The following is a 55645-nucleotide window of genomic DNA, read 5'->3' as shown; positions in this document are numbered from 1 at the left end:
CGGTTAACACCAGACGCTCGCAACGACAACTCCGGCATAAGCGGTCGACCGGAGTAAGGAGTGTTAGCGTGTCGGATATTGGTCAGGTCACATCCAAGATGGAAAATGCCGTCGTGTCTTTGAATAAAAAGAAAGCAACGCTGCGCAGCAAGATCCTCCTGGACGTCATGGAGTACTGGGAAAGCATGCGCGACGGCGACAGCCTGCCCCGGCGGTCTGACATCGATCCGCGCCGGATCGAAGGCGCGCTGCCCTATGCGTTCATCCTCGAAGAGATCGCGCCCGGTCTCGCGCGGTTCCGCGTGGCGGGCGGTCATCTGAACGACCTCATGGGGATGGAAGTGCGCGGCATGCCGATCAGCGCGATCTTCACCCATACCCAGCGCAACCGCCTGTTGCCGATGATCGAGAAGGTGTTCCGCGAGCCGTCCTCGCTGGAACTGAGCCTGTCCTCGCGCAAGGCCGGTGAAGAGCCCACCGAGGCCGAGATGCTGATCCTGCCGCTTTTGGATGATGATGGCCGTCCGACCCGCGCACTGGGTTGTCTCGTGGCCCGTGGTCCGCTCCTGTCGCCGCCCTATCGGTTCCAGGTCACCCAGTCGCGCAGCACGCCCCTGCCCCAGCCCGTTCTGGCCGAGGAGCCCGCGCGCCCGCAATTGCGTCCCGAGGACCGCGTGCTCGAAGGGTTCCACGAACCGGCCAAGCCCTTTGCCCCGGCCAGCGAGACCGCCGAGACGCCTGACGCGGCACCTGCGCGCGAGCTGCCGCCCTACCTGCGGGTTGTGAAGTAAGCTGGGGGCTGTCCGGATCGCGGGCAGCCAACCGATCCGACCGCGTTCCACCGAACGACCCTCAGATCAAAGCGCCCCGCCCGTCCCGTAGGACTGGCGGGGCTGTTTTTTTGGATCAGGCGGTCCGCTTGGTGGCGTCTGCCGCGCTGCGATGCTTTTCGATCTCCTCGGCGACGAGGAAGGCCAGTTCCAGCGACTGGCTGGCATTCAGGCGCGGATCGCAGGCGGTGTGATACCGGCTCGACAGATCCTCATCCGACACGGCGCGCACGCCGCCCGTGCATTCGGTCACGTCCTTGCCGGTCATCTCGAAATGCACGCCGCCGGGATAGGTCCCCTCGGCATTGTGGACCGCGAAGAATTCCTGCACTTCGCGCAGCACGCTCTCGAAGGGACGGGTCTTGTAGCCCGACGCGCTCTTGATCGTGTTGCCGTGCATCGGATCGCAGGACCAGACAACCTTGGCGCCCTCTTCCTCGACCGCCTTGATGAGGCGCGGCAGATGCTCGCCCACGGAGCCCGCGCCAAAGCGCGCGATCAGCGTGAGACGCCCGGGGATGTTGTCCGGGTTCAGCTTCGAGATCAGGACCTTCAGGTCGTCGGCCGAGATCGACGGACCGCATTTCAGGCCAATCGGGTTCTGAACGCCGCGGCAGAACTCCACATGGGCGCCGTCCGGCTGCCGCGTACGGTCGCCGATCCAGATCATGTGCCCGGAGCCCGCGAGCGGATGCCCGGAGGTGGAATCGATCCGGCAGAGCGCCTCTTCGTATTCCAGCAGCAGCGCTTCGTGCGAGGTGTAGAAATCCACCGAAGACAGGGTATGCGCGGTGTCCTTGTTCACCCCGGCGGACTGCATGAAGTCCAGCGCGTCGGCAATCCGGTTGGCCATATCCGCATAGGCGGCGGCCTTTTCGCTCTCGACGAAGCCCAGGGTCCAGCCATGGACATGATTCACATCCGCATAGCCGCCATGGGAGAACGCCCGCACGAGGTTCAGGGACGCCGCCGCCTGGGTATAGGCCTGCAGCATCCGCGCCGGATCGGGGATCCGGGCCTCGGGGGTGAAGGCGATGTCGTTGATGATGTCACCGCGGTAGCTCGGCAGCTCCAGATCGCCCTGGGTCTCGGTCGGGGCCGAACGCGGCTTGGCGAACTGCCCGGCCATGCGGCCCACTTTGACCACGGGCATCTTCGCCCCGAAGGTCAGGACAATCGCCATCTGCAGCATCACCCGAAAGGTGTCGCGGATCTGGTCGGTCTCGAATTCGCCAAAGCTCTCGGCGCAATCGCCGCCCTGCATCAGAAACGCGCGCCCCTCGGCCACTTCGCCCAGAGCCCGGGTCAGCCGACGTGCCTCGCCCGCGAAAACCAGCGGCGGGTATTTCGTCAGCTGAGCTTCCACGGCAGCCAGAGCCGCCGGATCCGTATAATCGGGCATCTGTACCCGAGGTTTCGAGCGCCAGCTCGACTTGTTCCACGTCGATGCCATCCTATTCCTCCACGGATTGCAGATTGAACCGGCGCTCTCCTTACGCCACTGGCTCGGCCTTGCCAATGCGCATTCTCGATCTAAGGGCATGCGATTTTCCGCGCCCCGGTGACGGCGAGGCATTGCGCCCGCGCGCCAAATCTAGTCTCGTGGCGCAAAATAAGGATGACGCCATGACGCCCGAGGTGCCCCCGCTCTCCCGTGTCCAAAGCACCGCTGACCTCGGTCCGAGCGCGCGACCGAAGCGCTTTGTCTTTGTCCTGCTCGACAATTTCACGATGCTCTGCTTTGCCTCGGCGGTCGAGGCGCTGCGCATTGCCAACCGGATGTCCGGCCAGACGCTCTATACATGGGTTCTCGCAGGCGATGGCGGAGAGGAGGCCTATTGCTCGGCCGGGGTGGGCTTCAAGCTCGATATGGATCTGGGCGAGCTGAGCCGCGATGACATGATGTTCCTCTGCGGCGGGATCGATGTGAAATCGGCCTCGACAAAGACCCTGCTGAACTGGGTGCGGCGCGAGGCGCGGCGCGGCGTGGTCACCGGCGGGCTCTGCACGGCGGCCTATACCCTGGCCAAGGCCGGGCTGCTCGATGGCAAGCGCGCCACGATCCATTGGGAAAACCATGACAGTTTCCTCGAGGAATTCGACGAGATCGAGCTGACGAAATCGGTCTTCGTGATGGATGGCAATCGCTACACCACCGCCGGGGGGACGGCCTCGATCGACCTGATGCTCAAGATCATCGCAGATGACCATGGCGAGGATCTGGCCAATGCGGTGGCAGATCAGCTGATCTACACCACCATCCGTACGGATCAGGATACGCAGCGGCTCTCGACGCCGACCCGGATCGGGGTGCGTCATCCCAAGCTCAGCAAGGTCATCCAGATGATGGAGGCCAATATCGAAGAGCCGATCAGCCCCTCAAACCTCGCCGCCGATATCGGGATGAGCACGCGGCAGCTCGAGCGGCTCTTTCGCCGCTACCTGAACCGCTCGCCCAAGCGGTATTACATGGAACTGCGCCTGCAAAAGGCGCGCAACCTGCTCATGCAGACGGATATGAGCGTGATCAACGTGGCGCTGGCCTGTGGCTTCACCTCGCCCTCGCATTTCTCGAAATGCTACCGGTCGCAATACAACACAACGCCCTATCGCGAGCGCGGTGCGCAGTCGGGCCGGTTGTCGGTCTGAGGCTTTCGTGCAGCAGGACAACGCAGCGCTGACGAGGTTCTAACGGCGCGCGTCGAATACTCCGGATACCCGCATGAGATCGCGGGACCTATAGGAGTATTTACCCATGAAATTTCTGTTTTCAGTCCTTTTGGCCCTCGGGCTGTCGGGCCCGGCCCTCGCCGCTTCGGTGGATTTTGAAGGCCTGCCCACCAGTTTCGAAGGCACCAGTTTCGAGGTGGACGGATTTACCTTCAACACGACCGCCCCCTCCGAGGTGCGGATCTTTGACGACAATCCCGGCACGCGCACGACCTATGTCCTGTCCTGTCAGCCCGGCGATTGCGGCAATCCGCTGGAGATCATTTTTCCGAATGCGACCAGCATGTTCTCGATGAATATCGTCTCTGACGAGGGGCCGGATTCGTCGCTGACCCTGTCCTTCATGACGGCCTCGGGCCTTGTCGTGGATAGCTTTTCGGGCTTTGATTATGCGAGCGAGACCAAGGATTTCTACACCATCGCGGGGCTCGATCAGGCGACCAGCGTGCTGCTGACTCCGGTCGGTGAGCCTTCGGGCTTTGGCTATGACGACATCCGGATCGATGCCACAAGCCCGGTGCCGCTGCCCATGCCGGCGCTTTTGCTGCTGGGTGGTCTCGGCGCGCTGGGTCTCGCGCGCCGTCGGTCCAACGCAGCCTGACACGAAATCAATCGCCCACCGGCACCCCCGGCCTTGCGGATCGCGGGGGCCGGTCGGTCGGTTGACGGAAACAGAGCGGCGATCTGTGGTGGGGCGCTGCTCTGTTTTTACCCATGCCTCGGGGCACGGCGTCCCGCCCCGACACAGCGGAGGGCTTACAGGGACAGCCAACTGGCCGGGATGCGATCCGCGAACCGGGTCTGGCAGAACCGGTATTGCGGCGCGAGATCCTTTGAGAACGCCTCCTTCGCGACCCCGGGCAAGGGCAGCTTCACCAAGGTCTCGTTCAGGGTTTCGGTCTGCCCGGGCGCAGAAAAGGGCAGATCCAGAAAGCGGCACAAGGCGCGCAGGGCCGGATCGTCGAAGAGGTTTTCGTAAAACAGGTGCAGCACATCCTCTGCGTCGAACATATCGTCGAGCGCCTGCACGATCTGCGCATAATCCGCCCGGGCCCGGATGGCGGGCGATTGCGCGATCCGCGCCCAGTCCCGCAGGACGTCATTCTCTGCGCTGAGCTGCTGCAGATGCCGGAGTTGCGACCACAACCGGTCCACCGGATCGCGCATCAGGAACAGGATTTTCACCCGGATGCCGCGTTGGGCGCAAAACGCCTTGAGATAGGCGAAACCGTCTCTGCCGATGGCCGAATATCCCGGCGTGATATCGCAGACCACGCGGGTCCGGTCGGTCGAGAGGCGGGCGAAATGGTCGAAATAGGCCAGCGGATCATAGATCATCTGCACCCGGTCGAGGCTCGCTTGCAAAGCGGCAGCATCACGCAGGGTCCGGGGCGAAGTTTCGGCGGCCTTCAAGTGGAATTCCAGCCGCTTCATGGCAAACCGGTCCGGGTCGCCAAGGGCGGTCTCGGGGAATTTCGCGTCGAAGAAGTGAACTTCCTTCAGGGGCGAGACGGCCACATCCTCCCGACCGCAGAAATAGCTGTGCAGCCAGCTCGTTCCGGTCTTGGCCGCGCCGATACAGACCAGCAGCGTCCGTCCGTCCAGCAAATCGGCACGGCGTGGGAGCATCATGGCACCCTCCTGGGGCAAGCGTTCGGTCGACCGGGCCCCATGGCAGGGACGCGATCGACCGAAGCGACGTTTTGCAAGTGAGGTTCGCGTGGCTTGAAGACACGCAGGCCGGCTAGAGCAGGAACTCCACGCCGTCGCCGAAATTGGGCGGCACATCGTCCTCCCAGGCAATATCGCGGCTGGGTTCCGCCGGCTTCTGGGCGCGGCTCTCGGCGAGGGAAAACTCCGCCTCGAAATAGCGCGCAATCGCGTCGTTGATCATATCGCCGACATCGCGACCCGTGTCGGTGTGTTTGACGAATTTGAAGGAAAGAAGACCGTCTTCAGGCATGGTATGCTCCTCATATGCCCGTTTGAAATGGGCTCAGTTGAATATGAACGCGGCGGCGGCGCCTTGAGAGCGATCCGCATCGCCGCGCTGAGGAGTGTCTATAGGAGCGGTTTTTCCGTTCGATGTCCCGCTGCGTATCAATTTTGTCTGTTGCGAAACGATTGGTATCCGGGCCGTGCCGAGGCGCGGCTCAGCGTGCCGGGGTCATCCGGTAGAGCGCGCCATTGCCCACGCTAAGATACCAGATCGCCCCATCAGGGCCTTCGCGGACATCGCGCAGGCGCGCGGTGCTGTCGCCTTCGATCTCTTCCTCGGCAAAGCTCCCGGCCTCCAGCCGCGAAAGATACCCGAATTTCAGGCTGCCGACGAAGAAATCGCCACGCCATTCGGGCCAGAGCGCACCGGAATAGATCATCATCCCCGAAGGCGCGATGGAGGGATCCCAGAAGTGATCCGGTTGTTCCATTCCCGGCTTTGACGACCCCTCGCCGATGCGCAGGCCCGAGTAATGCCGCCCGTAGGAGATCACCGGCCAGCCGTAATTCGCGCCGCGCCGCACGGCGTTGATCTCATCCCCGCCGCGCGCGCCATGCTCGACCACCCAGAGATTGCCCTCCAGATCGAGCGCGGCCCCCTGCGGGTTGCGGTGGCCGTAGGACCAGATCTCGGGCTGGGCGCCGGGGGTGTCGATGAAGGGGTTGCGCGAGGGCACACCGCCAGTGCGGCCGATGCGGATCACGCTGCCATTCTGGGTGCTCAGGTCCTGCGCACTGTCATCATCGCCGCGATCGCCGATGGTGACATAGAGAAACCCGTCCCGTCCCTCGACCACGCGGGACCCGAAATGCCTGCCCCCGCGGTTCCCGGGTTCGGTCTCGAAGATGGTGGTCGTGCCGGTCAGCGCCGCGCCATCCTGCGACAGCGTGCCAACGGCCACCGCCGTGCCCGCGCCGGAGCCCTGAGGCCGGGAATAGGTGAGCACCACCTGCCGCGTGCGCGCGAAGTCCCGGGGGATCAACACATCCAGCAGACCTCCCTGTCCGCCCCGGGCCACGCGGGGCAACCCGGTCACGGATTGGCGCTGACCGTCCTGCGAGATGTGCAGAAGCGTGCCGCCCCGCTCGGTGATCAGCAACCCGCCCTCGGGCAGAAAGCCGAAGCCCCAGGGCTCGTCGAGATCGGCAACCATGCGCGTGACCTCCACCGTCCCGGCCGAGGTGGCAAGGCGTTCGGCCTGCGTCGCCGAGGCGTTTTGCGCAGTGAGGATCAGGGCGAGGCTGATCAGGGCGGGTCGGATCATCGGCGTCCTCCGGAATGCGATACCCTTCACAGATAGGCAGTGCCGGGCCCGGGCCAAGCTGCCCGCGCCAGATCCCCCGGGGTGGCAGGCGGCAATTTGCGGGTTTGGTCCCATTTGTTGCGGGCGACGCCGGGTAAACCGGCCCGGTGACCCTTTTCAATCCGCAAACCGCGAATTAGCCTCCGGTCAGGACATCAAGATCCAACACGGGAGAGATATATGAAAAAGCTGCTTCTCGCCTCCGTCGCGACAGCCGCCATGGCCAGCACCGCCTTCGCGGCAGGCCATTCCAACGAGATCAAGATCGGAGTTTCCGTCGGCTTCACCGGACCGCTGGAATCGCTTGCCCCGCCCATGGCGATGGGCGCCGAGATGGCCATGGCCGAAGTAACCGAGAGCGGTATGCTGCTCGAAGGGGCAACCGTGACCCCGGTGCGCGGGGACAGTACCTGCATCGATGCCGGTGCCGCGACCGCGACCGCCGAACGTCTGATCACCGCCGAAGGTGTGAAGGGCATCATGGGCGCCATGTGCTCGGGCGCGACAGGCGCGATCCTGTCGAATGTGGCCATGCCGAACGGGGTCGTGATGATCTCGCCGTCGGCCACATCGCCGGCCTTGTCCACGGTCGAGGATAACGGGCTCTTCTTTCGGACAGCGCCTTCCGATGCCCGTCAGGGCGTGGTCATGACCGAGGTGATCATGGACCGGGGCTTCAAGGAAGTCGCCGTGACCTACACCAATAACGACTATGGCAAGGGCCTGGCCGACAGCTTTGCCGCCGCGTTCGAGGCGGCGGGCGGAACCGTGACCCTCAATGCCTCCCATGAGGATGGCAAGGCGGATTACTCCGCCGAAGTGGGCGCGCTGGCCTCTGCGGGCGGCGAGATCCTCGTCGTGGCGGGCTATGTGGATCAGGGCGGCTCGGGCATCATCCAGGCCGCGCTCGACACCGGTGCCTTCGACACCTTCGTGCTGCCCGATGGCATGGTCTCGGTCGCGCTGGAGGAAAACTTCGGCAGCGATATCGACGGCTCGTTCGGACAGAACCCGGGCACCGACAGCTCCGGCGCGCAGGTCTATGCCGAGATGGTCGGCGATGCGTTTGATCCGACCTCGCCTTTCTCTGCCGAGAGCTATGACGCCGCTGCGCTGATCATGCTCGCCATGCAGGCCGCCGGATCCGCCGAGCCGGGCGACTACAAAGATCACGTGATGGACGTGGCCAATGCACCCGGCGAGCCGATCCTGCCTGGGGAGCTGGGCAAGGCGCTCGAGATCCTCAAGAATGGCGGCGAGATCGATTATGTCGGTGCCTCGGCGGTTGAGCTGATCGGTGGCGGCGAGTCCGCGGGCAATTACCGCGAGATGGAAATGAAAGACGGCCTGGTCACCACGGTGCGCTTCCGCTGACCTTTCCAGATGCAAAGCAGACAGCCCGGGCCCGCCCCGGGCTGTTTGGCATGAGGCATATATGATCAAGGTCGAAAACCTGCATCGGCATTTCGGCGGCTTTCGGGCCGTTGACGGCGCGACGCTGGCGATTGCCGAAGGCTCGATCACCGGGCTGGTCGGTCCCAACGGCGCAGGGAAAACCACGCTTTTCAATGTGATCGCGGGCAACCTTAAACCCACCTCGGGGCGGGTGACGATGCAGGGCGAGGACATTACCGGCCTGCCGCCCCATGAGTTGTTTCACAAGGGCTTGCTGCGGACGTTCCAGATCGCCCATGAGTTTGGATCCATGTCGGTGCGCGAGAACCTGATGATGGTGCCCGCCGCGCAATCCGGCGAGACCATGTGGAATGCCTGGTTCAACCGGCAACGCATTGCGCAGGAAGAGGCCGCCCTGCTCAAGCAGGCTGATGAGGTGCTCGAATTCCTGACGATTGATCATCTGAAGAACGAGAAGGCCGGAAACCTGTCCGGCGGGCAGAAGAAACTGCTGGAACTGGGCCGCACCATGATGGTGGATGCCAAGATCGTCTTTCTCGACGAGGTTGGTGCGGGTGTGAACCGGACGCTTCTGGGCACGATCGCCGACGCGATCCTGCGGCTCAACAAGGAGCGCGGCTATACGTTTTGCGTCATCGAGCATGACATGGATTTCATTGGAAAACTTTGCGATCCGGTGATCGTGATGGCCGAGGGCAAGAAGCTGGCTCAGGGCACGATCGGCGAGATCAAGGCGAATGAGCAGGTGATCGAGGCCTATCTCGGCACCGGGCTCAAGAACAAGGCAAGCGCCTGAACCCCAGGAGAGGGCGGGATTTGAGTATTTTTGGAACAATGAAGCCAGGCGCGCGGCGCAGAGGCCATCCATGAGCAGCAATCCCTATCAGGACGCCCGGGGCAATACGGATGCCTCGATCACCAATCCCCGACCCGGCGGCACGCTTTCGGCGGGGCAATCGACGTCCCCCGGAGGGGCGGCCCAGCCCGGCGAGCCCTTCCTGATCGGGGATGCCATGACCGGGGGCTATGGCAGCGGGGCGGATATCCTCCACGCTTGTACGCTGTCGGTGGATAAGGGCGAGATCGCCGTGATCGTGGGGCCCAACGGGGCCGGCAAGTCCACGGCCATGAAGGCGGTCTTCGGGATGCTGAACATCCATACGGGCGCGGTGCGGCTGGGTGGCGAGGACATCACGCGGCTTACCCCGCAGGCGCGCGTGGCCAAGGGCATGGCGTTCGTGCCCCAGACCCACAATATCTTCACCTCCATGAGTGTGGAGGAAAATCTCGAGATGGGGGCCTTCCTGCGCCGGGATGATATTTCGCAAACGATTGCGCAGGTTTACGAGCTGTTCCCGATCCTCGGGGATAAGCGCCGTCAGCCTGCGGGCGAGCTGTCCGGGGGCCAGCGGCAGCAGGTGGCCGTGGGTCGCGCCCTGATGACCCAGCCTCAGGTCCTGATGCTGGATGAGCCCACCGCCGGGGTCAGCCCCATCGTGATGGATGAGCTTTTCGACAGGATCATCGAGGTGGCACGCACGGGCATTTCGATCCTGATGGTGGAGCAGAACGCCCGTCAGGCGCTGGAGATCGCCGATAAGGGCTATGTCCTGGTACAGGGGCGCAACCGTTACACCGATACCGGGCAGGCCCTGCTGGCCGACCCGGATGTCCGTAAATCGTTTCTGGGAGGGTGATCATGCGCATGCTGCTCCTTTTGACGCTGGTCGTCGCCACGCCTGCCACCGCCAATACCCTGTGCCGGTTTGAAACCGAGTGCTTTGAAAATGAGGCCTGCGCGCCCTCCGGGTTCGAGATGCGGCTCAGCCTGCCCGAAACCCAGGCGACAGTGACGTCCCGGCTCGTGGCTGAAACCGATAGCGGCAGCTTCCCGGGATACGCCCTGCGCGGCGGGCCGGAGCGTCGGCAGTTCTTCTTCGATGCCGGAACCGCGGGCTACATGCTCACCCTGAACGGGGCCGAGGCACGGCTTGCGGTGCATCTCGATGACGGGCCGTTGATGGTGAACTATCTCGGCACATGCGAGGCGGAGTGATGGATTTTCTCAACGCGCTCGTTGCCTTTCTGAACTTCGTCGTGGTGCCGGCCACGGCCTATGGCAGCCAGCTCGCGCTTGGCGCGCTCGGGGTGACCCTGATCTACGGGATCCTGCGGTTTTCGAACTTCGCCCATGGCGACACCATGGCCTTCGGCGCGATGGTGACGATCCTCTTCACCTGGGCGTTCCAGTCCATGGGGATCAGTCTTGGCCCCCTGCCCACGGCATTGCTCGCCCTGCCCTTCGGGATCGCGGTCACGGGGCTTCTGCTGGTGGGCACGGACCGGCTGGTCTACCGGTTCTACCGGCAGCAGAAGGCCGTGCCGGTGATCTTCGTCATCGCCTCGCTGGGCGTGATGTTCATCATGAATGCCCTCGTGCGGTTCATCATCGGCCCGGATGACCAGCGTTTCAGCGATGGCGCGCGGTTCATCATCTCGGCCCGCGACTTTCGCGAGATGACCGGGCTGCGCGAGGGGCTTGCGATCAAGACGACCCAGGGCCTGACGGTGGTCACCGCGGTGCTCGTGGTAGCCCTCCTCTTCTGGTTCCTGAACCGGACACGGACGGGCAAATCCATGCGCGCCTTCTCGGATAACGAGGACCTCGCGCTGCTCTCGGGCATCAATCCCGAACGGGTGGTCATGGTGACATGGCTGATCGTGGCGGCGCTGGCGACCGTGGCCGGGGTTCTTTACGGGCTCGACAAGTCCTTCAAACCGTTCACGTATTTCCAGCTTCTGCTGCCGATCTTCGCCGCCGCCATCGTCGGAGGGCTGGGCAATCCGCTGGGCGCCATCGCGGGGGGCTTCGTGATCGCCTTCTCGGAGGTGACCATCACCTACGCCTTCAAGAAGGTGCTGGGCTACCTCCTCCCGGAGGCTCTGGAGCCAGACGGGCTCGTCCAACTCCTGAGCACGGATTACAAATTCGCCGTCAGCTTCGCCATTCTCATCATCGTGCTGCTCTTCCGGCCCACGGGGCTCTTCAAGGGGAAATCCGTATGACGATCAATCTGCGCAATCTGGGGCTCTTTGGCCTTGTCGCCCTGCTGATCGTTGGGACCGGGGTGCTGCAAAGCTGGAACGTGGCCCTCACCATCCTGAATTACGGGCTGATCTCGGCGGTGATGGCGCTGGGTGTGAACATGCAATGGGGCTACGCGGGGCTCTTCAATGTGGGGATCATGGGGTTTGCGGCGCTCGGCGGGCTCGCCGTCGTCCTCGTCTCCATGCCCCCGGTGGGAGAAGCCTGGTCCGCCGGAGGTCTGCGCCTGATCCTGGCCCTGGCCTGGGCGCTGATCGTGCTGGCGGCGGCCATCCTGACCTATCAACGCATGGCCGCGGGACGGACGCGCACCCTCGCCATGTTCGCGATCCTGATGGGCGGCTTTTTCTCGTTCCGCGCGCTTTTTGACCCGGCCGTCGCCGCGGTGGAGGCCGTGAACCCCGCCGGGACCGGCTATCTCGGCGGGCTCGGCCTGCCGGTGCTGCTGGCCTGGCCGATTGGCGGGGCGCTGGCGGCGGGCGCGGCCTGGGTCGTGGGCAAGACCGCCTTGGGCCTGCGGTCGGATTACTTGGCCATCGCCACGTTGGGCATCGCCGAGATCGTGATCGCCGTCATGAAGAACGAGGATTGGCTCAGCCGCGGCGTCAAGAACGTGGTCTCGATCCCGCGCCCGGTGCCCTACGAGATCGACCTGCAGAACGACCCGGATTTTGTCGCGCGGATGACCGACTGGGGTTTTGACCCGGTGGTCGCCTCCTCGGTCGCGGTGAAACTCGCCTATGCGGGGCTCTTCGCATGCGTGCTCCTGATCCTGCTCTTTCTGCTCGAAGCCGCCCTGAAATCCCCCTGGGGCCGGATGATGCGCGCGATCCGCGACAACGAGACCGCCGCCGAGGCCATGGGCAAGGACGTCAAACGCCGTCACCTGCAGATCTTCGTCATGGGCTCGGCCATTTGCGGGATCGCGGGCGCCATGCTGGTCACCATGGAAAGCCAGCTCATCCCCTCCTCCTACCAGCCGCTGCGCTTTACCTTCCTGATCTGGGTGATGGTGATCGTCGGCGGGTCCGGCAACAACTGGGGCGCGATCCTCGGCGGGTTCCTGATCTGGTTCCTCTGGATCCAGGTGGAGCCCATGGGCCAGCAACTCATGCTCTGGCTCACCGCAGGGATGGCGGATGGCTCCGCGCTCAAGGATCACCTGCTGGACAGTGCCGCCCATATGCGCCTGCTGACCATGGGGATCGTGCTGCTTCTGGTTCTGCGCTTCAGCCCGCGCGGCCTCATCCCCGAAAAATAGGCGCGCGCCCCAACTTAAGTCCGGAACTTAAGTCCGGAAATATCCCGGGAGGTTTGGAGGGCTGGCCCTCCAATCCCTCAGGCGCAATGGGCGCTCTCGGCTTCCCGCATGGCCGCGACCGTCGCATCCAGCGATAACAGGATCGAGGCATGGCGGTTCTTGTAATCCTTGGCCGGGATCAGAACCTCGAATCCGTCAAAGGGCGCAGGCGGCACGGGGCCATCTTCCTTCAGCATCGCCTTGAGCGCGTCGCGCGCCGCTTCCAGTTCCGGCAGGCTCCGCCCGATCACGGCTGCGCCCAGAACCGAGGCCGCGGCCTGTCCCAGGGCACAGGCCTTCACATCTTGGCCAAAGGCAGCCACGCGCCCCTCGGCGACCTTCACATCCACGGTCACGGTCGATCCGCACAGCGGCGAGCGCTTCTTGGCCGAGGCATCAGGCGCGCTCAGCCGTTCCGTATGGGGAATGGATGCCGCCAGACCCAGAATGCGCTGGGAATAGAGTTTGATCAGGTCCGTGTCAGACATGGTGTTTCCTCCGGGTCCTGTCGTAGATAGACCGCAAATCGGCTCTGTTAAGGAGGAGCATATGAAATTCGATCCCGCAACCCTGCGCTATAACGACAAAGGTCTGATACCCGCCATCGCGCAGGACGCCACCAGCGGCGAGGTTCTGATGATGGCCTGGATGAATGCCGAGGCCGTGGCCAGGACGCTGGAGACCGGCCGGGTGACCTATTGGTCGCGCTCGCGGCAATCCTTCTGGATCAAGGGCGAGACCTCGGGCCATGTGCAAACCCTGCGCGATTTCCGCGTCGATTGTGATCGCGACTGCCTGTTGGTGATGGTCGATCAGGTTGGAGCCGCCTGCCACACCAACCGGCGCAGCTGCTTCTACACGGCCGTGGAGGATGGGGTCGAAGTCGAGAAAATGGCGCCTATGGAGTGAGACCGGACCCCAGCGCCCCGTGATCCGTGGCCCCGGCGCTCAGAGCGCCGCGGTCAGGGTCTTGAGCGCGGCGAGCGGATCGTCTGCGCCCCAGATCTCTTCGCCGATCGCAAAGAAATCCGTGACCGGGGCCAGAGCGGCGACAACTTCCGGGGTCAGCCCCCCCTCTGCCACCACGGGCAGCTCGATCATCTGCGACCACCAGGCAAAAAGATCCGCCTCTGCCACCTCGCCCGCACCGGTCAGGCCTGCGGCCACGGGGCCAAAGGCGATATAGTCTGCCCCGGCCTCGCCCGCGCTCATCCCGTCATGCTGAGACGCCCCGCACCAGGCCCCCACCACCGCTTCGGCGCCGATCTCTTTGCGGACCTTGCGCACCGAGCGCGCGCCATCGCCCAGATGCACCCCATCCAGCCCCAGACGTTCCACCATCAGGAAGTGGCTGTCGATCACCAGCGGCACGTCCCGCGCATGGGCCACCTCGCGACAGGCATCTGCCGCGCGCGCGATCCGATCCTCGTCCCGGGTGGACAGGCTGAGCCGCACACAGGCGATCTCGGCCCCGTCCAGAAGGCCCGCCAACTGGCCGGGAAAGCTGGACAGTTCGATCTCTGGCGGGGTGATGAGGTAAAGCTGCGGCTGCTCGGGTGCGTCGGCCATGACAGGCTCCTGTTCTTGTCGCCCCCGTATAGCCCCCCTCGCGGGAAATGACCAATACCCCTCGGGACTTGCCCCCCGTCGCCAGCCCCCCTATCACCCGGGCCATGACCGACGCACCCAGCCAACCCGCCTTTGTCCTTGTCCGCCCGCAAATGGGCGAGAATATCGGGGGTGCCGCGCGCGCCATGTGGAATTTCGGCCTCGACCGGATGCGCGTTGTGGCCCCAAGGGATGGCTGGCCCAGCGAAAAGGCCGTGGCCATGGCGAGCGGCGCGGGTCGGCTGCTGGATCAGGCCGGGCTGTATGACAGCACGGCGGCGGCCCTGCGCGATGCGGATTACGTCTTTGCCACCACGGCGCGGTCGCGGGATCTGACCAAGCCGGTGGTCACGCCGGAACACGCGATGACCCAGGCCCGCGCCCTGATCGCCGAGGGCCAGCGCGTCGCGGTCCTGTTCGGGCCGGAACGCGCCGGGCTTGAGAATGACGATATCGCCTTGGCCAATGCCATTGTCTCGGTGCCCGTGAACCCGGCCTTCCCCTCGCTCAACCTCGCCCAATGCGTGCTTCTGACGGCCTATGAATGGGAACGTCAGGTGACCGAGACGCCCCCCGAAGTGCTGGAATTCGCCGGGACGCGCTTTGCCAGCGGTCAGGAGGTCGAAAAGCTCGGCGATCACTTCGAAGAACGGCTGGAGGAGGCGGGATTCTTCTTTCCGCCCCACAAGGCCGCCCATATGAAACTGAACCTGCGCAACATGCTGTCGCGCCTGCCGCTGACGCTGGTGGATGTGCAGACCTTCCACGGCATGCTGCGGCAACTCGCGCGCTGGAAGGACAGGTCGGGCGGGTCATCTTGAAGCCCGCAAACCCCGCGCATACTCTCCGCAGCAAGGACCAGAAAGGCGACGCATGAGCAAGAAACGCAGCATCTTCGAAGAGGTCGGTACGGATGCGCCGGCGGGCCCGGCCCCGGTCTCGCCCGGGGTGATCGACCGCGCGGCCCGAACCGGTGCGCGCGGTGCGGTGCGGGTCTGGCTGATGCTGCTCTTTGCGCTGGTGGTCATCATGATCGCCGTGGGCGGGCTGACCCGACTGACCGATAGCGGGCTGTCGATCACCGAATGGGCGCCCCTGACCGGCGCGATCCCGCCCCTAAGCGCCGAGGACTGGGCGCGCGAGTTCGACCGCTACCGCGCGATCCCGGAATACCAGTTGCAGAACAAGGGCATGTCCCTCGCGGAGTTTCAGTTCATCTATTGGTGGGAATGGGGGCACAGACAACTTGGCCGGGTGATCGGCCTCGTCTGGGCGCTTGGTTTCGTCGGGTTCCTCGTCTTCCGTCAGATCCCGCCGGGCTGGACCGGGCGGCTCCTTGGCCTCGGGGTACTGGGCGGGCTGCAAGGCGCGATCGGCTGGTGGATGGTCTCCAGCGGGCTGACCGGCACCATGCTCGACGTGGCCTCCTACCGCTTGGCGACCCATCTGGGCCTCGCCTTCCTGATCCTCGGGCTGATTGCCTGGTATGTCATGGCGCTTGGACGGCCCGAGCGTGACCTGTTGCAGGCGCGCCGCTCCGGCGAGCCCGGGCTGGTGACGGGCGCGAGCTGGGTGCTCGGCCTCGCAGCGATCCAGATCCTGCTTGGGGCGCTCGTGGCCGGCATCGATGCCGGGCGCAGCTACACGGACTGGCCGCTCATGGCCGGGGCGTTCCTGCCCATCGACATGTGGGAGTTCACGCCCGGCTGGCGGAATTTCTTCGAAAGCCCGGGCCTTGTGCAGTTCAATCACCGGATGGTCGGCTATCTGCTGCTGCTGGTCGGGCTCTTTGTCTGGTGGCGGTCGCGGCGCAGCGCCCATCCGACCACGCGCAGCGCCTTTGACTGGGTGGCGGTGATCCTCTTTGGTCAGATGACCCTCGGCATCGTCACGGTGCTGAACGCTGCGCCCTGGACCTGGGCCATCGCGCATCAGCTGGGCGCGGTCGTCACGATCTGCCTGATCCTGCGCGCCCGGTTCCGGGCCCGTTATCCCATCGCCACATCCATCCGGGGGACCGCCGCATGACCGCCTTGACCGAGCTGATGGCCTTTCAGCGCGACACCGAAGCCCTGGGCGAGGTCGCGGGTCGTCTCGGCTGGGATCAGGAGACGGTGATGCCGCGCGGAGCCGCCGAGCAGCGCAGCGCCGAGATGGCCGCGATGGAGGCTGTGCTCCATGCCCGCCGCACGGATCCGCGGATTGGGGATTGGCTGGCAGCGGCGACCCCCGCGACGGAGGTGGAGGCCGCGAACCTGCGCGAGATCTCTCGCAGCTATGCGCGCAATACCAAGGTGCCTGCTCGGCTCGCGGCGGAACTGGCGCGCGTGACCTCGCTGGCCCAGGGAAAATGGGCCGCCGCGCGGGCCGCCGATGACGTGGCCGCCTTCCTGCCGGTGCTGCGCGAGGTTGTCGACCTGCGCCGCGAGGAGGCATCGGCGCTGGCTACAGATGGCGCACTCTATGACGCGCTGCTTGAGGATTACGAGCCCGGCGCGACCGAGGCAGGGATTGCCGCGCTGTTTGACCGGATGCGCCCCCGTCTGGTCTCGCTGCGCGACCGGGTTCTGGGGGCGTCCCATGCCCCTGCCCCGCTCGAAGGCCGCTTTGCCGAGGACGGCCAGCTCGCCCTGTCGCAAACCCTCGCGCTGGCCTTTGGCTATGATCTGGAGATCGGGCGCATCGATCTGGCGGTGCATCCCTTCAGCTCGGGCTCCGGGCGCGATGTGCGGATCACCACGCGGGTCGCCGAGACCGACCCGTTCAACTGCTTTTACTCGACCATTCACGAGGTCGGTCACGCCACCTATGAGCAAGGGGTCGATCCGGCCCATCTGCTGACCCCGATCGGGCGCGGTGCCTCCATGGGTGTCCATGAAAGCCAGAGCCGGATCTACGAGAACCAGCTCGGCCGTGGACGTGCCTTCACCGGCTGGCTCTTTGATCAGATGACCGCGCAGTTCGGCGACCTCGGGATCAGCGATCCGGACGCCTTCTATGGCGCGGTCAACCGTCTCTCGCCTGGCTATATCCGCACCGAAGCCGACGAGGTGCAGTATAACCTCCATGTCATGCTGCGCTTCGATCTGGAGCGGGACCTGATCGCGGGCCGGCTCGATGTCGCCGATCTCGAAGAGGCGTGGAACACGCGCTTTGCGGCGGATTTCGGCGTGGCCGTGGACAAGCCGTCGAATGGCGTGTTGCAGGATGTGCACTGGTCCGTCGGGCTGTTTGGCTATTTCCCGACCTACACGCTGGGCAACCTCTATGCGGGTTGCCTGTTCGAGGCGATGAAGCGCGACCTGCCCGCGTGGGAGAACGGCCTCGCCAAGGGTGACGCGACCGCCTGCACCGCGTGGTTGCGCAGCGCCCTGCAGCAGCATGGCGCGCTGCGGATGCCGGCCGAAACCATCGAGGCGGCCTGCGGACATGCGCCCAGCGAGGCGCCGCTTCTCGACTATCTCGATGCGAAATTCGCCGAGATCTACCGGCTCTAAGAAAAAAGCCGCCGCACTCTGGGCAGAGGCGGCGGCCAGGCAGCGGATCAATGGTGTTGGTGCGAGACAGGCAATCTCGGATCCCGCAGCGCAGGCAGGCGGCGCGGGAACGAGGTGTCGGGTGGGGGCCCGAACACCGGAAAACCAAACACGGCGGACCGCAGGCAGATCAGAACAGAACGGGCACGTGCAACAGGGTGGCAAACACGACCGTAATCGCGAGGGCCCCAGTTGCATCCTGAGCCAGAGACACCGGTGCGCGGGTGATGATTGTCTTAATCTCTGCGAGCATCTGAGCCTCCTGAAGTTCTGTTGTTGACCTTTTGTTCTCACTTCCAGCGAACAAAGTAAAGAACTTTTTAAGAACATCGAAGAACAAAACGCGTTCGCAGGACCTAACCCACGGAAATTAAACGGATCGCTTCGTCCTGTCCCGTCAGCCAGAGAAGCATCCGCAGCGCCTCGCCCCGAGGGGTCTCCAGCTTGGGATCGGATGCCAGAAACGCGCGCGCATCGCTCTGGGCCATGGCCATCAGACCCGCCTGTCGTTCCGGGTCCGCGATGCGAAAACGCGGCAGACCGGATTGCGCCGTGCCGATCAGATCCCCTGCCCCGCGCATCTCAAGATCGGCTTCGGAGATCCGGAATCCGTCCTCGGTTTCGCGCATCAGCTTCAGCCGTCGTTCCGCCGTCTCGCCCAAAGGCGGCGCATAGAGCAACAGACAGGTGGAGGCTTCGCTGCCCCGCCCGACCCGGCCCCGCAGCTGGTGAAGTTGGGCAAGGCCGAAATGCTCGGCCCCCTCGATGACCATGATCGACGCATTGGGCACGTCCACGCCCACCTCGATCACCGTCGTTGCCACCAGAAGCCGCGTCTCGCCCGCCACGAACCGCGCCATGGCCTCGTCTTTCTCGGCAATTGGCATCTGACCATGGACCAGCCCGACCTGATCCTCGCCGAACCGGGCCCGCAGGAGCTTGAACCGTTCCTCCGCCGCCGTGAGCGACAGGGTCTCGCTCTCTTCCACCAGCGGGCAGACCCAATAAGCCTGGCGTCCATCGGACATGGCGCGACCCAGATGATCCACAAGCTCATCCAGCCGCGCGGCGGAGGCGAGTGCGGTCTTCACCGGGGTGCGCCCGGGCGGCTTTTCGTCCAGGATCGAGACATCCATATCGCCGTAAGTGACCAGCGCCAGGGATCGCGGGATCGGCGTCGCGGTCATGACCAGCACGTTCACCGCTGCCCCCTTGGCCCCGAGCCGCATCCGCTCGCGCACCCCGAACCGATGTTGTTCGTCGATCACCGCAAGGCCCAGATCGTGGAAGGCGACATCGTCCTGAAACACCGCATGGGTGCCGACCAGAATATGGATATCCCCCGCCTCAAGCGCGGCGAGCTTGGCCGCACGGTCCTTGCCCTTGTCGCGCCCGGTCAGCACATCGACCACCACGCCTGCCGCCTCGGCCAGCGGGCGCAAGGCGCTCAGATGTTGCCGCGCAAGGATCTCTGTCGGGGCCATCATGACCGCCTGTGCACCCACCTCGACCGCCAGGAGCATCGCAACCAGCGCCACGAGCGTCTTGCCCGCGCCCACATCCCCCTGCAGGAGCCGGTTCATCCGGTGCGGCCCGGCGAGATCCTCGGTGATCTCGGCAATGACCCGCTGCTGCGCGCCCGTGGGCGTATAGGGCAAAGCGTCGAGAACCGGGCGCACCCGACGCCCCGTGCCGGTCAGAACGCGTCCGGGTTTGCGCCGCCGATGGGCCCGGGCCAGGGCCAGCGTGGTCTGATGCGCCAGCAATTCATCATAGGCCAACCGCCGCCGTGCTGGGGTCTCGGCGGTCAGGTCACGCAGGCTTTCGGGCGCATGCGCCGTGGCCAGGGCCGTGCCAAAATCCGGCCAGCCCTCTTGCGCCACCAGCGCGGGATCGGCCCATTCCACGACTTCAGGCATCCGGTCCAGCGCACCCGCCACGGCCTTTTGCATGGTCTTCTGCGTGATCCCGGCGGTCAGGGGATAGACCGGCTCGAACCCGCCCAGGGACTCGGCCTCTGCCTCCGTCAGGACATGATCGGGATGAGGCATCTGCGCCTGCCCATCATAGAGCTCGACCCGCCCCGAGATGATCCGGCGCTCGCCCACGGGCAAGAGCGATTGCAGAAACGCACCGCGCGCGTGGAAATAGACCAGCGTGATTGTGGTGGCCGCATCCTGCACCTCCACCCGATAGGGGCGCCCGCGCCCGGTCGGCGGCAGGTGCCGCAGCACGGTCACCGGCACGGTCATCACACTGGGAAACGGGCCCTCTTGCACGGTGTCGACCGGACGCCGCTCGATCCCCGTATGGGGCAAGGTGAAGACCAGATCCCGAGGCCGGGCCACGTCCATCTGCGCAAAGCTTTGCGCGGTCTTCTTGCCCACTCCGGGCAGGGTTTCCAGCTCGGCAAAGAGCGGGAAGAGCGCGTCGGGCCTGCTGCTCACTCGAGCCCCGCCAGAACGCGCCACGCCTCTTCATCGATCACCTCGATGCCCAGATCAGCCGCCTTGGTCGCCTTGGACCCGGCCCCCGGTCCGGCAATCAGCAGGTCGGTCTTTTTCGACACCGACCCGGCCACTTTGGCCCCGAGCGCCTCGGCTGTCACCTTGGCTTCGGCGCGCGACATGGTCTCGAGCGAGCCGGTGAAAACGAGTGTTTTTCCCGCCACCGCAGAGTCCTGCACATCCGGTGGCGCTGCCGGGGCCGGAGAGACCTCTGCCAGCAGCCGGTCGATCGAGGCGCGCTCGGCTTCCTGCGTCAGGGTCGTGACGAGGGCCCGCGCCATGACCTCCCCCACCCCGTCGATATTCAGAAGATCCTCCCACGCCTCGCTGCCCTCGTCCTGCGCGGCCTCGACCGCGGCCAAGAGCGCTTCGATCGTGCCGTAGTGATTGGCCAGAAGGCTGGACGCGCTTTCGCCGATATGGCGGATCCCGAGACCGAAGAGCAGCTTGGCAAGCGGCGCGTTGCGCGCCACATCGATGGCGTTGAACAGGTTCTCGGCGCTCTTCGCGCCCCAGCCTTCGCGGTTCCTGAGCTGTTGCAACCCGTCGCCAAACCGGGTCCGCAAGGTAAAGATATCCGCCGGTTCGCGGATCCAGCCATCGAGGTAGAACTGCTCCACCTGTTTCGCGCCCAGCCCGTCGATATCAAGCGCCCCGCGGGACACGAAATGCTTGAGCTTTTCCACCGCCTGGGCCGGACAGATGAGGCCCCCGCTGCAACGTCGCACGGCGTCCCCGGGTTCGCGTGGAGCCTCGGAGCCGCAATCGGGACAGGTCGTCGGAAAGACGAAGGGCGCTGCCTCCGGCGGCCGGCGTTTCAGGTCGACATCCTTGATCTTGGGGATCACGTCTCCGGCGCGATAGACCTGAACCCAGTCACCCACGCGGATGTCGACGCCGCCCCGGATCTCTGCACCGGTATTGTCGCGCCCGGCGATGTAGTCCTCGTTATGCAGGGTCGCGTTCGAGACGACGACCCCGCCAACCGTCACCGGGGTGAGGCGCGCAACCGGGCTCAGCGCACCGGTACGCCCGACCTGAATGTCGATGCCGTCGAGCCGCGTCCAGGCGAGCTCGGCGGGGAATTTATGCGCGATCGCCCATCGCGGCGTGGTCGAGCGAAAGCCAAGCCGCCCCTGCAGCGCGAGATCGTCGACCTTGTAGACCACGCCGTCGATGTCATAGCCCAGCGTGGCTCGGCGCGCTTCGATCTCGGCATAATGGGCGAGCATCTCGGCGGGACCGAGGCAACGCTTCGTCAGGGGATTCGTGCTGAACCCCATTTCGGCGAAACGGGCAATCGCCCCGCTCTGGGTTTCGGAAAACGGCGCCGAGATGTCCCCCCAGGCATAGGCGAAAAAGCGCAGCGGGCGGGCGCGCGTGATCTCGGCGTCCAGCTGCCGCAGGGAGCCGGCGGCGGCGTTGCGCGGATTGGCGAAGGGCTTGGCGCCTGCCTCGGACTGACGGGTGTTCAGGTCTTTGAAATCCGCGTGGCTCATATAGACCTCGCCGCGCACTTCGAGGATCTCCGGCGCGCCCTCGATCCGTTCAGGAATATCCGCAATCGTGCGGGCATTCGCGGTCACATTCTCGCCGATACTGCCATCTCCTCGCGTCGCGGCCTGGATAAGCACGCCGTGCTCATAGCGCAGCGACAGCGACAGCCCGTCGATCTTGGGCTCGGCGGTATAGGCGAGCGGCGCGTCCTCCGGAAGGTCTAGAAACCGGCGGACGCGCTGGTCGAACTCGGTGATAGCCGCATCGGAAAACCCGTTCGAGAGCGAGAGCATCCGCACCGCATGCTGGATCTTGGAGAAGGTCTCGGATGCTGGGGCACCGATCTGATCACTGGGGCTGTCGGCGCGTTTGAGCGCGGGAAAGCGGGTCTCGATCTCGGCATTGCGCCGCTTGAGCGCATCGTATTCCGCGTCGGAGATCTCTGGCGCATCGTCCTGATGATAGGCGGTGTTCGCCGTTGCGAGCAGCTCCGCCAGACGGGCCAGTTCCGCGCGGGCTTCCTCCGCGCTCAGATCCGCAACCTGAGGTGACGCTTGCGCCATCCCTTCCCCCTCTTGTCCGCTCACTCGGTCAAAAGGAATAGCAGGGCGACGTCCGAGGTCCAGATCGGTTTGCGCCAAAGCGGCCCCCGAACAAAAAAGACCGCGCCCCGATTGCCGGGGGCGCGGTCCTGAACACGACGTCGCGGAGTGATGGACTTCAGCCAGTGGCCAGTTGCGGTGTCGGTGCCTCGACCGGATCCGGATCGCGCAGCACGTAGCCGCGACCCCAGACGGTCTCAATATGGTTTTCGCCGCCTGTCGCCTGGCTGAGCTTCTTGCGCAGCTTGCAGATGAAGACGTCGATGATTTTCAGTTCGGGCTCGTCCATGCCGCCATAAAGATGGTTGAGGAACATCTCCTTGGTGAGCGTGGTGCCCTTGCGGAGCGAGAGAAGCTCCAGGATCTGGTATTCCTTGCCCGTCAGGTGAACCTGCATGCCGTCGACCTCGACCGTCTTGGCGTCCAGATTGACGAGGATATCGCCGGTCTTGATGATCGACTGGGAATGGCCCTTGGAGCGGCGGATGATCGCATGGATCCGTGCGACAAGCTCTTCGCGGTGGAACGGCTTGGTCAGATAGTCATCCGCCCCGAAGCCGAAGCCCTTGATCTTGCTTTCCGTGTCGTCCGCCCCCGACAGGATCAGGATGGGCGTTTCGATCCGCGCGAGGCGGATCTGACGCAGCACCTCATGCCCGGTCATGTCCGGCAAACCGAGATCAAGCAGGATGAGATCATAGTCATACAGCTTGGCCAGATCGATGCCTTCTTCGCCCATCGCCGTGCAGTACACGTTCAGATTGGCATGGGTCAGCATCAATTCGATACTTTTTGCCGTGGTCGGGTCGTCTTCGATGATTAGGATGCGCATTTGCCATTCTCTCCGCTTCGGCTCGCATTGGTTAACGACCACTGTGGGGGTAAATGGTTAACTGCGAGTTACCGATAAAGAGAACTTAAGCAAAACAACCTAAGGTTGTCTATACTCTTGTAACTTTGTCGCCTTGAGCCCTTTTAAACCGAAGCTTTCGATCGCAGATATCCAGGATCCGAACTCTTCTTCGGACAACCCGTACAACTTACAGGCTTCTTCCTGCGTGATCAGTCCGGACATCACACCCTTGACCACCGCCGCCTTTCGGCTCGCCACCCAGCGCCGCGTCTCGCGATCGGGCAGATCGGACCGCGTCATGATGCTGCCATCCGGCAGGGTCACGGAGGCGGGCCCCTTGTCTTTTCTCATATACATCGTACCAAAATCCCTCTTGTCCCTCAGACGAGATCAATTTCGGCCAGCAGCGTTAAGCGAGGGTGAAGCGGGCTCTTGAGAGTATTCAGCATTTAACTATATTCCGAGCATTCCTCAGGAGATCCCAAATGACAGCCTCCCCTGTCTCTGCCACGGTCGATACCGCGACCGGCCTCAACTCGCTCGGATTTGCCAAATCCCCCGCCGATACGCGGGTGGTGGTGGCGATGTCGGGCGGCGTCGACAGTTCCGTCGTGGCGGCCGAGCTCGCGCGCGAGGGCTATGATGTGGTGGGCGTCACCTTGCAGCTCTATGATCATGGGGCCGCGCTGGCCAAGAAGGGCGCGTGCTGCGCCGGGCGTGACATTCATGATGCGCGCCGGGTGGCCGAGGAAATGGGCTTTCCCCATTACGTGCTCGACTACGAGAATACCTTTCGGGAGGCCGTGATCGACGAGTTCGCCGACAGCTACCTCGCGGGGGCGACACCGGTGCCCTGCATTCGCTGCAACGAACGGGTGAAGTTCCGCGATCTGCTGGAGACGGCGAAGGATCTCGATGCCGATTGCATGGCCACGGGGCACTATATTCAACGGAAAATGGGCCCTCGGAAGGCCGAGCTGCACAGTGCGGCGGATGCCAATCGGGACCAGTCCTACTTCCTCTTCTCCACCACGCAGGAGCAGCTTGATTACCTGCGCTTCCCGTTGGGGCATCTGGCTTCCAAGGCGGACACGCGCGCGCTGGCGGCCAAGCACGGGCTGAGCGTGGCGGACAAACCGGACAGTCAGGACATCTGTTTCGTGCCCAATGGCAACTATGCGGCCGTGATCGAGAAACTGCGTCCGGGCGCGGGTGAGCCCGGCGAGATCGTGGATATGGAGGGCACTGTCCTCGGCCAGCATCGCGGGGTCATTCACTACACGATCGGGCAGCGACGGGGCTTGGGCATCGGCGGGCTGGAGACCCCGCTCTACGTGGTGAAACTCGATCCCGATGCCCGGCGCGTGGTGGTCGGCCCGAAAGAGGCGCTGAGCACGCGGACCGTGCCGCTGCGCGAGATCAACTGGCTGGGCGATGCGCCCCTGACCAGCCGCACGGAATGGCCGCTGGCGGTGAAGGTCCGCTCCACCCGCCCGCCGCGGGAGGCGATCCTGCGCCCGATCTCGGACACCGAGGCGACGGTGGAATTGCTCACGCCCGAGGAAGGCGTTTCGCCCGGACAGGCCTGCGTGTTCTATGACCCGGACGGAACGCGGGTGCTGGGCGGCGGCTGGATCTGGCGCGGGGCCTGAAGCCTAGCGCCCGACCGCCTGCAACACGGCGCGCGCCGCGCGCAGACCCGGAGCCTCCCCACCCCGTCCGAGCCGCGTCATCGTCTCGGTCATGGCCGCGATCTGCGCCTCGCGAGCCTCTGTGTCGTCGAGAAGCGATGAGAGGGCCTTGGCAATCGCCTCGGGCGTGCAGTCCTTGCCAAGGCATTCGGGAATCGTGCGCGTCTCGCTGACCAGATTGACCAGCGTCACCGTATCGATTCGCAGCAGCCGCCCGATCAGAAGCCGCGACAGCCAGTTCATGTCATAGGCGATCACCATCGGTGTGCCCGCCGCCGCAAGCTCCAGCGAGACGGTGCCGGATGCCGCCAGCGCCAGATCGGCGGCCGCAAAGACGGCGCGCTTCTCGTCAGGATCCGAGCCGCTGGTCAGGATCGGATCCCCCGGCCAGTCGCGCATTGCCTCGGCGACCATGTCGCGCACAGGGGTTGCCGGAACCACAACGACCCGCGCTTTGGGATGCGCCTCCAGCACGGGGCGCAAGGCGGCCCCGAACCGCTCGGCCAGGCGCCCGACCTCGCCCCGGCGCGAGCCCGGCAGAGCCAGAATCAGCGGTGCCTCCGCCGCCACCCCATGGGCGGCACGAAAGGCGACTGCCGCTTCGGCGCTGGCCTCGGGCTCGGCCACGACCGGGTGGCCCACGAAATGCGCCTGCATGCCCGCGCGGGTCATATAGGGCGGCTCAAAGGGCAGCAGGCAAAGCACCTCATCCACCACCTTGGCCATCTTGTCCGCGCGCCCGGGCCGCCAGGCCCAGACCGAGGGGGCCACGTAATGCACGATTTTCTGCGCCCGCGCGGCCTTGACGATCTTGGCCACGCGCAGACAGAAATCCGGGCTGTCGATGGTGACGAGCACATCCGGCGTCTCGTCCAGCACCGCCTGCGCCGTCTCGGCAATGCGCCGTTTGAGGGCGCGGTATTTCGGCAGAACCTCGGCGATGCCCATGACGCTGAGCTCGTCCATGGGAAAGAGGCTGCTGAGCCCTTCGGCCTGCATGAGCGGCCCGCCGACCCCGGTGAAGCGGATCTCGGGCACGAGGCTCTTGAGCCCGGCCATCAGTGCCGCGCCAAGCTTGTCGCCCGAGGGTTCCCCGGCGATCAGAAACACATGGAGGCTCATGGCTGCGCCCAGATGGCAATCCCGGCCTCTTCGGCCCGGCGAGACAGGGTATCGCGGTCCAGAACCAGTACGGCACCTTCCTGCACCGCAATCCCGCTCAGCCCGGCGCGCGCGGCGGCCGTCACCGTGTCCGGCCCGATCGTCGGCATGTCGATTCGCAGATCCTGTCCCGGCTTGGCGCGCTTGACGAACACGCCCGCTGTCTTGGCCAGGCCTCCCCGTGTTTCGGCCACAAAGCCCAGCATGGCATCGGTGCCCTGCAGGGTCTCCACCCCGAGACAGAGCCCGCCCGCCACCACGCAGCCCTGACCCAGATCCAGCGGGCCGAGCGCCGAAAGGATTTCGGCGCCGCGCGCGGCATCGGTCCGCTCTGCCTCGGTCGGCTGGCGTCCCACGGCTCCCGTGGCCAGGAGATCAGGAGAGACTTCATGGGCGCCGCGCACCTGCAGGCCCGCCTCCTCGAAGATCGCGATCACCTCGCGCAGAAGCCGGTCATCGCCCTTGCCGATCACCTTCATCAGGCGCGGCACCAGCGACAGGCTGAGAGGATGCAGTTTCGCCATATCCACCGGCGGGCGTTGCATGGCACCGGCAAAGCAGACCTCGGAGATCCCGGCCTTGCGCATGTCGCGCAAAAGACGGCCCAGAGCCTCAACCCGGAACAGCGTGACGTCGGGCAGGTCCGGGGCGAAGCCTTCCAGCGCATAGACCCGGAACGGGCGCCCTGCCCGCTGCAGCGCCGAGGCCAGCGCCAGCGGCAAGCCCCCGCGTCCGGCCACCAGCGCCAGCATCAGCGCGGCGTCAGGAAGGAGCGGTCGCTATCGGCCAGGATAAAGGCGACGATTTCGCGGACATAATCGCTCTCGGTTTCGTCGCCGAGCCGTGCGGCCCGGTCCATGAAGGCACCCTCGCCCTGCGCCAGCATCTGGAACGCGGCCCGCAGGGCGGTGATGTCCTTGCGCGCCACACCGCGCCGCTTGAGCCCCACGAGGTTGAGCCCGTCAAGCTCGCCGCGCGGGCCCTGCACGAGGCCGTAAGGCATCACGTCATTGGTCACCATCGAGACCGCGCCAATGATCGCGCCGCGCCCGATGCGGACCCACTGGTGGATGCCCGACAGCCCGCCGACAATCACGTCATCGCCAATATCGCAATGACCGGCCACCGCCGAATTGTTCACAAGGATCACCCGATCCCCGATGATCGCGTCATGGGCCACGTGGCAGCCCGCCATGAAGAGCCCGTCATCGCCGATACGGGTGACGCCACCGCCACCCTCGGTGCCGGTGTTCATCGTGACATGCTCGCGGATCCGGTTGCGTTTGCCCACCACGAGGCGCGAGCGTTCGCCCGAGAATTTCAGGTCCTGCGGGATCTCGCCAATCGTGGCGAAGGGAAAGATGATCGTCTCGTCGCCGATCTCTGTCCAGCCGGTGAGAACCGCATGGCTCTTGACCTCGACCGCGCGGCCGAGCGTGACCTCGGGGCCGATCACGCAGAGCGGCCCGATCTTGCAGTCGGGCCCGATCGTGGCACCGTCTTCGATCACCGCGCTCGGGTGGACCTGCGCGCTGGGATCAACGCCGCTCATGCGGCATCCTTCGGCAGGTCCATCATCGCCGTGAATTCGGCTTCGGCGGCAAGCTCGCCATCCACGGTGGCCTTGCCGGCAAATTTCCAGACCTTGCCGCCGGGCTTGCCGCGCAGCGCCTCGACCGAGAGCTCGACCACATCGCCGGGGACCACCTTGCGGCGGAACTTGCACTTATCGATCCCCATGAAATAGACCAGCATGTCCTGATCCGCGATATCCATGGAAATCCCGACCAGCAGCGCCGAGGTCTGGGCGAGCGCCTCGATGATCAGCACGCCGGGCATGATCGGCTCGCCCGGGAAATGGCCCTGAAAATGCGGCTCGTTGAAGGTGACATTCTTGATGCCGGTGGCCGATTTGAACGGGTCCATGGCGACGACCTTGTCGACCAGCAGGAAGGGATAGCGATGGGGCAGGATCCGTTGGATCAAGTCGATATCCGCGGTTCGGACGATCTGCGGCTCCGGTGTCGCCGTGTCGGTCATGCCTGCTCTCCTAGCTGTCTTGGGTCGTGTGGTGAGGTCTCGCCTAGCAAGCCCCGCGCCCTGTGACAAGGGAGCGGGCGGACCGGGCTACTCCGCCGCAGGGGCGTCTGTTGCGTCGGGCGCGTCGCCTGGTGTTTCGCTGCGTGCGTCCGGCAGCTCGGTTTCGAGCGCCGCGGGCGGCAGGGCCGCGCCGGATTGCGCCTCCATCTCGGCAAGGGCCGCATTGACCCGGGCGATGGCTTCATCGGTGACGTTGATGCGGTCATCGGTCAGAAACACCTGCCGCTGATCGAGGAAAACATAGGCGCCGTATTCCGAGAGCAGCCCCCCCAGCACCGGCAGCACGAGCCCGAGAAAGCGCTGGCGTTCCAGATCGCTCTGGCTGGCGAGTTGCTCGGATTTCGCGTCCTGCTCGTCGCGAAACCGCGAGACCTGCGCGTCGAAGGCATCGGCTGCCTCCCGGAAGGTTTCCGGAGTCATGGTGGCCCGCGCCTCCGTAAGGGCGCGCTCCTGCTCGATCAGGTCTGCCTCGATCTGGCGGTTCTCCTGAGCGAGCCGACGCGAGGCCTCTTCGAGCGCGCGATTGAGCTGGATGCCGAAGGTGCTCTCGGCGAAGAGGCGTTCCTGATCCAGGACCAGAACGCTGCTGCGGATTTGCTGCTGCGCATGGGCCTGACCCTGTGGCAGGGCCATGCCCAAGGCCGTGCAGAGCGCAAGACCGTGCAGCCACCCCCGCCCCAATGCCATGTCAGAACCGGGTAGAGATCGTGAAGTCGAAGTTGTTTACTTCGTCATAGTCCTCTTTCTGCAGCGCGCGCGAGAAGTTGAAGCGTAGCGGACCAATCGCCGTGTCCCAGAATACAGAGACACCAATCGAAGAGCGGAGGTTCAGGCTGTCATCGACCTCGACACCGTTGAACCCGTCCGTGTCATCCAGATCCCAGACCGTGCCCACATCGAAGAACGCACCGAACTCGATCCCGTATTCCTCGGGCAGGCCAAGCGGGAATTCGGCCTCGAACCGGGCGACCGCATAGTGGTTGCCGCCGAGCGCATCTTCATTCGGAGATACTGTGTCTCGTGGGCCGATGCCGTTCGATGCAAACCCGCGCATCTGCGCACGGGACAGGAAGAAGCGGTCCGTGACCCGGGTCTGGCCATCGCCGATCGAGGAAATTGTCCCGCCTTCGAGCGCAACCCGCAGCAGCAGATCCTCGTTCAGGAAGCGCCGCTCCCCGATGGCCCGGGCTTCGGTGATCAGGAAGCTGTCATCCCCGCCCAGACCTTCGACAGTCTGCCCAAAGCTCAACAAGACCCCGGCGGTCGGGTTCAGGCCCGTGCGCCGTGTGTCATAGCTGTAGGTATAGCCGATGCGTGCGCCCGATGCCTTGCCCGTCTCTCTGAGCAGGATCGGCGAGGACAGACCCGCGTCGAGATCCGAAAGCTCCGTCTCGAAATACCCGACATTCAGGCCCAGACGTCCGTTCTCGCTGACCGGGAAGGACAGGCCGAAATCGATCCCCAGCCGGTCGATATCAAATTCCCGGTTCGAGTTGTCCGAGCTTGTCACGCCCGCGGTGAACGAAAAGGCCAGATCCCGCGACAGGAAGGAAGGCTCGACAAAGCGGAAGCTGACATTCTGATCCCCGGAGGTGCCATCAAAACTCAGGGACACGGATTGACCGCGCCCGAGGAAGTTCCGCTCGGTCAGTGCCACGACGAGGCCGAACCCGTCTTCGACCGAGTAGGAGCCACCAAAGGACAGAGAGCCCGTCGGGGCTTCCTCGACATTCACATCCACGATGACGCTGTCATCCGCCGAGCCCGGCCGTGTGTCCACATCGGCATTCGAGAAAAACCCAAGCGCGCGGATACGGTCGGCGGCCTCACGGATCTCGCGGGGATTGAACGGATCGCCCTCGACCGTGTCGAACTGGCGTCGGATCACGCGGTCCAGCGTGGTGGCATTGCCCTCGATATCGATCCGCTCCACGAAGACACGGGGGCCTCGCTCAACCACGAAATCCACATCCAGAGTGCCAGCGGCGTCATTCCGGCTCACCCGGGGAGAGACGCGCACGAAATTCAGGCCCTGCTGAAGCGCGAGCCGCTCCATCCGGGTTGTGGTCCGGTCGATCTTGGCGGGCGAGTAGATCTCGCCCGGATCCAGATCGATGGCGGCCACGAAACTCTCGATATCCACCTCTCGCAGGTCGCTGCTCGCGGTGATCTCGCCCATGCGGAACTGCTGCCCCTCGCGGATGGTGAAGGTCAGCAGAACCGCATCCCGCTCCCGAGAGAGTTCGGGCGTGATCGACAGGACCTGAAAATCCACATAGCCGCGCGAGGTGTAGAAATCGGTGAGCAACTGGCGGTCAAACTCGATCCGGTCTTCGATGAAGCTGTCGGCGCGGATCACCTGACGCAGCAGCCCGGCCTCCTTGGTGGCCAGAACCCGGCGCAGGCGGCGGTCGGAATAGACCCGGTTGCCGACAAAGCTGATCCGCTCATTCTCGACCACGGCGCCCTCGGTCACTTCGAACACCAGATCCACCCGGTTCTCGCTGCGACGTATGATGCGCGGCTCCACCGTGGCGGCGAGGCGACCGCTGACGCGGTAGGCTTCGACGATTGCGGAGGCCCCGGCCTCGGCGAGGGCCGGGTTGTAGACCTGACGCGGGCTCGCTTCGATCAACGGCAGCAAAACGTCGTCATCCAGACGGCGATTGCCCTCGACATTGATGCGGTTGATCGTCGGGTATTCCACGACATCGATCACCAGCGTGCCGCCCCGGGGCGTAATTTCGACAGATTCGAACAGTCCCGAAGCCTGGATCCGGTTGAAGGCGTCGTTGAGCTCGCCCGCAGTGACCGTTTGCCCCCGGTCGATCTGCGCAAAGCTGAGGATCGTGGCCCCCTCGATCCGCTGGTTGCCGTTTATCTCTACGCGATCAAAGCGGAAATCCTGGGCTGCACCCATATTTGGGGCGCTGAGACTGAGCATCATACCAAGGAATGTAGCCATCAGGACGCGCATCGCCGACGCGCCCAACCTTGGAATCCAGGTAATCATAGAATCTGCCCCGCACCTTGCCTGTCCTTGTCCCGTAGCCGGAACGGCGAGGATTGTCAAAAAAACGGGCGCAATTCGTGCCACTTTTCGCCACCTCCGCGGGCGGGGTGGCGCGGTCCCTGTCAGCACCGCGGAGGACCCGCACAGTGGCGGGCTCAGGGGCAGAAGAGATCGTTGCTCAGAGCGAAGACCATCAGGGTCAGCAACATCGCGAGACCGGCGGTCATCATGACCCGCAGCGCCTTGTCGCTGGGCGGGCGACCGGTCACCGCCTCATAGGCGTGAAAGACCAGATGTCCGCCATCCAGCACCGGTACGGGAAACAGGTTCAGCATCCCCACCGCCGTGGACAGCACCGCGATGAACCAGATGAACTGATCGAGCCCCTGGGAGGCCACGGCCCCCGAAGTCTCGGCAATTCCGATCGGGCCGGAGATGTTGCAGGTGCTGATCGCGCCGGTGATCATGTGCCACAGCCCCGACAACGACGAGCGGATGATGAAGACCATCTGCTCCACCCCTTGCCAAAGGGCGGCGAAGGGCCCCGGGGTCACGGTCTCGGGTTCGAAGAACATCCCCCCGGTGATCCCGATCAGCCAGCGGGTCTCGAACCCGCCTTCGGGCAGGGGCAGATCCATGCGCCGGGGCGCCACCGTGATGGTCAGCTCCTCGCCGCCGCGCCAGACCTGCATGGCCAGCTCGGCCCCGGCGGAGGCTTCGACCGCCTCGCGCAGATCCTCGAACGCGTAAACCGGTGTGCCATCGATTGCCGTGATCACATCACCCACCTCGAACCCTTCGTCCATCGCGGCACTGCGAGGTTGCAGCCCCGAGACCAGCGGCGGCATCAGATAAGGCCCGGTCACATCGCGCGAGGCCCCGTCGCGATCCACCGTGTAGGTCAGCTCGGGCTGGCGGGGCAGCGTCTCGCGCAGGGCGTTCAACGCCACGTAATCCGGCGTGTCCTGCCCTTCGATCGCGGTGATCACATCGCCGCTGCGCAACTCGGAATTGGCCACGGGCACATCAACCAGCGTACCGATGGTCGGCCGCTCGGTCGCGGTCCCCTGCCAGAAGATCATGGAGCCGAAGACCACAATCGACAGGATAAAGTTGAAAACCGGCCCTGCGGCCACGGTCGCCGCGCGCTTCCACAGCTTGGCGCCATGCATGGTGCGGGACAGCTCTTCCTCGGACAGCGTGCCCATGGCCGCGCCATCCTTGCCGCTGGCCGCATCGCTGTCGCCGAGGAATTTCACGTAACCGCCAAAGGGCAAGGCCGCGACCTGCCACTGGGTGCCGCGCTTGTCGACCCGGCTGTAGAGCACGGGCCCGAAGCCCAGCGAGAAGACCTCCGCATGGATCCCGCACCAACGCCCGACGATGTAATGACCGTATTCGTGGATCGCCACGATGATGCTGAGTGCCACCACGAAGGCGATCACGGTGAATGCGAGCCCGCCAAAAGAGGGGATCAGTCCGACAAGGTCCAAGAGATGTCCTTCGCTTGATGCTGTCTTCAGCGTTGTGCCGCGCGGGTTTCCGCCGCGCGCGCGGCCATATTCCTTGCGAGATGGTCCACTTCCGCGACGCAATCAAGGCTTTGTGGTGGAATCGACAGACTTGTGTCCCGGTCCATGCCCTCCAGCGTGGCCTCGACCACGGCTGCCATGTCGAGAAATCCGATCTGACCGGCGATGAAGGCATCAAGCGCGGCCTCCTTGGCGGCGTTGAATACCGCGCCGGCGCGCCCGCCCGTGGCCATGACCTCCCGGGCCAGCCGCAAGGCGGGGAAACGGACCTCATCCGGACGCTCGAAGCTGAGCGACCCGATGGCCGCAAGGTCGAGCCGGGCCACCGGCAGATCGCGCCGTTCGGGCCAATGGAGCGCATAGCCGATCGCGTGGCGCATATCCGGCGCGCCGAGATGCGCCATCAGCGCCCCATCCTTGAACCCGACCAGCGCATGAACGATGGAGCCGGGATGCACCACGGCCTCGATCCGCTCTGGTGCGATGCCGAAAAACTCCCGCGTTTCAATGAGCTCAAGCGCCTTGTTGAACATCGAGGCGCTGTCGATGCTGATCCGCTGGCCCATGTCCCAGTTGGGATGGGCCACAGCTTCGGCCAGGGTGGCCTTGGCAATCGCATCGAGCGGCCAGTCGCGGAACGGTCCGCCGCTGGCGGTGATCACGATCCGCTCCACCGCGTCCATATCCTCGCCGACAAGCGCCTGAAACACGGCGGAATGCTCGCTATCCACCGGCAGGATCCGGGCGTCATGGGCACGCGCTTCGGCCAGAAGGAGCGGCCCGGCAGTCACGAGGCTTTCCTTGTTCGCAAGCGCCAGCGACCCGCCATGGCGCAGGGCGGCAAAGCCCGGGTAAAGCCCGGCTGCGCCGACAATCGCGCTCATCACCCAATCAGCGGGCCGGTCGGCGGCGTCGCAGAGCGCCTGCGCCCCGGCGGCGACCTCGACCCCGCTGCCCGCAAGGGCCGCGCGCAGATCCTCCAGCCGGTCCTCATAGGCCGTGATCGCGATGTCGGCTTTCAGATTGCGCGCCTGCTCGGCCAACAATGGGATATTGCCGCCGCCGCTGAGGGCCACGACATCATAGGCATCAGGGTCGCGCTCGATCAGGTCGACCGTGTTCTGACCGATCGAGCCGGTGGACCCGAAAATGGAGATACGTCGTGCCATGCCGTCAGCCCCCCGCGTTTCGTTACAAGGGGAGCGGCGGGAAATCGATGATCTGCTCCACCAGCAGCAAGAGAACCGATGCGCCGAGCATGCCGTCGAACCGATCCAGCAGACCGCCATGGCCCGGGATGAGGGTGGAGCTGTCCTTGACCCCTGCCCGGCGCTTGAGCGCGCTCTCGGTGACGTCGCCCATCTGGCTGGCCATGGCGAGCGCGATGGAAATCCCGATCAGCTCTGATCCCGCGATGGTCTGGGTCATGAAGATCCAGCCGACGATCCCGGCGCCGATCCAGCCCGCGACCGTGCCCGACCAGGTTTTCTTGGGGCTGACCTTGGGCCAGAATTTCGGCCCGCCGATGATCCGCCCGGCGAAATAGCCCGCCACATCCGTGACCACGACCAGCAGAACGAGCCAGAGCATCCAGATCATCCCGAAATCCTGCCGCAGCACCCACAGGCCGAGCCCGGCAACGCCGATGAATGCCGTGTAGAGGGCAAAGACCCGGCGCGAGGTTTCGAACCGCCCCACCCCGATCATGGCCGGCAACAGCAAGAGCGGCAGGGCAAAGCCCAGAGGCAGCACCGCACAGGACGCGAGCGCAGCACCCGCAGCCCCCGCCACCACCATGGCGCCACGGCGGTCTTCGGGGGCGATCATGCGGGCCAGTTCCCACACCATCGCGCCCACCACCAGCGCCAGAAGAAGAAGAAAGACCGTGCCGCCGACCCAGATCGCCGTCACGCCCACCACGACCATGACCACCGCAGACCCCAGGCGGGGCAAGAGGTCGTCGAAGCTGGCCTTGGCTGGCATTGGGGCGGGGTCCGCAGGCTCAGGCGATCGCGCCGAAGCGACGCGAGCGACCCCCGAAGCGGTCCACCACCTCGGCAAAGATCTCGGGCGTGAAGTCGGGCCAGAGCGTGTCGATGAACTCGTATTCCGCATAGGCCGACTGCCAGAGCAGGAAATTCGAGATACGGGCCTCACCCGAGGTGCGGATCACGAGATCCGGGTCCGGCAGCACGCAGGTGTCGAGAAAATGGGTCAGCGTGTTCTCATCGACGGTCTCGGCATCCAGTCGGCCTGCGGACACTTCCTGGGCAAGGCGCTTGGTGGCGCGGGCCACCTCGTCGCGTCCGCCGTAATTCAGGGCAATGGTCAGGTTGACCCGGGTGTTATGGGCGGTCAGCATCTCGACCTCATCCATCAGGTCGCGCAGCTTCTCGTCCAGCCGCACCCGGTCCCCGATGAAGCGCACCCGCACGCCCTCGCGCAGGAAACCCTGCATTTCCTTGCTGATATAGCGGCGGAAGAGGCTCATGAGGCCCGAGACTTCACTCTGCGTCCGTTTCCAGTTCTCGGTGGAGAAGGCAAAGATCGTCAGATACTCGATCCCGAGATCCGGGCAGGCCTCGACCACCGCGCGCACCCGGCGCGCGCCCGCCTGATGCCCAAAGAGCCGCGGACGCCCGCGTTCCTGTGCCCACCGGCCATTGCCATCCATGATGATCGCCACATGCCGTGGGCCGTCCCCGCCACCGGAGGATTTGAGCTGTGTCTGTGCTGCCTTTTGCATCTTCGTCTCGCTTTCGCTGCCCCCCGGATTGATCCAGAGCCCGCCTCGAGGCGGACCGTCCCCCTGTTCAGACCTGCATGATCTCCGCTTGCTTGGTCTCCAGGGCGTCATCGACTTTCTTGATCTCGGTATCGGTCAGGGATTGCACCTCGTCGGACCAGATCTTGTGATCGTCCTCGCTCATCCCGTCGGCTTTGAATTTCTTGAGCTGATCCATCCCGTCGCGCCGGACATTGCGGATCGAGACCCGGGCATTCTCGGCGTATTGCGCGGCGACCTTGGTCAGCTCGCGGCGGCGCTCTTCGTTGAGCTCGGGAATCGGCAGCATGATGATCGTGCCGTTGAGCTGGGGGTTGATCCCCAACCCGCTCTCGCGGATGGCTTTCTCGACCTTGCCCACAAGCCCCTTGTCCCAGACATTCACCGTCACCATGCGCGGCTCGGGCACGTTCACGGTGCCCACCTGGTTGATCGGGGTCTTCTGACCATAGGCATCCACCATCACCGGCTCCAGCATGGCGGCCGAGGCGCGCCCGGTCCGCAACGAAGCGAATTCCGTGCGCAAACTGGCGATCGCGCCATCCATCCGGCGGGCCAGATCATCAATATCGAGGTCAAAGTCGTCTTCGGACATGTAAGTCTCTTGGTTCGTGTCGCTGTCATCTGCCAAGGGCTTTGTATACCCGGCGACCTGCAGATGTATAGCAACCAATCATGACAAGTGTTGCAGTGAGGTTTTAAGACAGGCCGAAATCAGCCGGAATTGACCACCGTATAGGTGCCCTCGCCCGCGAGAATGCCCCGGAACCCGCCGGGTTCGTCCAGTGAGAACACGATGATCGGCAGCTTGTTGTCCCGCGCCAGGGCAATGGCCGATGCGTCCATCACGCCCAGATGCTGGGCGAGGCAGTCATCATAGCTGATCTGGTCGAACCGCACCGCGTCGTCATGCTTGACCGGGTCCTTGTCATAGACGCCATCCACCTTGGTGCCCTTGAAAATCGCCTCGCAGGACATCTCGTTGGCGCGCAGGGTCGCCGCCGTATCGGTGGTGAAATAGGGGTTCCCGGTCCCGGCGGCAAAGATGCAGACCCGCGCCTTTTCCAGATGGCGGACCGCGCGACGGCGGATATAGGGCTCACAAACCTGATCCATCGGGATCGCGCTGATCACCCGTGTGTGGATGCCCAGCCCCTCGAGCGCGGCCTGCATGCCGAGCGCGTTCATCACCGTGGCGAGCATCCCCATATAATCGGCGGTTGTCCGCTCCATCCCCTGGGCGCTGCCCTGAAGTCCGCGAAAGATGTTGCCGCCCCCGATCACCATGCAGATCTCGACGCCAAGATCATGGACCGACTTCACCTCCTGGGCGATGCGCTCCACCGTTGGAGGATGCAGCCCGAACCCCTGAGGCCCCATCAGCGCCTCCCCCGAGATCTTGAGCATAACGCGCTTGTATTTGGTCGCGTTTGGGGCAGCATCGTCCATGGGGTGACCTCTGTCTTGTCTCCGGAGCGGAATTGCGCGCAAAATGGTCTTTATCCGCGCCGGGATCAACGGCGAAACCGCCGCGCCCTGCGCGATTGCTCCAACCCGGTTCCCAGATGCCTCATTTTGACCTGTCGCAGATCTCTGCCGAGCACCCTGTGCTCATTGCCGGGCCGACCGCCTCAGGGAAATCCGCCCTGGCGCTGGAGATCGCCGCGCGGCAATGCGGCGTGATCGTCAATGCCGATGCCCTGCAGGTTCATGACAGCTGGCAGGTGCTGAGCGCGCGACCCGGCCCGGCGGATCTGGCGCAGGCCGATCACCGGCTCTATGGCCATGTGGCGCGCGGGGCCGAGTATTCCGTGGGACATTGGCTGCGTGAGCTCGCCGCGCTGCGCGCCGAGCCGGGTATGCGCCCGATTATCGTCGGTGGCACGGGGCTTTACCTGACGGCGCTCACCCAAGGTCTGAGCCCGATCCCCGAGATACCGGCCGAGATCCGGACCCGCGCCGATGCCCTGCGACTGGCCGATCCGGCCCAGATGGCCGCCGCGCTAGCGCAGAGCGATCCGGTCACCAGCGCCCGGATCGACATGGCCAACCCCATGCGGGTCCAGCGCGCCTGGGAGGTTCTGGAGGCAACCGGACGCCCCCTCGCCACTTGGCAGGACGAGACCCCGGCCCCCGATCTGCCACGGGATCAGGCCGCCGCCTTCGTGATCGACGCGCCCAAGGACTGGCTCACCCCGCGCATCGAACGCCGCTTTGAGCAGATGCTCGCCGAGGGCGCCCTCGACGAGGCCCGCGACGCCCTGCCTCACTGGGATCCCGCCGCACCCTGGGCCCGGGCCATCGGCGCACCGGAACTGATCGCCCATCTGCGCGGCGAGATGACCCTCGCCGAGGCGCGCGAGAAGGCCATCATCGCCACACGGCAATACGCAAAGCGGCAACGCACCTGGTTTCGCGCGCGGATGAAGGACTGGACCGCCTTGCCCGCGTAATCTTGCTCACCGCGCAGAGCGGTCTGGCCCAAACCCCGCGTCGTGGTTAACATTTTGCCATGACTGCGCCCGACCTTCCCGTTTCCGTCACGCCTCTGGCCGCGATCCTGCAACGCGGACGCTGGCGACTGACGGATCTCCATGCGGATCCGAACCCGGCGCTCTATGTTTTCACGCGCGGTCAGGGGCGCGTGTTTGTCGATGGCAAGACGCGGGGGCTGACCGGGCCCTGCTATCTCTACATCCCGGCGCGCGCCACGACGCGCTTTGCCTTTCCGGTGCAGGTGTTCGGCACCAAACTGAGCCTGGCCCCGGAGATCGCTGCGGCCTTGCCGCAGACCGCGTTTCTGTTGCGCAACCCAACGGGCGCGGTGCAGGCCGATCTGGCCTGGATGCAGGCGCGGATCGAGACGGAGGGTCGCGCGGGATCCGAAGACGCCCCCGCCGCCCTGACCGCCTGCGGAACCCTCCTCGCGCTCGAGATCGCGCGGCTGCACCGGCAGGATGGCGCGCCGCTCTGGGCGAGCAGCAAGTCCGAGCGGCTCGTGGCCGAATTCATGGGGCTGATCGAGGCGGATCTGTGCGATCGCCCGGCGGCCCAGCCTTCGGTCGCAGGCTATGCGGACCGGCTGGGGATCACCCCCACCCATCTCACCCGGGTGTGCCAGTCGGTGGCCGGTACCGGAGCCTCGGCCCTGTTGCAGGACAGGCTCCTGTCCGAGGCGCGCTGGCGGCTCGCCGACACGCCGAGCCCGGTCCACCAGATCGCCGATGCCCTGGGCTATGGTTCGGCGGCGTATTTCGCGCGCAGCTATGGCGCGAAGATGGGCCAGCCCCCCAGCGCCGACCGCCTCGCCCTGCGCCGGGGGTGATCCCGGATCTCACGCCGTTTGGCACTTGACCCAACGTCAAAGCGCTTCGGATTCGCCCGCGCGCGGCGCACATGTCGTTTTTGTGCGAAGTCAATGTCGTTTTTTTGCACTTTATTACCGGTTCTAGGTGTTGACCGGCCCCGGAGAATGGGGCGTCATGGGTCCAAAGAACCAGATCGCATTGGGTTTCCTGCTGTCCAAAGCGCTCCTTCACGGGGGGCTGCGGCGGGTCTCCGCTTGGCGATTGCAGAAAAAAACAGACTGTTTCTCAGGGGGAACTGAACGAATGACACGCACGACAATCCACGGGAAAGCCATGCATCCGGCGGTGGAGATGTACGCGGAAGACTGCCGCGCCGGAAAGATGAGCCGGCGGGAATTTCTGACCAACGCCTCGGCCCTCGGGGCAACCGCGGCGGCGGCCTATGCAATGATCGGCGCGCGTCCTGCCGTCGCCGCAGGTCATGGTGAGACCCCGGCCATGGGCGGCACCTTGCGGATCCAGCATCTGGTCAAGGCGATGAAAGAGCCGCGCACCTATGACTGGTCCGAGCTTGGCAATCAGACTCGCGGGTTTCTGGAATACCTCGTCTCCTACAATGCCGATGGCACGTTCAGCCCCATGCTGCTGGAAAGCTGGGAAGTGAATGACGACGCCACGGTCTATGTGCTGAATGTGCGGTCCAACGCGACCTGGAACAATGGCGATCCCTTCACGGCCGAGGACGTGGCCCGCAACATCGCCGGGTGGTGCGACACCAGCCTCGAGGGCAATTCCATGGCCGCGCGCTTTGCCGGGTTGATCGATACCGAGACCGGGCAGGCCCGCGAGGGCGCGATCAGCGTCGATGGCGACCTGAAGGTCACACTGACCCTTTCGGCGCCCGACATCACCGTGATTGCGAATATGTCCGATTATCCGGCGGCGATCACCCATGCCAGCTATGAGGGTGGCAATCCTTTCGACCACGGCATTGGCACCGGTCCCTTCCGCCCCGTGAGCTTCGAGACGAATGTCCGCGCCGTTCTGGAACGGGCCACCGACCACACCTGGTGGGGAACCGAGGTCTATGGCGGGCCCTATCTCGACCGGGTGGAGTTCATCGATTACGGCACGGATCCTGCCACATGGTTTGCCGGGGCCGAAGCCGAAGAGGTGGATCTGACCTACGAGACCACCGGCGAGTTCGTCGATCTGTTCGACGCCATCGGCTGGACCGGGACCGAGGCCGTGACAGGCGCGACCGTGGTGCTGCGCCCGAACCAGGTGGCCGAGGTGGACGGGGTGACCCCCTATGCCGATGCGGCCGTGCGTCGGGCCATGGCGCTCGCTGTGGACAACAACGTGCTGCTGGAGCTCGGCTATAACGGTCAGGGCACCGTAGCCGAGAACCACCATGTCTGCCCGATCCACCCGGAATATGCCGAGATCCCCGCGCCGGAATACGATCCTGCCGCCGCCAAGGCCGCCATGGACGAGGCCGGGCTGGGCGATTTCGCCCATGTGCTGATCACACCCGATGAGGAATGGCTGTCCAATACCGGCGCGGCACTGACGGCGCAGTTCCGCGATGCGGGCCTGCAGATCGAGCATCGCATCCAGCCCGGCGCCACCTTCTGGGGCGACTGGACCAAGCATGCCTTCTCGACCACCTCCTGGAACCATCGCCCGCTGGGTGTGCAGATCCTCGCGCTGGCCTACCGGACCGGCGAGGCCTGGAACGAGACCGCCTTCAGCAATGCCGAGTTCGATGCGGCACTGGCCGAGGCCATGGCCATCGCCGATGCGGATGCACGGCGCGAGAAGATGTCGAGCATCCAGCAGATCCTGCGCGACGAGGGCGTGATCATCCAACCCTTCTGGCGGTCGCTCTACAACCACCACCGGGGAGACGTGGTCAATGCCGAGAAGCATCCGAGCCACGAGATCCATCTGCACAAGATCGGGTTCCGCGCCTAAGCGCCCCGCGATCCTTCCGACAGCTCTGGGGCCGCCTCCGCGCGGCCTCGGCCCCACCCGGGCCGGCACGGGGTCTTGACCGAACCAAGAAAGAAAGGTCCGGCATATGTTCGCCTTCATCCTGCGCAGGACAGGCGTGGTCGCGCTCACAGCCCTTTGTGTGACCTTCATCGTCTTCGCGATGACCAACCTGCAGCCCAATCTCGAGAAGGTCGCCAAGAGCCAGGGCTCGGTGCGCATGACCGACGCAGAGGTCGACAGCTGGCTCACGCGGAACGGCTATGACGCGCCGATGCTGATGCGCTATGGCGAATGGCTGGGTGTCGTGCCCGGCTGGACCCGGGTGGAGGCGGATGGCGGCATGCGCGGGCGCTGCATCGACGGGACCTTGCCCGCCGGCGAGACGCCAGGCCGGACCCGTTGCGGCATCCTGCAGGGGGATTTCGGAACCTCAACGGTGTTCCGCGCCGATGTCAGTGCGGTGATCGTCGAGCGTCTGGCCCTGACCGGCAAGCTGATGTTCTGGGTGATGGTGGTGATGGTGCCTTCGGCCCTGCTGGTCGGCGTGTTGGCAGGAATGCGGGAAGGGTCGCGCACGGACCGGACACTCTCGACCTTTTCCATCGCGACCACCGCCACGCCGGAATATGTCTCGGGTGTGGTGCTGGTCGTGCTCTTTGCTTCCTCGACCTCGGGCCTGTCACCGATCCTCGCGGAATGGGGGCTGATCGACGGGCGCACCATGCTCAAAGGGTCGGCCGCCTCGGCCGCCGAGGATGCGACATTCGCCAATTTCACCCTGCCGGTGATGACCATGGCGCTTTATGGCATGGGCTATATCGCACGGATGACCCGGGCCTCCATGGCCGAGGTAATGACGGCGCAATATATCCGAACCGCGCGGCTCAAGGGGGTGAGTTTTCGCAACATCGTGGTGAAACACGCCCTGCGCAACGCGCTGATCGCGCCCTTCACGGTGATCATGCTGCAGTTCCCCTGGCTGCTGACCGGGGTGGTGATCGTCGAGACCCTGTTCAATTACAAGGGCTTCGGCTGGACACTGGTTCAGGCGGCCTCAAACAACGATATCGAGCTGCTTCTGTCCTGCTCGGTCGTTGCGGTCATCGTGGTGCTCGTCACGCAGCTGATTTCGGATATCGGCTATGTCTTCCTCAACCCCCGCATTCGGATCGCCTGAGGAGACACGGATATGGAGCCCATGACCCCTCTCGAGATCCTGATCAAGGTGCTGATCCAGTTCATGCCGGTCTGGGTCGCGCTGATCTCGACCTTCCTGTTGTCGACGGCCTACAAGCGGCGTCTGGGGCTTTATGGCAAGCTCTTTGACAGCCCCATAGGCATGATCGGTTTCGCCATCGTGATGTTCTGGGTGTTCACGGCGCTTTTCGCGGACCTGATCATCACCCATGATCCCCTCAACGTGGTGTCGGGGATGAAGAACAAGGTGCCGGGGACACCGGTGCCACCGGGCACAGAGGGGTTCAGCCACTACATCCTGGGCGGCGACAACCTGGCCCGGGATGTGTTCAGCCGCATGGTGATGGGGGCGCGCGAAGTGCTCAAGATCGCGCCGGCGGCGACGCTTTTTGCCTTCATGGTGGGGATCGTGCTTGGCCTGCCGGCGGGGTATTTCGGCGGACGTCTCGACACGGTGCTGAGTTTTGTCGCCAATATGGTGCTGGCCTTCCCGGTGATTCTGCTCTTCTACCTGCTGGTCACGCCCGAGATCGTCGCCACGGGGATACCCGTCTACATGGCGGCGGTGCTGTTTCTCTTCCCGATCCTGTTTCTCGTGGTGCTCTGGCATTCGCGCTATTTCACCCAACCCGGCAAGCGGAACCTTTATGTCGGGCTGACGGTGCTGATCGGCGGCTGGCTCTATCTCGGGCTGGCCTTCAACGCGGATCCGTTGGGGGTGATTTCGATGCCGCCCAATGTGCTGATCGTGTTCGTGTCGGTGGTTTTCGTGAACTCGCCGACGGTCTTCCGGATCGTGCGCGGCATTGTGCTGGACATCCAGACCCGCGACTACGTGGCCGCCGCCCAGACCCGGGGCGAGGGCCCGTGGTACATCATGCTGTGGGAGATCCTGCCCAATGCGCGCGGTCCCCTGATCGTCGATTTCTGTCTGCGAATTGGCTATACGACGATCCTTCTGGGCACGCTCGGGTTCTTTGGTCTGGGGGTCAGTCCGGAAAGCCCAGATTGGGGCTCCACGATCAATGAGGGCCGCAGGCTCCTGTCGGTCTATGCCCACCCTGCCCTCGCCCCGGCGCTGGCGCTCATGAGCCTCGTGCTCGGGCTGAACCTGCTGGCCGATGGTCTGCGCGAAGAGAGCCTGAAGGACTAGGGGGATGAGCGCGCATGATCTCATTCCATCCGGGGCGGCCTTTGTCGCGTGTTCCTCTAGAGGCGGGACTGCAGGCGAGATGCCTGTTCCCGGCATGACCGGGCCCATGGCACGGTGGCGTACTGATCGATTTGAAGCGCCTTGCGGCGGGTCTGGCACAGGCGGGGGCCAGCCCCCGCACCCCCGGAGTATTTCAGGAACAATGAAAGACAGGTGGTGGCAATGACCGACAGGTATGATGGGCCCATTCTCGAGATCGAGAATCTGTCGATTTCCTTTTTTACCCGCCTGCGCGAGATCCCGGCGGTAATGGATTTTTCCTGCACCGTCATGCCGGGCGAGGCCATGGGCCTGGTCGGCGAGAGCGGTTGCGGCAAGTCCACGGTCGCGCTGGGCGTGATGCAGGATCTGGGCGTGAACGGGCGGATCGTCGGCGGGATGATCAAGTTCAAGGGGCGCGACCTGAACACCATGTCGCCCGAAGAACTCCGGAGGATCCGTGGCAAGGAAATCGCCATGATCTATCAGGAGCCCATGGCAAGCCTGAACCCGGCCATGCGGATCGGCAAGCAGCTCATGGAAGTGCCGATGATCCATGAGGGTCTCAGCGAGGCCGAGGCCTATGCCCGGGCGCTGGAGGTGGTGACGGATGTGCGCCTGCCGGACCCCGAGCGGATGCTGAACAGCTTTCCGCACCAGCTCAGCGGCGGACAGCAGCAGCGTATTGTCATCGCCATGGCGCTGATGGCGAACCCGGCGCTCCTGATCCTCGACGAGCCGACCACGGCGCTCGATGTGACGGTCGAGGCCGCTGTGGTCGATCTGGTCAAGGATCTGGGGGCGAAATACGGCACCTCGATGCTGTTCATCTCGCATAATCTCGGGCTGGTGCTGGAGACCTGCGACCGGCTCTGCGTGATGTATTCCGGCGAGGCGGTGGAGACCGGCTCGATCCAGGATGTGTTCGATCGGATGCAGCACCCCTATACGCAGGCGCTCTTTCGGTCGATCCCGCTGCCCGGGGCGGACAAGACCGCGCGCCCTCTGGTGGCGATCCCGGGGAATTTCCCCCTGCCCCATGAGCGGCCCAAGGGCTGCAATTTCGGACCGCGCTGCGACTATTTCGAGGCCGGGCGCTGCGATGGCGGCGCGATCCCCATGGCCGAGGTGGTGGGCGATGATCGGCACGGGACACGGTGCCTGAAATTCGACGAGATCGACTGGACCGCGCCGATCCAGATCGCGGCGGAGACCGCAAAGCCTGAACCGGGGCCGGTGGTTCTGAAGATGGAGAACCTCAAGAAATACTACGAGGTGGCGGCCTCGGCCCTGTTTGGCGGGACCAACACGAAAGTGGTGAAGGCCAATGAGGATCTGAGTTTCGAGGCGCGCGAGAGCGAGACCCTGGCCATTGTCGGGGAATCGGGCTGTGGCAAGTCGACCTTTGCCAAGGTTCTGATGGGGCTGGAGACCGCGACCGAGGGGCGGATCCTCTTGGACAATCGCGAGATCCAGGGCACGGAAATCGCCGCGCGCGACACCAAGACCGTCGCGGATGTGCAGATGGTGTTCCAGAACCCGTTCGATACGCTGAACCCCTCGATGACGGTCGGGCGGCAGATCATCCGCGCGCTGGAGATTTTCGGGGTCGGCGACAGCGAGGAGGCCCGCCGGGCGCGGATGCTGACGCTGCTCGATCTGGTGAAACTGCCCCGGGCCTTTGCCGACCGGATGCCGCGGCAGCTCTCGGGTGGACAGAAACAGCGCGTGGGCATCGCGCGTGCCTTTGCCGGGGATGCCCGGATCGTGGTCGCTGACGAGCCGGTCAGCGCGCTGGACGTGTCGGTGCAGGCGGCGGTCACGGACCTGCTGATGGAGATCCAGCGCGAGAACAAAACGACGCTGCTCTTCATCTCGCACGACCTGAGCATCGTGCGCTATCTCAGCGACCGGGTGATGGTGATGTATCTCGGCCATGTGGTCGAGCTGGGCACCACAGATGAGGTCTTTGCCCCGCCCTATCACCCCTATACCGAGGCGCTGCTCTCGGCCGTGCCGATTGCCGACACGACGGTCGAGAAAGAGCGGATCGTGCTGGAGGGCGACATTCCCTCGGCTATGAACCCGCCACCCGGCTGCCCGTTCCAGACCCGTTGCCGCTGGAAAGCGGACGTGCTTGAGGGCCGGTGCGAGCGCGAGGTGCCAGAGATGCGCCGCACAGAGACCGGGCATCAGATCAAGTGCCATCTCTCCGAAGAGGTTCTGGCCCGCATGACCCCGGTCATCAAGATCGCGGCGGAATAGGCCCCGCGGTCTCGGCCCGAAACCGCACGATCCACGCAGCGCTTTCAGCATCGGCGAGGCGCGCGGTGGGCACGGACACCGCCGCCGCACGCGCCGGATCCTGCCCAAGGGCCGAAAGTGTCTGTGCCAGCACCCCGCGCGGATCGGCGGCGAGAGCTTCGTAGCTGAGGGTCTGCGGCGCGATCCCCTCGGTCGCAAACCAGTCGGTCCATGCCCCATCCAGCGCCGACAATTCCGCCAGATGCGCGGCAATCGCGGCACGGTCATAGCGCGGCAGGCCCGCCGGGCGCGTGCGCTCCATTTCCGTTCCATCCGCATGAGCGTGCCAGAGCCCGCTCTGCTCGGCGCGCAGGCGCGAGACTGCCTGGGCCAGTTTGTCGGCCCGGCTGAGATGCAAGAAGGTGACCGGCCCAAAGGCCGCCTCGATCCGGCAGCGGTCCGAGGCCAGCCCCGGATGCAGAGTGTCGAGCTGGTCCATGAGATAGGCAAAGCTGCCCCGTTGCAGGCGCAGGCCGAAACAGCCCGACGCACCCGTTCCGCGGGCCTTGCCGGCGGCAATCGCGGCGCGGATCGCGGCAAGCCGATTGGGAAACCGGGTCGGCGAAAGCCCATAGACTTCGAGCCAGCGATCGAGCGACGGGCTGTGAAAATGGCTGTCCGGCGCCCCGGCGACACCACTGGCCGCCAACATCCGGCAAAGCAGTGTGCTGCCGCTCCGCGGTGTGGTGCAGAGGATATAGGCGGGCGCGGGCGACATGGGGGCTCCGTGTTGCATCGATCAAACCCTGCGCGCAAGGGCGCGCCCCCGCAAGCGCCTTTGATCCGGACCAATCTGCGGCGGGGGCTGCATGGGTCCCGCGCAGCCCGCGCTCATCGGGATAGTGCCAGCGCGCTCGCCCCAACCGCAACTCGTCCTACCGTCTCAACCACCTGACCATGCCCCACCGCTCTGTCCCGCTCGACCCGCGCTGCACGGCGCGCAAAACCGACCTTTGGTGTCGGGAACGGGCGTGACCCGGGGCCCCGTCGCCTCCGACGCTTTGGGGGCATGAGAAGGAGGCGGAGCATGGACACTCACACGCGGGTTTGCGTTATCGGAGGCGGCGTTGTCGGCTGTTCGGTCCTCTATCACCTGACCAAGCTGGGCTGGTCGGATGTCATGCTGCTGGAACGCTCGGAGCTGACATCGGGCTCCACCTGGCATGCGGCGGGCGGGTTTCATACCCTGAACGGCGACACCAACATGGCCGCCCTGCAGGGCTATACGATCGGGCTCTACAAGGAGCTCGAAGAGATCACCGGCATGTCCTGCGGCTTGCACCATGTGGGCGGCATTACCCTTGCCGACACGCCAGAGCGGTTCGACATGCTCAAGGCCGAGCGCGCCAAGCACCGCTATATGGGGCTGCATACCGAGATCCTCGGCCCTTCCGAGATCAAGGAGATGGCCGAACTGGTGAACACCGATGGCATTCTCGGCGGGCTCTACGATCCGCTGGATGGTCACCTCGACCCCTCCGGAACCACCCATGCCTATGCGCGGGCCGCCAAGATGGGCGGCGCGACGATCCAGACCCATACCAAGGTCACCGCCACCACGCCAAACCCCGATGGCACATGGACCGTCGAGACCGATCAGGGCACGGTGATCGCCGAGCATGTGGTGAATGCGGGCGGCCTCTGGGCGCGCGAGGTTGCGGCCATGGCCGGGGTCTATCTGCCGCTTCTGCCCATGGCCCATCAATACATCGTCACCGATGATATCCCGGCGATCTATGAGCGCGGCACGGAATTCCCCCATGTGATCGATCCCGGCGGCGAGAGCTACCTGCGCCAGGAAGGGCGCGGGCTCTGCATCGGGTTCTATGAAAAACCCTGTGAGCCCTGGTCCGTGGATGGCACGCCCTGGGATTTCGGGCATGAGTTGCTCAATGACCAGTTCGAAAAGATCGAGGACAGCATCGCCTTTGCCTATCGCCGCTTCCCGGTGCTCGAGACGGCTGGCGTGAAATCGGTGATCCACGGGCCCTTCACCTTCGCCCCGGACGGCAATCCGCTGGTCGGGCCGGTGCCAGGCCTGCGGAACTACTGGTCCGCCTGCGCGGTGATGGCCGGGTTCAGTCAGGGCGGCGGCGTGGGCCTCGCGCTGGCCCAATGGATGATAGAGGGCGAGACCGAGCGCGACCCCCGCGCCATGGATGTCGCCCGTTTCGGCAAATGGACGACCCCGGGCTATACGGTCCCCAAGGTGATCGAAAACTACCAGAACCGCTTCTCGGTCAGCTATCCGAACGAGGAGCTACCCGCCGCGCGTCCCTTCCGCACCACGATGATGTACGACATCTGGTCCGAAATGGGGGCCGTGTTCGGCCAGACCTACGGGCTTGAGGTCGTGAACTACTTCGCCCTGCCCGGTGAGCCACGCTATGAGACCCCAAGCTTCCGACGTTCCAACACATGGGAGGCCGTGCGGGCCGAGGTGATGGCCGTCCGCAATGGGGTGGGCCTCAACGAGTTGCAGAATTTCGGCAAGTTCCGCGTCACGGGCCCGCGCGCGCGGGCCTGGCTCGATCGGATCATGGCGGGGCGCATTCCGGGGCCCGGTCGGCTCGCGCTTACCCCGATGCTGGCACCCTCGGGCAAGCTCATGGGCGATTTCACGGTCTCCTGTCTTGGCGAGACCGAGTTTCAGCTCACCGCCTCCTATGGCGCGCAAGATCAGCACCTGCGCTGGTTTGAAACCCATCTCGAAGACGGCGTGTCGGTGGACAACATCTCCGACAGCCGCACCGGGTTCCAGATCGCGGGCCCCAAAGCGCGAGACGTGCTGGCCGCCTGCACCCGCGCGGATGTCTCCAGCACTGCGTTCAGCTTCCTCGATGTCCGCCCCATGACCATCGGCATGGCCCAATGCCTCGTCCAACGGGTCAGCTACACGGGCGATCTCGGCTACGAGATCTACTGCTCGCCCAGTGAACACCGTCACCTGTTTCACACCCTGTGGGCGGCGGGACAGGCCCACGGCATCCGGCCCTTCGGCATGCGCGCCATGATGTCCCTGCGGCTCGACAAGTTCTTCGGCGCTTGGAGCCGGGAGTATTCTCAGGATTACACCGCTGCGGAAACCGGGCTCGACCGTTTCATCCATTTTGCGAAACCGACCGCATTCATTGGACGGCAGGCCGCCGAGGCCGAGCGTGCCGCAGGCCCCGCCCGACGCCTCTGCGCCTTCGCGGTGGAAGCGACAGAGGCCGATGTGGTCGCCTATGAACCGATCTCGTTGCGGGGCGAAGTGGTTGGCTTCTGCACCTCGGGGGGCTACGCGCATTACTCGGACACCTCCGTCGCCCTGGGCTTCCTGCCCTCCAACCAGATCGCAGATAGGGTGACCGCCAGCATCGAGATCCTCGGACAACATTGCACCGCGAGGCTGCTGACGACGCCGCTCTTTGACCCGGATGGCACCCGGATGCGCGGCTAGGATCACTTAAGTCGAAGAATATCCCCGCCGGAGGCTCCCGCCACTGGTCAAATGCCCCGCCAGTCGCCAGTCTCGCGACCATGTCGGATGTCATTCTGATCCTCGCCGCCGGACAATCGCGCCGCATGGGCGGTCGCGACAAACTGTTGGAACCAGTGGATGGTCGGCCGCTCGTGGCGCGGCAAGCTGCGCTGGCCGCGCAGGTCACACGGGATGTCCTTGTCGCGCTGCCCCCCCGACCCCATGCCAGATACGCCGCCCTCGACGGTCTGGGCGTGACCGCGCTTTCGGTCCCCGAAAGCGCCGAAGGCATGGGGGGCAGCTTGCGCGGCGCGGTCTCTCGCTTGCCGGAGGGCTGTACCGGCCTGCTCCTGCTGCTGGGTGATCTGCCCGAGATCACCGCCGACGATCTCCGCGCGGTTCTCGCAGCGCGGGACGCGGTGCCGGACGCGCATATCTGGCGCGGCACGACCGAGGCCGGCGCGCCCGGTCATCCGATCCTGTTTTCTTCTGTGACATTCCCGGATTTCGCGATGCTCGAAGGGGACGAGGGCGGACAGCGCCTCATCGCCCGGCACCGCGACTACGTCCATTTGGTGCCCTTGCCCGGCAGCCGGGCCCGACGCGATCTCGACACGCCCGAGGACTGGGCCAGCTGGCGCAGCGAAACGGGGCGCTAAGGCGCGCCACTTGGATCAAACTGGGATTTGCGGCTGGTACCCGAGGTCGGACTCGAACCGACAAGATGTTGCCATCGGGGGATTTTGAATCCCCTGCGTCTACCAATTCCGCCACTCGGGCACGCGGGTGTGCTACCGCCACAGAGCCACCGCGTCCAGAGCAAAAAAGCCCTTGGCTGCCCCTAGAACATCACCCCGACAAGCCACAGAGTGATCCCCGGGAAGCTGACCAGAACCACCACCCGGATCAGGTCCGAGGCCACGAAGGGCGCGACACCGCGATAGGTCCGCCCCATGGGCACATCCTTCGCCATGGAATTGATGATAAACAGGTTCATCCCCACGGGGGGCGTGATGAGACCGACCTCCACCACGATCAGCGCGAGGATCCCGAACCAGATCGCGGCCTCCTCCGGTGTCAGGCCGAAATCCAGGGCCTGCACGATGGGAAAGAAGATTGGAATGGTTAGCAGGATCATCGACAGGCTGTCCATCACGCAGCCGAAAATGAGATAGCACAGCAGCATCGCCGACAGCACCATGAGCGGCGCAAACCCTTGGGTCGTCACCCATTCGGCCAGTTGTTGCGGCGCCTGGGTGAAGGCGAGGAAGGAGTTGAAGAGCTGCGCGCCCAGAACGATGAAGAAAATCATCGCCGAGGCGCTTGCGGTCTGCAGGATCGAATCGAGCAACCCGCGCCAGGTCAGCCCGCCGGTCGCCCAGCCATAGAGGCCCGTGGCAACCGCCCCCACGGCGGCCCCTTCGGTGGGTGTGAACAGCGCCTGCACCCCGTCCTGCGCCCAGTTCCAGTCCCCGGCAATCCCGCCCATCACCAGCCCGAAGATCAGCACGACCGGCCAGATCCGCCAGAGCGTCCGCATCCGCTCGGCCACGGGGATCCGGGCGGCGGTGGTGGCCGCATCGGGTTTGATCCGCACATAGATCGCCACGGTCAGCATATACCCCAGCGCCGCGATTATCCCGGGGATAAGTGCTGCGATGAACATCTTGACGATGTTCTGCTGGGTCAGGATCGCGTAGATCACGAGGATGACCGAAGGCGGAATGAGGATCCCAAGCGTGCCACCCGCCGCCAGCACGCCCGTGCTCAGGCTGTCGGAATAGCCGCGCTTGCGCATTTCCGGCAGGGCCACCTGCCCCATGGTGGAGGCTGTGGCGAGCGAAGACCCGCAGACCGCGCCAAAGCCCGCACATGCCCCGACCGCCGCCATGGCCACCCCGCCCTTGCGATGGCCCAGCCAATCCGACGCGGCCTGAAACAGCGCGGCGGACATGCCCGACTTCGTCGCGAACTGCCCCATGAGCAAAAAGAGCGGCACGATGGAGAGCGAGTAGCTCGAGAATGTATCATAGCTCAGGGTCTTGAGCTGGCTCAGGGTCGCGTTCGGATGCCCCAGCACCATCCAGGTGCCGAAGAACCCCGTCAGGCCCATGGCCACGGCGATCGGCACCCGCAGAAAGATCGCCCCGAGCATCAGGGCAAAGGCCGTCAGGGCCAGTTCGATCCCGCTCATGGCGTGGCCTCCCGCCCGGCAAGCACCCAGTTCAGGCTGCGCCAGACCGTGTAAAGCGCCACCAGCACGAAGACCGCAGCCCCGGTTACGGCCAGCGCATAGGGGATCCAGATCGGCAGCTCGAGCTCATAGGTGGTTTCGGGAAAGAACGGTTTATAGCCCATCGAGAGGGTCTCGCGCAGAGCGTCGGAGCCATAGGGAAACTTCTCGCCGAAACCGAGCCAGAGACGCCAGAAGATCACGCCCGCCGCCAGCGCGATGAGCATATCCCCGATCAGGCCGGTCAGCGCCTTGAGCCGCGCAGGAAGACGGTCCACGAAGATATCCACCGTCACATGGCCGCGCTTGAGCTGGCACCAGGGCAGAAAGGCAAAGATCGCCACGGCGCAGCCAGCCTCCACCAGCTCGAAATCCCCGGTGATCGGGCCCAACCCGAGCCCGATCAGGGCGCGCCCGGTGATTGAGGCCACGGTGAGCAGGGCAATCGCCACCAGGACAAGGCCACCGCCATAGGCCAGCCACCGCGCCAGCGCTTCGAGCACGCGGCCCGTCCGGGCCTCCAGGGTCGGTGCGATCATGTGAGCGTATCTCTTACTCTGGCGGGCAGGAACAGGCCGGGACCGTCCCCTAGGGTCGGTCCCTGATGTACCCTGCTCAGGCAGGGACGCAAGGGGCAGAACACCGCCTGCCCCGCGGCGCGCGCCGGGGCTGCGCGGGTCCGCGCGACGCGCATGCGTGTCGCGCCCCGGTCTCCGATTGCCCCGGCTAAAGCAGGATCCGTGGCAGGCCCCGACATGCGGGACCTGCGGACGCGTCTAGCTGCCGCCGTTTTCGTGCTTGGTCACGAACATCTTAGCATCCTCGACCATGGCCGCACCGGGCAGGCCCTTGCTCTCCATCTCGGCGACCCAGGCCGCCGTCAGATCATCCCCGATCTTGCGCAGCTCCGAGACCGCGCCGTCATCCAGCACGTGGATCTTATTGTCCGTTCCAGCGACGACGCCCTCGCCCAGTTCGTCCCCCTGATCCATGGCGCGCCCGGCCCAGGCCGAGGCCTCCAGCCCGGAATTGGCATCGATGATCGCCTTGAGGTCCTCCGGCAGCCGGTCATAGCTGGCCTTGTTCATCCCCCAGACGAAAAACGTGTTATAGAGCGCCCGGTCCCCGCCGATCTGGGTATGGCTGTCGGCCAGCTCATGCACCTTGAGGGGCGGCACGATCTCCCACGGGATCACGCCCCCGTCCACGATCCCTTTCGACAGGGATTCCGGAAAGGCCGGAACCGGCATGCCCACGGGCGTCGCCCCGAGCGTCTCCAGCAGTTTGTTGGCCTGCCGCGAGGGTCCGCGCAGCTTCAACCCGTCGAAATCCGCCGTCCCCATGATAGGATCGCCCTTCTTGTGGATCACACCGGGACCATGGACATGGACGGCCATGAGGTGGATATCCCCCATCCGCTCCATCAGGTATTTCTCGGTGAACTCCCAAGCGGCCCGGGACGACGCCTCGGCGGACATGGTCGTCATGAAGGGCAGCTCAAACGCCTCGCTTTCGGGAAAGCGCCCGGGCGTATAGGCCGGCAGGGCCCAGCCGCAATCGATCACCCCGTCGCGGATCTGGTCATAGAGCGCGGGTGGCTTGCCGCCCAACTGCATCGCCGGATAGATCTCGACCTTGATGCGCCCGTCGGATTCCGCCTCGATTTTCTCCGCCCAGGGCGTGATGAAAAACTTGGGCACCGACCCTTGCGGGCTCAGGAAATGCTGGCACCGGAGCGTGACCTCCTGGGCCGCCACAGCGCCCGCGCCAAGCGTCAGGGCCACCGCCCCGGTGAGGACGGTCTTCATAAGGCTGTTCATGGTGTTCCCTCCCTGGAACGACTGCAATCACATATCGCCCGGGGCGGATCGGTCTTCTGCCATCGCGGCCCCGGTTGGACCGAGTGTAGCCGGACCACGCAAAAGCGCCAGAGGTTTGTTGCATCTGCAACGAGCGTATTCGGGCATCGCCGCGCGTCAGCCTGTGGCAGTGGCGCACGCGCCCGGTCAGACCCCATAGTCAGAGAGATGGTCCCCGGGATGATCTCTGTGCGGAACCACAGGCAGGGCCGAGCCGGGGCCGAGGCTGGCCCCCACCCGACCCACTTCTGGTTTTGGGCGGACCCGCGCCGGGGTGTGAAAATCCGGACACTGAGAGTGTCTGCCCCTGGTCCCTCCCATACGTCCTGTCATCAAAGCCCCCCGAGACCGCAGAGCTTTTCCCGGTCGCCCCTGCGGTCTGGCTCTGGCCATGGCGAAGCGCATTTGCTAGCCCCCTTGCAACGCGCCCTCATGGTCCGAGCGCGCCTAGATCAGGAGCCTCGCCCGATGGCATCACCGTCTGAGGATTTGTCCATCTCGCAACGCCTTCACCAGTTGGCGGAGGATGCGGAGGGCACATCCGTGTCCCTCGGCTGGGTGATGACGCAGCTCCATGAGCAGGCATTCGGGCTGTTCCTGCTGATCCTCGCCCTGCCCTGCTGCATCCCGTTTCTTTACGGCGTGCCGCAAGTGGTGGCCTTGCCGCTCATGTTCGTATCGGCCCAGATCCTGTTCGGACGCCAGACCCCCTGGCTGCCGGAGCGGCTGAGCGCGCGGGAGGTCAAGACCGAGAGCCTGTCGAGCTTGGCAACACGCGCCGAACCCTGGCTGCGGCGGCTCGAAGGTGTCAGCCGCCCCCGGCTTGCGGCCCTGACCCACGCCCCCGCCGACCGCATTGTCGGGCTGGCACTGGTGCTGTTCAGCGCGTCGATCCTTGTGCCCCTGCCCTCGACCAACACGGTGCCCGGCATCGCGGTGGTCATCGTTGCGATGGGCCTGCTGCAGCGGGACGGTATCTTTGTCGTTCTGGGCGCGCTTATCGGGACCGCCTGGATCGGAACGCTTCTCTTCGCCGGTGCGACGGTCATCAGCCTCCTGAAATCATGGGTCGGCCTCTGAATGTGATCCGCCGGGGCCTTGCAGCGCCCCGGGACATGGGCGAAGAACACCCATCCGCCGGTCTCAGAGGTTTCGATGCTCGATAATCCCCGCATGCTCGCACTGATCGCCGCTGGCGGGTCCCTTGCCATGCTGCTGGGCGCCGTCGGCTTTCAGCATCTCGGCGGGCTTGCCCCCTGTGCCATGTGCCTCTGGCAGCGCTGGCCCCATGCGGTCGCGGTGGCGGCCGGGGGGCTGAGCCTCTTCTCCCCCCATGCAGCCTGGCTTGGTCTCGGCGGCGCGCTGACCACGGCGGGCATCGGCGGCTACCACACCGGGGTGGAACGCGGCTGGTGGGAAGGGCCCACCACCTGCACCTCCGGCGACATCACCGGCATGAGCCCAGAGGACCTGCTGGCTTCGATCATGGAAGCCCCGCTCGTGCGCTGTGACGAGGTCGCGTGGGAGATGTTTGGTCTTTCCATGGCGAGCTGGAACATGGTGATCAGCTTCTGTCTCGCCCTGCTCTGGGCGCTGGCCCTGATCCGGGCGCGGCGCAGCTGAGCTCGGCCGCCCGCACGTGGCGCGCAGTTGGCAAGACATCGCTGCATCTCTAGCCTATGCGCGGGCAACCACGGGGAGGATACGGGATCGCACATATCATCGAAGACCGCATGGCGGCGCAGATCGACGGGGATTTCGTGCTGTTTCTGATCGGCATGCGGATCAACAAGCCATGGAAGATCGCCAAATGGCTGCCCGCGCTCTTTGCCATGCCACGGATGATCAAGGAGCTGGAGGCCTTACCGGCGGATGAAACCGGGTTTCTCGGCCATAGTGGTGTGGGCCTGGGGATCACGGTGCAATACTGGCGCAGCTTCGATCATCTGGAGGCGTATGCGCGCGCCGAAAACCATCACCACCGCCCCGCTTGGACCGCGTTCAACAAACGGATGAAGGGCGCGCGCGGCGATGTGGGGATCTGGCACGAAACCTATCTGGTGCGCGACGGGGCCTATGAAGCGATCTATTCCGGCATGCCGCCCTTCGGGCTCGGCCGGGTGGCATCGCTGGTGCCCGCCACGGGCAACCGTGCCGAGGCCCGCGCGCGCCTGACAGGCTAGATCCCGCGAACCCCAGATCCGCCGCGTCAGTGCAGCGGCAGCTCATGGGTGACATGGCGCCACTCACCGGGCGAGATCATCTTGCGATGGGCAAAGCGCACGGAATGCAGCGCGCCCTCGATCTCGGCCTGCCAGAATTCGATGAACTTGAACAGCGCCGGGTAGTCCGGCGCGAGGTCGTAATCCTGCCAGATGAAGGTGTTCAGAACGCTGGGATGGTCGGGCATGCGGTAATACATCTCCGCCGTGGTCAACCCGTATCCGCGCAGCATCAATTCGGTCTCGTGGCCTGCCATATGCGTCTCCGTTCCGGTCCGATCCCTTCATCGAGACATATCG

The 55645-nt window shown here is 64.9% G+C and carries 53 protein-coding genes and 1 tRNA gene; 25 read left to right on the top strand and 29 right to left on the bottom strand.

Annotation, left to right across the window (positions count from 1 at the left end; all coding sequences use genetic code 11):
• Positions 1 to 113 precede the first annotated feature (113 nt).
• Positions 114 to 791 (top strand): PAS domain-containing protein, encoded by a 678-nt coding sequence (locus ACP15I_RS18215; RefSeq protein WP_424976173.1) that lies wholly within the window; start codon positions 114 to 116, stop codon positions 789 to 791.
• Positions 792 to 906: 115 nt separating this feature from the next.
• On the opposite strand, the gene ACP15I_RS18210 is transcribed toward ACP15I_RS18215, so the two are convergent.
• Entirely contained in the window at positions 907 to 2283 is a 1377-nt protein-coding gene (locus ACP15I_RS18210; protein WP_424976172.1) for a class II 3-deoxy-7-phosphoheptulonate synthase, read from the bottom strand.
• Positions 2284 to 2456: 173 nt separating this feature from the next.
• Between ACP15I_RS18210 and ACP15I_RS18205 the strand changes: the two genes are divergently transcribed.
• Together ACP15I_RS18205 and ACP15I_RS18200 are read left to right on the top strand one after the other, a co-directional pair.
• A complete protein-coding gene (locus ACP15I_RS18205) occupies positions 2457 to 3479 on the top strand; it encodes a GlxA family transcriptional regulator (RefSeq protein WP_424976171.1) in 1023 nt (340 codons plus the stop codon).
• A gap of 106 nt (positions 3480 to 3585) precedes the next feature.
• Entirely contained in the window at positions 3586 to 4161 is a 576-nt protein-coding gene (locus tag ACP15I_RS18200; protein ID WP_424976170.1) for a hypothetical protein, read from the top strand.
• Positions 4162 to 4316: 155 nt separating this feature from the next.
• Here the strand turns inward: ACP15I_RS18200 and ACP15I_RS18195 are convergent, their stop codons facing one another.
• The 3 genes from ACP15I_RS18195 to ACP15I_RS18185 all read right to left on the bottom strand — a co-directional run bounded on the left by ACP15I_RS18195 (position 4317) and on the right by ACP15I_RS18185 (position 6823).
• Positions 4317 to 5192: a sulfotransferase gene (locus ACP15I_RS18195; RefSeq protein WP_424976169.1), complete on the bottom strand. Its 876-nt coding sequence runs from the start codon at positions 5190 to 5192 to the stop codon at positions 4317 to 4319.
• Between the two features lie 112 nt (positions 5193 to 5304).
• Complete coding sequence (locus ACP15I_RS18190; protein WP_424976168.1) at positions 5305 to 5523, bottom strand: hypothetical protein; 219 nt, start codon at positions 5521 to 5523, stop codon at positions 5305 to 5307.
• Between the two features lie 190 nt (positions 5524 to 5713).
• Positions 5714 to 6823: a PQQ-dependent sugar dehydrogenase gene (locus tag ACP15I_RS18185; RefSeq protein ID WP_424976167.1), complete on the bottom strand. Its 1110-nt coding sequence runs from the start codon at positions 6821 to 6823 to the stop codon at positions 5714 to 5716.
• Positions 6824 to 7042: 219 nt separating this feature from the next.
• Here ACP15I_RS18185 and ACP15I_RS18180 point away from each other — a divergent pair, with 219 nt between their 5' ends.
• The 6 genes from ACP15I_RS18180 to ACP15I_RS18155 all read left to right on the top strand — a co-directional run bounded on the left by ACP15I_RS18180 (position 7043) and on the right by ACP15I_RS18155 (position 12645).
• The gene (locus tag ACP15I_RS18180; RefSeq protein WP_424976166.1) at positions 7043 to 8236 is read left to right on the top strand and encodes an ABC transporter substrate-binding protein; all 1194 of its coding nucleotides are present in this window, start codon (positions 7043 to 7045) and stop codon (positions 8234 to 8236) included.
• A 61-nt stretch (positions 8237 to 8297) separates the two neighbouring features.
• Positions 8298 to 9074 carry an ABC transporter ATP-binding protein gene (locus tag ACP15I_RS18175; RefSeq protein WP_424976165.1) on the top strand — a complete coding sequence of 259 codons (777 nt, stop codon included), beginning with the start codon at positions 8298 to 8300 and terminating at the stop codon, positions 9072 to 9074.
• Positions 9075 to 9144: 70 nt separating this feature from the next.
• The gene (locus ACP15I_RS18170) at positions 9145 to 9975 is read left to right on the top strand and encodes an ABC transporter ATP-binding protein (protein WP_424967391.1); all 831 of its coding nucleotides are present in this window, start codon (positions 9145 to 9147) and stop codon (positions 9973 to 9975) included.
• A gap of 2 nt (positions 9976 to 9977) precedes the next feature.
• Positions 9978 to 10334 carry a hypothetical protein gene (locus ACP15I_RS18165; protein ID WP_424976164.1) on the top strand — a complete coding sequence of 119 codons (357 nt, stop codon included), beginning with the start codon at positions 9978 to 9980 and terminating at the stop codon, positions 10332 to 10334.
• Complete coding sequence (locus ACP15I_RS18160; RefSeq protein ID WP_424976163.1) at positions 10334 to 11344, top strand: branched-chain amino acid ABC transporter permease; 1011 nt, start codon at positions 10334 to 10336, stop codon at positions 11342 to 11344. Before ACP15I_RS18165 ends, ACP15I_RS18160 begins: the two co-directional genes overlap by 1 nt.
• The gene (locus ACP15I_RS18155; RefSeq protein ID WP_424976162.1) at positions 11341 to 12645 is read left to right on the top strand and encodes a branched-chain amino acid ABC transporter permease; all 1305 of its coding nucleotides are present in this window, start codon (positions 11341 to 11343) and stop codon (positions 12643 to 12645) included. The genes ACP15I_RS18160 and ACP15I_RS18155 overlap by 4 nt, the downstream gene beginning before the upstream one ends.
• 77 nt (positions 12646 to 12722) lie before the next feature.
• Here the strand turns inward: ACP15I_RS18155 and ACP15I_RS18150 are convergent, their stop codons facing one another.
• Positions 12723 to 13172 (bottom strand): iron-sulfur cluster assembly scaffold protein, encoded by a 450-nt coding sequence (locus tag ACP15I_RS18150; protein ID WP_424976161.1) that lies wholly within the window; start codon positions 13170 to 13172, stop codon positions 12723 to 12725.
• Positions 13173 to 13233: 61 nt separating this feature from the next.
• Between ACP15I_RS18150 and hisI the strand changes: the two genes are divergently transcribed.
• Positions 13234 to 13593, top strand: a complete 360-nt coding sequence (gene hisI / locus ACP15I_RS18145; protein ID WP_424976160.1) for a phosphoribosyl-AMP cyclohydrolase — start codon at positions 13234 to 13236, stop codon at positions 13591 to 13593.
• Positions 13594 to 13632: 39 nt separating this feature from the next.
• Here hisI and ACP15I_RS18140 read toward each other — a convergent pair whose 3' ends face one another.
• Positions 13633 to 14253: a thiamine phosphate synthase gene (locus ACP15I_RS18140; RefSeq protein WP_424976159.1), complete on the bottom strand. Its 621-nt coding sequence runs from the start codon at positions 14251 to 14253 to the stop codon at positions 13633 to 13635.
• A gap of 104 nt (positions 14254 to 14357) precedes the next feature.
• Here ACP15I_RS18140 and ACP15I_RS18135 point away from each other — a divergent pair, with 104 nt between their 5' ends.
• The 3 genes from ACP15I_RS18135 to ACP15I_RS18125 are packed head-to-tail and all read left to right on the top strand — an operon-like array spanning position 14358 to position 17789.
• Positions 14358 to 15113, top strand: a complete 756-nt coding sequence (locus tag ACP15I_RS18135; RefSeq protein ID WP_424967384.1) for an RNA methyltransferase — start codon at positions 14358 to 14360, stop codon at positions 15111 to 15113.
• Between the two features lie 52 nt (positions 15114 to 15165).
• The gene (gene ctaA, locus ACP15I_RS18130; protein ID WP_424976158.1) at positions 15166 to 16320 is read left to right on the top strand and encodes a heme A synthase; all 1155 of its coding nucleotides are present in this window, start codon (positions 15166 to 15168) and stop codon (positions 16318 to 16320) included.
• A complete protein-coding gene (locus tag ACP15I_RS18125) occupies positions 16317 to 17789 on the top strand; it encodes a carboxypeptidase M32 (RefSeq protein ID WP_424976157.1) in 1473 nt (490 codons plus the stop codon). Before ctaA ends, ACP15I_RS18125 begins: the two co-directional genes overlap by 4 nt.
• Before the next feature lie 169 nt (positions 17790 to 17958).
• Here ACP15I_RS18125 and ACP15I_RS18120 read toward each other — a convergent pair whose 3' ends face one another.
• From ACP15I_RS18120 to ACP15I_RS18100, 5 genes are all read right to left on the bottom strand, one after another.
• Complete coding sequence (locus tag ACP15I_RS18120) at positions 17959 to 18081, bottom strand: hypothetical protein (protein WP_424967381.1); 123 nt, start codon at positions 18079 to 18081, stop codon at positions 17959 to 17961.
• A 103-nt stretch (positions 18082 to 18184) separates the two neighbouring features.
• Positions 18185 to 20275, bottom strand: a complete 2091-nt coding sequence (gene recG, locus ACP15I_RS18115; protein WP_424976156.1) for an ATP-dependent DNA helicase RecG — start codon at positions 20273 to 20275, stop codon at positions 18185 to 18187.
• Positions 20272 to 22395 carry an NAD-dependent DNA ligase LigA gene (gene ligA, locus ACP15I_RS18110; RefSeq protein ID WP_424976155.1) on the bottom strand — a complete coding sequence of 708 codons (2124 nt, stop codon included), beginning with the start codon at positions 22393 to 22395 and terminating at the stop codon, positions 20272 to 20274. Before ligA ends, recG begins: the two co-directional genes overlap by 4 nt.
• A 157-nt stretch (positions 22396 to 22552) precedes the next feature.
• Positions 22553 to 23266 (bottom strand): response regulator transcription factor CtrA, encoded by a 714-nt coding sequence (ctrA, locus tag ACP15I_RS18105; RefSeq protein ID WP_424967378.1) that lies wholly within the window; start codon positions 23264 to 23266, stop codon positions 22553 to 22555.
• Positions 23267 to 23365: 99 nt separating this feature from the next.
• Positions 23366 to 23644 carry a DUF1153 domain-containing protein gene (locus ACP15I_RS18100; RefSeq protein ID WP_424967377.1) on the bottom strand — a complete coding sequence of 93 codons (279 nt, stop codon included), beginning with the start codon at positions 23642 to 23644 and terminating at the stop codon, positions 23366 to 23368.
• Between the two features lie 128 nt (positions 23645 to 23772).
• Between ACP15I_RS18100 and mnmA the strand changes: the two genes are divergently transcribed.
• A complete protein-coding gene (gene mnmA, locus ACP15I_RS18095) occupies positions 23773 to 24939 on the top strand; it encodes a tRNA 2-thiouridine(34) synthase MnmA (protein ID WP_424976154.1) in 1167 nt (388 codons plus the stop codon).
• 3 nt (positions 24940 to 24942) lie between these two features.
• On the opposite strand, the gene lpxB is transcribed toward mnmA, so the two are convergent.
• The 12 genes from lpxB to pyrH form a co-directional block, all read right to left on the bottom strand.
• Positions 24943 to 26100: a lipid-A-disaccharide synthase gene (gene lpxB, locus ACP15I_RS18090; protein WP_424976153.1), complete on the bottom strand. Its 1158-nt coding sequence runs from the start codon at positions 26098 to 26100 to the stop codon at positions 24943 to 24945.
• Positions 26097 to 26891 (bottom strand): LpxI family protein, encoded by a 795-nt coding sequence (locus tag ACP15I_RS18085; protein ID WP_424976152.1) that lies wholly within the window; start codon positions 26889 to 26891, stop codon positions 26097 to 26099. The genes lpxB and ACP15I_RS18085 overlap by 4 nt, the downstream gene beginning before the upstream one ends.
• On the bottom strand, positions 26891 to 27691 hold the full coding sequence (gene lpxA / locus ACP15I_RS18080) for an acyl-ACP--UDP-N-acetylglucosamine O-acyltransferase (protein WP_424976151.1): 801 nt from the start codon (positions 27689 to 27691) through the stop codon (positions 26891 to 26893). Before lpxA ends, ACP15I_RS18085 begins: the two co-directional genes overlap by 1 nt.
• Positions 27688 to 28179, bottom strand: coding sequence for a 3-hydroxyacyl-ACP dehydratase FabZ (gene fabZ / locus ACP15I_RS18075; RefSeq protein ID WP_424967372.1), 492 nt, complete (start codon positions 28177 to 28179; stop codon positions 27688 to 27690). Before fabZ ends, lpxA begins: the two co-directional genes overlap by 4 nt.
• An 87-nt stretch (positions 28180 to 28266) precedes the next feature.
• Positions 28267 to 28872, bottom strand: a complete 606-nt coding sequence (locus ACP15I_RS18070) for an OmpH family outer membrane protein (RefSeq protein WP_424976150.1) — start codon at positions 28870 to 28872, stop codon at positions 28267 to 28269.
• 55 nt (positions 28873 to 28927) lie between these two features.
• A complete protein-coding gene (gene bamA / locus ACP15I_RS18065) occupies positions 28928 to 31186 on the bottom strand; it encodes an outer membrane protein assembly factor BamA (RefSeq protein WP_424976149.1) in 2259 nt (752 codons plus the stop codon).
• 221 nt (positions 31187 to 31407) lie between these two features.
• A complete protein-coding gene (gene rseP, locus ACP15I_RS18060) occupies positions 31408 to 32745 on the bottom strand; it encodes an RIP metalloprotease RseP (protein ID WP_424976148.1) in 1338 nt (445 codons plus the stop codon).
• Positions 32746 to 32771: 26 nt separating this feature from the next.
• A complete protein-coding gene (gene dxr, locus ACP15I_RS18055; protein WP_424976147.1) occupies positions 32772 to 33953 on the bottom strand; it encodes a 1-deoxy-D-xylulose-5-phosphate reductoisomerase in 1182 nt (393 codons plus the stop codon).
• 22 nt (positions 33954 to 33975) lie between these two features.
• Positions 33976 to 34767 (bottom strand): phosphatidate cytidylyltransferase, encoded by a 792-nt coding sequence (locus tag ACP15I_RS18050; RefSeq protein WP_424967367.1) that lies wholly within the window; start codon positions 34765 to 34767, stop codon positions 33976 to 33978.
• A 19-nt stretch (positions 34768 to 34786) separates the two neighbouring features.
• Positions 34787 to 35530: a polyprenyl diphosphate synthase gene (gene uppS, locus ACP15I_RS18045; protein WP_424967366.1), complete on the bottom strand. Its 744-nt coding sequence runs from the start codon at positions 35528 to 35530 to the stop codon at positions 34787 to 34789.
• 67 nt (positions 35531 to 35597) lie between these two features.
• Entirely contained in the window at positions 35598 to 36164 is a 567-nt protein-coding gene (frr, locus tag ACP15I_RS18040; RefSeq protein WP_424967365.1) for a ribosome recycling factor, read from the bottom strand.
• Positions 36165 to 36283: 119 nt separating this feature from the next.
• A complete protein-coding gene (pyrH, locus tag ACP15I_RS18035; protein ID WP_424967364.1) occupies positions 36284 to 37018 on the bottom strand; it encodes a UMP kinase in 735 nt (244 codons plus the stop codon).
• Between the two features lie 116 nt (positions 37019 to 37134).
• Between pyrH and miaA the strand changes: the two genes are divergently transcribed.
• From miaA to ACP15I_RS18005, 6 genes are all read left to right on the top strand, one after another.
• On the top strand, positions 37135 to 38022 hold the full coding sequence (gene miaA / locus ACP15I_RS18030) for a tRNA (adenosine(37)-N6)-dimethylallyltransferase MiaA (protein ID WP_424976146.1): 888 nt from the start codon (positions 37135 to 37137) through the stop codon (positions 38020 to 38022).
• 59 nt (positions 38023 to 38081) lie between these two features.
• The gene (locus tag ACP15I_RS18025) at positions 38082 to 38894 is read left to right on the top strand and encodes an AraC family transcriptional regulator (protein ID WP_424976145.1); all 813 of its coding nucleotides are present in this window, start codon (positions 38082 to 38084) and stop codon (positions 38892 to 38894) included.
• 286 nt (positions 38895 to 39180) lie between these two features.
• Entirely contained in the window at positions 39181 to 40854 is a 1674-nt protein-coding gene (locus ACP15I_RS18020) for an ABC transporter substrate-binding protein (RefSeq protein ID WP_424976144.1), read from the top strand.
• A gap of 106 nt (positions 40855 to 40960) precedes the next feature.
• On the top strand, positions 40961 to 42052 hold the full coding sequence (locus ACP15I_RS18015) for an ABC transporter permease (RefSeq protein ID WP_424976143.1): 1092 nt from the start codon (positions 40961 to 40963) through the stop codon (positions 42050 to 42052).
• 12 nt (positions 42053 to 42064) lie between these two features.
• A complete protein-coding gene (locus ACP15I_RS18010) occupies positions 42065 to 43225 on the top strand; it encodes an ABC transporter permease (protein ID WP_424976142.1) in 1161 nt (386 codons plus the stop codon).
• Between the two features lie 222 nt (positions 43226 to 43447).
• Complete coding sequence (locus ACP15I_RS18005; protein ID WP_424976140.1) at positions 43448 to 45529, top strand: dipeptide ABC transporter ATP-binding protein; 2082 nt, start codon at positions 43448 to 43450, stop codon at positions 45527 to 45529.
• Here ACP15I_RS18005 and ACP15I_RS18000 read toward each other — a convergent pair.
• On the bottom strand, positions 45510 to 46286 hold the full coding sequence (locus ACP15I_RS18000; RefSeq protein WP_424976139.1) for a Stf0 family sulfotransferase: 777 nt from the start codon (positions 46284 to 46286) through the stop codon (positions 45510 to 45512). The two genes, ACP15I_RS18005 and ACP15I_RS18000, sit on opposite strands and share 20 nt — an antisense overlap.
• Positions 46287 to 46595: 309 nt before the next feature.
• Between ACP15I_RS18000 and ACP15I_RS17995 the strand changes: the two genes are divergently transcribed.
• Complete coding sequence (locus ACP15I_RS17995; protein WP_424976138.1) at positions 46596 to 49010, top strand: GcvT family protein; 2415 nt, start codon at positions 46596 to 46598, stop codon at positions 49008 to 49010.
• Positions 49011 to 49090: 80 nt separating this feature from the next.
• Complete coding sequence (locus tag ACP15I_RS17990; RefSeq protein ID WP_424976137.1) at positions 49091 to 49690, top strand: nucleotidyltransferase family protein; 600 nt, start codon at positions 49091 to 49093, stop codon at positions 49688 to 49690.
• A 34-nt stretch (positions 49691 to 49724) separates the two neighbouring features.
• On the opposite strand, the gene ACP15I_RS17985 is transcribed toward ACP15I_RS17990, so the two are convergent.
• The 4 genes from ACP15I_RS17985 to ACP15I_RS17970 form a co-directional block, all read right to left on the bottom strand.
• Positions 49725 to 49811 (bottom strand) — tRNA-Leu (locus ACP15I_RS17985).
• Positions 49812 to 49872: 61 nt separating this feature from the next.
• Positions 49873 to 51225, bottom strand: coding sequence for a TRAP transporter large permease (locus tag ACP15I_RS17980; RefSeq protein WP_424976136.1), 1353 nt, complete (start codon positions 51223 to 51225; stop codon positions 49873 to 49875).
• Positions 51222 to 51803, bottom strand: coding sequence for a TRAP transporter small permease (locus ACP15I_RS17975; RefSeq protein ID WP_424967288.1), 582 nt, complete (start codon positions 51801 to 51803; stop codon positions 51222 to 51224). The genes ACP15I_RS17980 and ACP15I_RS17975 overlap by 4 nt, the downstream gene beginning before the upstream one ends.
• Before the next feature lie 237 nt (positions 51804 to 52040).
• Entirely contained in the window at positions 52041 to 53084 is a 1044-nt protein-coding gene (locus ACP15I_RS17970; RefSeq protein ID WP_424976135.1) for a TRAP transporter substrate-binding protein, read from the bottom strand.
• 507 nt (positions 53085 to 53591) lie between these two features.
• Between ACP15I_RS17970 and ACP15I_RS17965 the strand changes: the two genes are divergently transcribed.
• The 3 genes from ACP15I_RS17965 (at position 53592) to ACP15I_RS17955 (ending at position 55306) form a co-directional block, all read left to right on the top strand.
• Complete coding sequence (locus ACP15I_RS17965; RefSeq protein WP_424976133.1) at positions 53592 to 54203, top strand: exopolysaccharide biosynthesis protein; 612 nt, start codon at positions 53592 to 53594, stop codon at positions 54201 to 54203.
• 75 nt (positions 54204 to 54278) lie between these two features.
• Positions 54279 to 54746 (top strand): disulfide bond formation protein B, encoded by a 468-nt coding sequence (locus ACP15I_RS17960; protein WP_424976132.1) that lies wholly within the window; start codon positions 54279 to 54281, stop codon positions 54744 to 54746.
• A 56-nt stretch (positions 54747 to 54802) separates the two neighbouring features.
• Positions 54803 to 55306, top strand: coding sequence for a DUF4188 domain-containing protein (locus ACP15I_RS17955; RefSeq protein WP_424976131.1), 504 nt, complete (start codon positions 54803 to 54805; stop codon positions 55304 to 55306).
• A gap of 26 nt (positions 55307 to 55332) precedes the next feature.
• On the opposite strand, the gene ACP15I_RS17950 is transcribed toward ACP15I_RS17955, so the two are convergent.
• Positions 55333 to 55602: an usg protein gene (locus ACP15I_RS17950; RefSeq protein ID WP_424967283.1), complete on the bottom strand. Its 270-nt coding sequence runs from the start codon at positions 55600 to 55602 to the stop codon at positions 55333 to 55335.
• Positions 55603 to 55645 lie beyond the last annotated feature (43 nt).

The organism is Dinoroseobacter sp. S124A, from assembly GCF_049801015.1.
In the GTDB taxonomy this organism is placed as follows: domain Bacteria; phylum Pseudomonadota; class Alphaproteobacteria; order Rhodobacterales; family Rhodobacteraceae; genus Dinoroseobacter.
The sequence above is the reverse complement of the archived record's forward strand: the minus strand, read 5'-3'. Positions and strand labels throughout refer to the sequence as shown.

Coding starts and splice junctions, on each gene's coding strand:
- ACP15I_RS17960 (WP_424976132.1), top strand. CDS start 54,279: ATGCTCGATAATCCCCGCATGCTCGCACTGATCGCCGCTGGCGGGTCC.
- ACP15I_RS17955 (WP_424976131.1), top strand. CDS start 54,803: ATGCGCGGGCAACCACGGGGAGGATACGGGATCGCACATATCATCGAA.
- ACP15I_RS18010 (WP_424976142.1), top strand. CDS start 42,065: ATGGAGCCCATGACCCCTCTCGAGATCCTGATCAAGGTGCTGATCCAG.
- ACP15I_RS17970 (WP_424976135.1), bottom strand. CDS start 53,084: ATGAACAGCCTTATGAAGACCGTCCTCACCGGGGCGGTGGCCCTGACG.
- uppS (WP_424967366.1), bottom strand. CDS start 35,530: ATGCAAAAGGCAGCACAGACACAGCTCAAATCCTCCGGTGGCGGGGAC.
- ACP15I_RS18125 (WP_424976157.1), top strand. CDS start 16,317: ATGACCGCCTTGACCGAGCTGATGGCCTTTCAGCGCGACACCGAAGCC.
- ACP15I_RS18025 (WP_424976145.1), top strand. CDS start 38,082: ATGACTGCGCCCGACCTTCCCGTTTCCGTCACGCCTCTGGCCGCGATC.
- ACP15I_RS18020 (WP_424976144.1), top strand. CDS start 39,181: ATGACACGCACGACAATCCACGGGAAAGCCATGCATCCGGCGGTGGAG.
- lpxA (WP_424976151.1), bottom strand. CDS start 27,691: ATGAGCGGCGTTGATCCCAGCGCGCAGGTCCACCCGAGCGCGGTGATC.
- bamA (WP_424976149.1), bottom strand. CDS start 31,186: ATGATGCTCAGTCTCAGCGCCCCAAATATGGGTGCAGCCCAGGATTTC.
- miaA (WP_424976146.1), top strand. CDS start 37,135: ATGCCTCATTTTGACCTGTCGCAGATCTCTGCCGAGCACCCTGTGCTC.
- ACP15I_RS18185 (WP_424976167.1), bottom strand. CDS start 6,823: ATGATCCGACCCGCCCTGATCAGCCTCGCCCTGATCCTCACTGCGCAA.
- ACP15I_RS17980 (WP_424976136.1), bottom strand. CDS start 51,225: ATGAGCGGGATCGAACTGGCCCTGACGGCCTTTGCCCTGATGCTCGGG.
- ACP15I_RS18210 (WP_424976172.1), bottom strand. CDS start 2,283: ATGGCATCGACGTGGAACAAGTCGAGCTGGCGCTCGAAACCTCGGGTA.
- ACP15I_RS18135 (WP_424967384.1), top strand. CDS start 14,358: ATGACCGACGCACCCAGCCAACCCGCCTTTGTCCTTGTCCGCCCGCAA.
- ACP15I_RS18160 (WP_424976163.1), top strand. CDS start 10,334: ATGGATTTTCTCAACGCGCTCGTTGCCTTTCTGAACTTCGTCGTGGTG.
- ACP15I_RS18120 (WP_424967381.1), bottom strand. CDS start 18,081: ATGCTCGCAGAGATTAAGACAATCATCACCCGCGCACCGGTGTCTCTG.
- fabZ (WP_424967372.1), bottom strand. CDS start 28,179: ATGACCGACACGGCGACACCGGAGCCGCAGATCGTCCGAACCGCGGAT.
- lpxB (WP_424976153.1), bottom strand. CDS start 26,100: ATGAGCCTCCATGTGTTTCTGATCGCCGGGGAACCCTCGGGCGACAAG.
- ACP15I_RS18200 (WP_424976170.1), top strand. CDS start 3,586: ATGAAATTTCTGTTTTCAGTCCTTTTGGCCCTCGGGCTGTCGGGCCCG.
- ACP15I_RS18140 (WP_424976159.1), bottom strand. CDS start 14,253: ATGGCCGACGCACCCGAGCAGCCGCAGCTTTACCTCATCACCCCGCCA.
- ACP15I_RS18155 (WP_424976162.1), top strand. CDS start 11,341: ATGACGATCAATCTGCGCAATCTGGGGCTCTTTGGCCTTGTCGCCCTG.
- ACP15I_RS18195 (WP_424976169.1), bottom strand. CDS start 5,192: ATGATGCTCCCACGCCGTGCCGATTTGCTGGACGGACGGACGCTGCTG.
- frr (WP_424967365.1), bottom strand. CDS start 36,164: ATGTCCGAAGACGACTTTGACCTCGATATTGATGATCTGGCCCGCCGG.
- ACP15I_RS17965 (WP_424976133.1), top strand. CDS start 53,592: ATGGCATCACCGTCTGAGGATTTGTCCATCTCGCAACGCCTTCACCAG.
- ACP15I_RS18180 (WP_424976166.1), top strand. CDS start 7,043: ATGAAAAAGCTGCTTCTCGCCTCCGTCGCGACAGCCGCCATGGCCAGC.
- ctaA (WP_424976158.1), top strand. CDS start 15,166: ATGAGCAAGAAACGCAGCATCTTCGAAGAGGTCGGTACGGATGCGCCG.
- hisI (WP_424976160.1), top strand. CDS start 13,234: ATGAAATTCGATCCCGCAACCCTGCGCTATAACGACAAAGGTCTGATA.
- ACP15I_RS18150 (WP_424976161.1), bottom strand. CDS start 13,172: ATGTCTGACACGGACCTGATCAAACTCTATTCCCAGCGCATTCTGGGT.
- ACP15I_RS17990 (WP_424976137.1), top strand. CDS start 49,091: ATGTCGGATGTCATTCTGATCCTCGCCGCCGGACAATCGCGCCGCATG.
- ligA (WP_424976155.1), bottom strand. CDS start 22,395: ATGGCGCAAGCGTCACCTCAGGTTGCGGATCTGAGCGCGGAGGAAGCC.
- ACP15I_RS18005 (WP_424976140.1), top strand. CDS start 43,448: ATGACCGACAGGTATGATGGGCCCATTCTCGAGATCGAGAATCTGTCG.
- mnmA (WP_424976154.1), top strand. CDS start 23,773: ATGACAGCCTCCCCTGTCTCTGCCACGGTCGATACCGCGACCGGCCTC.
- ACP15I_RS18085 (WP_424976152.1), bottom strand. CDS start 26,891: ATGCTGGCGCTGGTGGCCGGACGCGGGGGCTTGCCGCTGGCGCTGGCC.
- ACP15I_RS18170 (WP_424967391.1), top strand. CDS start 9,145: ATGAGCAGCAATCCCTATCAGGACGCCCGGGGCAATACGGATGCCTCG.
- ACP15I_RS17975 (WP_424967288.1), bottom strand. CDS start 51,803: ATGATCGCACCGACCCTGGAGGCCCGGACGGGCCGCGTGCTCGAAGCG.
- ACP15I_RS18165 (WP_424976164.1), top strand. CDS start 9,978: ATGCGCATGCTGCTCCTTTTGACGCTGGTCGTCGCCACGCCTGCCACC.
- ACP15I_RS18190 (WP_424976168.1), bottom strand. CDS start 5,523: ATGCCTGAAGACGGTCTTCTTTCCTTCAAATTCGTCAAACACACCGAC.
- ctrA (WP_424967378.1), bottom strand. CDS start 23,266: ATGCGCATCCTAATCATCGAAGACGACCCGACCACGGCAAAAAGTATC.
- ACP15I_RS17995 (WP_424976138.1), top strand. CDS start 46,596: ATGGACACTCACACGCGGGTTTGCGTTATCGGAGGCGGCGTTGTCGGC.
- ACP15I_RS17950 (WP_424967283.1), bottom strand. CDS start 55,602: ATGGCAGGCCACGAGACCGAATTGATGCTGCGCGGATACGGGTTGACC.
- ACP15I_RS18000 (WP_424976139.1), bottom strand. CDS start 46,286: ATGTCGCCCGCGCCCGCCTATATCCTCTGCACCACACCGCGGAGCGGC.
- ACP15I_RS18100 (WP_424967377.1), bottom strand. CDS start 23,644: ATGTATATGAGAAAAGACAAGGGGCCCGCCTCCGTGACCCTGCCGGAT.
- ACP15I_RS18070 (WP_424976150.1), bottom strand. CDS start 28,872: ATGGCCCTGCCACAGGGTCAGGCCCATGCGCAGCAGCAAATCCGCAGC.
- dxr (WP_424976147.1), bottom strand. CDS start 33,953: ATGGCACGACGTATCTCCATTTTCGGGTCCACCGGCTCGATCGGTCAG.
- pyrH (WP_424967364.1), bottom strand. CDS start 37,018: ATGGACGATGCTGCCCCAAACGCGACCAAATACAAGCGCGTTATGCTC.
- ACP15I_RS18050 (WP_424967367.1), bottom strand. CDS start 34,767: ATGCCAGCCAAGGCCAGCTTCGACGACCTCTTGCCCCGCCTGGGGTCT.
- ACP15I_RS18015 (WP_424976143.1), top strand. CDS start 40,961: ATGTTCGCCTTCATCCTGCGCAGGACAGGCGTGGTCGCGCTCACAGCC.
- ACP15I_RS18175 (WP_424976165.1), top strand. CDS start 8,298: ATGATCAAGGTCGAAAACCTGCATCGGCATTTCGGCGGCTTTCGGGCC.
- ACP15I_RS18205 (WP_424976171.1), top strand. CDS start 2,457: ATGACGCCCGAGGTGCCCCCGCTCTCCCGTGTCCAAAGCACCGCTGAC.